Genomic DNA, 53,952 nt, shown 5'->3' on the forward strand with positions numbered 1-53,952 from the left:
CCAAACGCGCCTCCAAGACCCAACAGATGCTCGAGATCACCCTCGACATCTTCCTCGCCAGAAAACGCCTACAGAGTCCGACGTGAACACTCCCCGCGCAGGCGGGGGTACGGCGCGCTGCGTGCCGCCGCCCATGCCCATGAACTGTGCCCCCGCCTGCGCAGGGGCACGGCAGGAGGAGGGGTGCCGGACTTTCACAGCGGTCTCGGGGAAGGAAGGGGGCAACGTCGCAAAGGTCTCGCTGGCGCGAGGCAGGTCTGTTCCGGTCCCATGCCACCCGACGCCGCCGCCCCCGTCCCCGCCGTGCGCCATGTACCAGCGCCTTGTCCTGCCCCGCATCCACGCCTAACTTGGCCGACAATGTCCTGCGCCCCCAATCTGATCGACGCGCATGGCCGCACCATTCGGTACCTGCGGATATCCGTCACCGACCGCTGCGACCTGCGTTGCCGGTATTGCATGGCGGAGGCGATGACGTTCCTGCCGCGAGCCAAGGTCCTGAGCCTCGAAGAGATCGCGCTGATCGCCGAGCGGTTCGTGGCGCGCGGGATCGACAAGATTCGCCTGTCGGGCGGCGAACCGCTGATGCGGCGCGGCGTCACCGAATTGTGCCAGCGGCTGGGGCGGATGGTCGGCGGCGCACTCGACGAACTGACCATGACCACCAACGCCACGCGGCTGCGCGACCATGCGCCTGCGCTGGCCGATGCCGGTATCCGGCGGATCAACGTCAGCCTCGACAGTCTCGACCCCGATACCTTCCGCTATGTGACACGGCACGGCGACGTCGCGCAGGTGGTCGACGGCATCGCCGCCGCGCGCGAGGCAGGCATCGCGGTGAAGATCAACATGGTGGTCCTGAAGGGACTGAACGAGGATCAGGTCGGCGAGATGCTCGACTGGTGCGGCCGCGAGGGGCACGACCTGTCGCTGATCGAAACGATGCCGCTGGGCGCGATCGACGAGGATCGGACCGACCGGTTCGTGCCGCTGACGCGGGTGTTCGACACGCTGGCGCAGCGCTTTACGCTAACCCGTGACGCGCATCGCACCGGCGGGCCGGCGCGCTATTGGCGGGTGGGCGAACATGGCAACCGGCTGGGGCTGATCTCGCCGCTGACCGACAATTTCTGCGGCGGGTGCAATCGCATCCGGCTGACGACCGAGGGCAAGCTGTATCTGTGCCTCGGTCATGACGATCATGTCGATCTGAAGGATGCGTTGCGCACCGGCGGGCTGGATGCGGTCGATGCCGCCCTCGACGCCGCGTTGCCGCGCAAGCCCGCCGCGCATGATTTCCGGATCGAAGCCGGGGCCGCCCCGGCCGTCGCCCGTCACATGAGCGTGACCGGCGGATGACGCGCCTTGCCCTGCTCGCATCGCCGACGGCGCAGTCGCGCGCGGCCGAAGAGACGCTGCGCGCCCGCTACGACTTTCGCGGGGTCGAGGATGCCGACCTGATCGTCGCACTGGGGGGCGACGGCTTCCTGTTGCAGGTGCTGCACATGCTGCTGGAACGGCGGCGGACGGTGCCGGTGTTCGGCATGAACCTCGGCACGGTCGGGTTCCTGATGAACGAATGGCGGATGGACGAGCTGGACCGGCGGCTGGGCCGCGCCAAGCCGTTTCGCGTATCGCCGCTGACCATGACCGCGACGACGATGGACGGCGAGGTCCGCGTGCTGCCCGCGATCAACGAGGTGTCGCTGCTGCGCGAGACGCGGCAGACGGCGAAGCTGGAAGTGTCGGTCAACGACCGGGTGGTGATGCCCGAACTGGTGTGCGACGGCATCCTTGCCGCCACACCGGCCGGGTCGACGGCGTACAACCTGTCGGCCAACGGCCCGATCCTGCCGATGGGATCGGCGATGCTGGCGCTGACCCCGATCAGCCCGTTCCGGCCGCGGCGCTGGCGCGGGGCGATCCTGCCGGACAAGGCGCGGATCACGCTGAAGGTGCTCGAACCTGAAAAGCGTCCGGTATCGGCGGTCGCCGACCAGCGCGAAGTGCGCGACGTGGCGCGGGTCGATGTCGTCATCGACCGGGTGCGCGATCTGACGCTGTTGTTCGACCCCGAACACGCGCTCGATGACCGGATCACGATGGAGCAATTCGCCGGGTAGCGTTCGGGTTGCCCGAAGGGCATGAAGAAGAAATTGGTTCGCGCAGAGACGCGGAGGCGCGGAGAGGTTGCGATCTACGCAGTCCGCACCTGCGCCAGCGGCCGAGTTCCATGCTTTCAGAACGCTCAAGGTCTTCCGCTCGCGCGCGACCCGCTCGGTGCTACCCCTCTCTGCGCCTCCGCGCCTCTGCGCGAAAATCTACCTTACTTCTTCGCGCCCCTCGCGCCTTCGCGTGAACCCCACCTTCTTCCGTGACCAAAATGCCCGGAAAACCGTACCCTCCCGGCATTCTTCCGAAAATTCGGAAATAACCGCTTGCAAACCCCGAATCCGCTGGTAGAGACGCGGCCTCGCAGTTGTTCCCTGATAGCTCAGCGGTAGAGCTCTCGACTGTTAATCGAGCGGCCGTAGGTTCGAATCCTACTCAGGGAGCCAGCGAACCCCCCGGAAAACCTAGACTTTCTCCGGCGGGGCGTGCCGAATGATTTCGGCATTCTGACAAGCATTCAGACACACATTCTGACATTCGCCATCTGTTCTTGCGGTTTGGCGGCTGGTTTCGGTCGCTCGCGAATCGGTGCGAATCACACGCGTTTGCCGTTCGTGTTTTCCCGCCGCGCTGGGTAGGTCATGTCGATCCCGATCCCCATCGACGCGCCCATCGCGGCAAACACCGCAGCCTTGTAGCTGGGCGGTAACGGCTCGGTCCGGTCTGGATCGGAGGCCCATGCTTCGTCCAGATGCCGGAAGCGCGCCCTTACCTCCTTCGTGCGCTCATAGCGCGGCCGAAGCCATTGCTTCTCGCGCTCGATCCATGCCGCGTTCGGCATCCCATGCTTTGCCGCCAGCCGGTCGCGCGTGGTGAACGCGCCCTCGGCGACGGCATTGTCGACGTCGCCGTCCTCGATCGCCAGCGCGCATAGCGCGATGAGCGACCAGCCGTGGCTGCGCGTGGAATAGGCGTTCAGGCCGCTCAGCCCTGGATAGTCCGCCTGCCCTTGGCAGAAGCAGTCGGTGGGCTGGTGGCCGAGGCACCAGGTGCAGACGGTGCCGTCTGGTCCGCGCGGTCGCATCAGCCACCGCGTCGCCGGACTGGCGCGCGTCCGATCGGCCAAATAGTCGACCCTTCGTGCCGATAGAGCATCGTGTCGAAGCCGCGGACGGTCATGCCCAGCCGCGCGGCGGCGTCCACCTTCGTGACGCCTTCGACAGACATGTTGCGCACGAGCGCCAGGCGCTCGGTCGGTGTCACCCCTCCACCTTCGCGGGCGGGGATTGCAGGGCGGCAACGACGAACGACGGGTCGCGATAGCGGTACAGGTCTTTGCTCGGCGGATAGCTGCCGGGGTCTTTGATCGGCTTCCGTCCAAGCGCGTCGCGGATTTCGTCGAAAGGCAGCTTCCAGCCCTTTGCCGGGTCGCGCTCCATCTGACAGACGATCTGGAAATAGTCGTCGGCCTTCATCACCCGATGATGTACCGCCAGCGGCTTGCCATTCTCGGCCCAATGCTCGGCCTGCTGCATCAGTGTGCCGATCTCGCGCCGGTAATAGGCTGCGATCAGCGCTGCGCATTCCGCCTCAATCGCTTCCCGGCTTTGCTCCCCCACCGCTGCGCGCGGGCGGTCGAGGGCTGCGGCGCGTGCAGCGCGGCGGATATGCTCGACATTTTGCAGGAAGTCGGGTTCGCGATCGGCAAGGTCGAGGAAAGCGGCCCACGTCATGCCAACGTCAGGATCGGCCTCGAAAATGGCGCGGGCCATTTCCTCCACCCCATCCCCGGCAGGCGCTACAGCGGAGTGCGGGCGGGCGAGGGCTGCGCGCACGTAATTGACGGCTGCGACGGCGAAGGCAGCATTGCTGCTGGGCGAGTGGCCATCGCACGACTGCCAATCGTAGGCGATCGTCATGCGGTTTGCGTCGCTGTCCCGGAACTCGCCTTCGTAGGGCGCTTTGCAGTCGTGGTCGTCACCTGCGAAAGCGATACCGATTACCGGCACGTCCTCTTTCTCGCCGCACTGCTCCCACGACCACGGACCAGACGTTGCAGCATCGCTAAGCGATCGCAACGCCTCCACCCCATCCCCGGCAGGCGCGGAGGCGAGGCCGGCAAGGCGGTGGCGGGCAAAGGCTTGGATTACGCGAATGTGATCGTACGCCCCCGCCATCCATGCGTCTCGGTCACGTTCGTAATAGTGACGAGGCGCGAACGGCCATGCCGCCTCCCGGTCGCATTGTTCCACCGTCACCGGCGCGTCGTTCGTGGGGGTCATGCTGGTCACTTGGTCGCCTCCTCGATGTTACGCATGACCGAACGGGCCTTGCTGGCGGTGTAGGGTTCCCGCTTGTCAGTCAGAGCGCCGCCGAGGGTGATGACGTCAGCGACGACATCAACGGGCATGGTCACAATGCCGACAGCGGCGCGCATCAGATTACCGAACATTCGCATTCTCCTGTTTCAGGTGCTGGGCGACGCGGAGGCCGAGGTCAGCCCACTTGCGGATGATCGCGCAGTCGGAATGGTATGTGACGCCAGCTACAAGACCCATATTGATGAGCCGGTTGACGGTCCGCTTAGGCCCGCCGTCTGCTGCGAACACGAGCCGCTGCGCCTTTGTCAGCCCCGCCGCAATCGCCGCGACCTCTGCGTCAGTCTGCATGGGGGCGTTCTCCGATGGCTTGGAGGTCGGCGAGGAACCGCACCAGCGCGGTGTTGGTCCGATACCGAATGCCATGCTTACCAGCGAGTTTGGCAATCGCGCGCCAGTCCCTCTCCCGCTCCACGTCCGCATCCCGGCCTTCGATCGGCGGGGTGGGGGTGGCGGAGAGCATGGCGGACCAGATGGCGTGTCGAAGCGACATGCACCCGGGCAGGCAGTTTGCGGCTATCATCGCCTCTGTCGGCTCAACCGGGACCAGCACCCAGCCCGCAGGCACACCCCCGCTCATGCCGAGGGGCCTGATAGGCGGTAGGCGATGATCGTCAATCGGCTGGTGTCATCCTTCAGCATCATCATCCCCCTTGCCCGCGACCGCACCCCCGCCGACCAGCGCGATATGCTCCCGCCGGCGGCTGGCGATCCTGACCGCTTTTTCCTGGTTGGCCTTGTTGTAGATCCGCGTGACCTCGAGCGTGCTGTGCCCGCTGACCGCGCGCACGTCGTCGGTACCGCTGTCGCCGATCTCGGTGATTCCGCCGTGGCGGAAGCTGGTGAACTTCAGATCGTCGGGCAGCCCGGCCGCCTTGCGAATGCGCCGGTGCAGCTGGACCTGATAGGTGGGAGTGTAGGGCTTGCCGGTCCGCTCATCGCGCACGATCAGCGCGTCGTCGGCGCCGCGCTCCATCCGCGCCAGTTCCGCCTCGAGCTCGGGATACAGGTCGACCCGGTCCTCGCCCGCGCCGTCGACCAGCGGGATATCGACCACGTTGCCGGTCTTCGACTGGATGAGCCCGATCCGCTCGGCCGGCACATAGCCGCCCCATGTCACCCCACGCGTGACGCGCTTGTCCGGATCTTCGAACCCGAAGGCGTCATAGACGCGCTGGCACGCCTCGAAGCAGATCGCCGCGGCGGTCGCCATGCTCTGCTTGCCCATGGCGCGCGCGGCGGCCCGGTAGGCATCGTATTCGGCGCGGGTGGCCGCGCGGTTGCCCCGCCCTGCCCCGCTGCTCGACTGGATGCCCATGCCGGCGAAGGGGTTCTCCTTCACGCCCGTCGCCTTGCCGTGCCGCACCGCCTGATTCCAGACGAGGCGGCAGACCTGCATCATGTAGGCGCTCTGCCGGTCGCCGTGCTTCACCTTCGCCTTCTTGTAGAGGCTGTCGGCGGCGGTGGCGTCGATCGCGGGCGCGCGGCGCTGCCCCAGCGTGCCGGAGCGCATCTCGATCGCGCAGACCTGCTCCATCGCCAGCTTGTAGCCGGCGCGGGTGTTGTGGCGGAGCGCGGTGAAGCGCTCAAGCTTGCGGTACCAGTCGAACAGCCAGCGGACCGAGCCGGGCGACAGCTTCGCCTCCTCACCCTTGCGCCACTGGTCGAAAGCCTCGTTCAGCGCGTTCGCGCGAGTGATCGCGGTCGCGACGTCGATGCCGAGCGCGCTGGACACGATCGGGCACGTCTTCCCGTGCCGCTCCGCTGGCGGCTTGGCCCATGACGGGCGCGTCCAGAAATAGCCGCGCTTGCCGCCCGCCAGCTTCTTCGGCGTCACATAGCGAGGCAGGCGCTCAGTCGCCAAAATCCATATCCTCAGCAGGTTCGGAAAACAGGTGGGCGAGTGCCGCGTCGAGGTCTGATCGCAGCGCCAGCGCGCCGCCGCGCGGGCCGCGGGCACGGAACTGGACCTTGCCGGTGCGCTCCCACGCGCGCAGCTGCGCCTCGGCGACGCCGGTATAGGCGAGCGCCGCGTCGCGGTTCATGGCCGCCGGCCAGTCCGGCAGGTCGCGGAGGGCCAGCGCGCCCATCAGCCTGCCGCCTTTAACTCGGCTGGCGTTGCCTTGGTCGCCGGCACGCTGAACCCGGCGGCGTTGCGGTGGCCGCCCCCGCCGAAGGTGCCCGCGATCGCCGACACGTCTTCGCGATCGTCCCGGCTGCGCAGGCTCCACATGCGGACTTTCGGCCCATCATAGTACATCGCCGCAAACGGAATGTCGGGATGCTTGTCGAGCAGGGCGTGGCCGACCTCGCTGGCGAACATCGGCGGGCAGCTGACGACCATGGGTTCGAGCCCTGCCAGCGCCTCTTTCCGCGCGAACGCCGCGATCTCGTCAACCTTGGCGTCGGAGAACCGCCGCATCGCTCGCGCTTCCGCCATGATCGCGCACCACGCAAGGTCGTCTGTGAGGTCGGTGGCAACTGCGGAGAACCGATTAAACGTGAATGGCTCGGTTCTCAGCCAAAGCGAAAACGGCTTAGTTTCTGGATAGCGGAAGCGCCAAAGATCCCGATCTTCAACGTAATCAATTAACAGCGGCACCATCGAAGGATTGCAGCCATGGCAGAAGTCCCACGCCATCCGCGCGCCCGACCGTTCCATGTCAAAGATAGCGATGACGGCTGGTTGGTTGAGCTCTGCCAGATCGCGGAGCATGCCGGGAACATCGGCAGGCTTTATTGCGCCGGGCCGGCTCTCGTGGAACCGGAAGGGCGCCAGTTCCTGCTCGGCCGTCTTGTGATGGTCGAGCACCACAACCGAGCGCGCGCTGTTCGCGATCGCGTCCATTGCCGGCCGCTTGTAGCTGAAGTCGACCATCAGGACGTTCGCGCCGCTGACGTCGGGCGCCGGCTGGCCGTAGCTGGCCGGGATGTAGACGCAGTCGTCGCGCCACAGCGTCCAGCACGCCCAGGCGGCGGCAAAGCCGTCGGCGCAGTGATCGTGATAGATTACGACGTCCGGCTTCCATGCCGGGAATGCGGTGTCACCCATTGCAGATCTCCCCTGCGTTCCATTTCTCGACCGCCAGCGCGAACGGCGGCAGCGTGCGTGTCCGCACCATGATGCAGCCCGGCTGGTCGGTGGCGCCGCGCGCACGGCGGACCAGCAGGCGGTGGCCGGGCGCCACCTCTACGCTCCGATGCTGGACGGGCATCAGACCCGCCTCACGCGGCGCGGCTCGGCGTCGCGGCACGGCGCGCACCAGCCACTGATCAGGCGCAGGCTGTCGTCGCCGCAGCGATCGCATTCGCCCGGCTCGCCCACCGGCACCGGCTGGCGCGCGGCGGCGAGGCTGCGTTCAAGGTGCTGCTGTTCGAGCACGGCAGCAAAGTCTCCGGCGTCAGCCATCAGAAGGGTATCTCACTCGGGTCGAGCGCCGCCATCATGGCAACGGCGCGACAGTGCGCGGTCGACGGCTCGGGGCGGTCGTAATCGAGCCATTCGCGGAAGGTCAGGGAAGTGTCGGCGTCGAGATACCGCTGGTACCGCTGCTGCGACCGGGTCAGCTTCGGCGGCGCCGGACTGTTCGCCGCCATCCATGCTCGCCCCGCATCGGTGACGCGGAACAGCGATCCATTGTCACCGAACAACGCGCTTTCCCGGCGGGTCATCAATCCTTGCGCCACCGCCGCACAGCACGCAGCGTAGCTGTCATGACCTTCGCCACAGACGAAGTGATCGCGATACTGGTTGCCGCGCCCGTACTGGTCGACGCCGAGCGAATGCTGCAGGACGGTCAGGATCGTATCGGAGGCCATCAGCGGATCCATCCATCGGCTTGGACGAGCTTGCGGTCGCCCGAGGGGGAGATGACGTAGATGCGGCCGTCCTTCTGACGGCTCTGCACCGGGCACTGAAATTCGTAGTAGGGGCGCGGCGCGTTGCTACCCGCGTAGACCTCGCGGATCAGGCAGGCCAAGCGGCGGACGGTGATCGTCTCCACGTCGGCGGGCATGCCCCGCTTCGTCATCGCCCAGCGCTGCTGCACCGTCAGCGGGTCGCCCTCCACGATGCCGCCGTACCAAGGGTTCGGCTTGCTCGGGATGATGTGGCAGACCTCGGGCTGGCGGCCCATTGGCGGCTTGCTCAGCGCCCGGGTGTGCAGGACTGCGCGGGATCGGGGCGACAGCTTCATAGCATCCCCCTCGCCCACGACAGCGCGACATGGCCGACGAAATAGACGACCGCGAACGCCCCGAACGGGACCAGCGCACGTTCAAGCCGCTCGTCGATCCAGATGCCGACCGCGACCAGCGCGTCGCCACGCCCACCGTCGCCGCGCGTCGCCTGCGCCGGTGCGTCATCGACGGTGACGGTGGCGGCGCGCGCCATCGCGCCGCTGACGCGGACCGTGCGCGCGGTCACGAGGACAGCGCCGTGAAGATGCAGTCGGCCGAGAACCAGACCAACGCTGCCGTGGTCAGGATGCCCAGAATGACGACCACGGTCATGCCGATGTCGAACAGCGCGTCGCGCGCGCCGCCGGGAAGGCGCCGCATCACGGTTGCACCGTCCAAAGCAGCCGGGCAATGCCGGACCCGACTGCGATCGCAACTATTACGATCGTTATGACTACCGGGATCATCCACCGCACGAACCGGTCAAACTGCGCCTCGCGACGACGCTGCAGTTCGTCCATTTCTCGCATGCTGCGGTCCCAGCGCGGATCGAGATTGTCCCGTTTCATGCCCGCCGCCTCCGCGCGTCGAACTGCCGCGACGCGTGCTCGGCCGCCTCGCGCTCGCTGGTTGCCGCTTCGACCTCCAACTGCGCGGCGTCGAGCGCGGTTTTCGCCGTCGCCTCCCGTGCCATCGCCTGCTGGACGCGATCGGCATAGGTCCGCTCGGTCGCATATTGCGGGTGGCGGACCCGGCGGGCGCGCGCGTCGGTATCGGCCTGTACGGCGATCAGCAGCGACTGCTCGGTCCAGCCACCGCCGATCCGTTCGGCGCGGGCGCGAAACAGATCCATATCGGCGGCGATCTGCGCCTCGTGCGCCTTGCGTACCTTGTCGCCGGCGGGAAGCGCTATCGCCCGCCCGCTCAGGTCGCGGATGCGGGCAGCTACGCTGCGGAAATCTCGGATTGCCTGCGTGATGTCGGGGTCGACGTCACCGGCTGGAATGATGGGGGTGTGCAACACTGCTGGCTCCACCGGCCGGGGTGGCCGTTGAAGCTATGTACGTCGTAACCGTACGGCGGTCAACAAGAATGTACCTTAGAAACGTACTACCCGAAAAACGCTTCCTTCATGGAGATGATTCGGTGGAGGTGGGCAACGCGGCTCGCCGGCACTCGGAACGTCAGGCGCGGTTCGTACTGCTCGAGCTCAAGGTAACTACCCGACCGCCGGCGCAGAGTCTTGATAAGGGCGCAGACAACGCGCCCTTCTCCATCGGCGTCTCGGTCGATCAACTGGACGACAACGTCATCCCCAATCGCAGGCGGCCGAACAGGATCAACGAACACCGGATCACCAGGGCCGTATCTCGGCTCCATAGATGAACCGACCACAAAGAGCGCATATGCTTGCCTCATCTCGCTCATCGCCGGTGGGCGCCGAACATATGTGATTGTCTCCATCATCGAAACAAGCGTCTGCTCGATGGCAACGGTTTCGTCGCTCAGTGCGGCAAAGTCCAAATCAGCACCCAAGACCGTGCCGTAGACCGGCAAATCGCGTGGAGCCCCACGAAGCGTGGGCATTTCCTGATCTATGTGAATAACTTCTGTCGGCACCGCTAGGCCGACAAGCGCCATAATCTCGCTGCGCGCTATTGCCGGGTCACCCTTTCCCACGAACGCCTTGCACAACTTTTCCGCTACAACTGCGTCCAAGCGGTCGGGATTATAATCAGAGTGGAAGTATTGCTGGATCGATGATCGACCGCGATACCCCGCTCCCTTGGCAACCTGCTCCAATGACAGCGACGCGCGCTGTCGGAGTTCGCGGAGCGTTGTCCCGATTGTTTTGTCCTGCATGCGTACGGCATCGCATTGATCAGGTACGTTTTCATCATTGACGTACGTACGGTCATAACGTACATATGATGCATGACGATCCGCTCGGTAATAACTCGCTTCGGCGGCATCCGCCCCATGGCCCAGAAGCTGGGTCATAAATCGCACACGACCGTGCAAGGATGGTGGGACCGACAAGTGATTCCAGCGCAGCGGCAGCGGGAAGTCGTCGGAGCAGCAGAGCGCCTCGGAATTGAACTGCAGCCCGGCGATCTAATCCCGGCGCAAGCCGAGAAAGTCGCAGCATGAGCGTGCTCACCCCCGAACATGCCGACGAGGTCCGCGCGATCGTCGCCGAGATGATTGGCCAAGCCTTTCGCGACTTGCGAGCCAGTCCACGCGACCCCGCCCTTCCCTTCACCGCCGAGCAGTCGGTTGAGATCGACGCCCGCATCGGCGAAATGGTGGCCGCTATCATCGGCGGCCGATACCGTCGGGAATGGGCGCGCATTGCCGAGCGGCGTCACGCCCAAATTTACCCGACGCGCCCGTGGGGTCTCACTCCGGGTGCTGGCGCTCCGCAGCCGTCTGAAGCTCAGCCGCAAGCGTGCCGCGCGCGCCCTCCCATATCTTCCGAGCCTCTTCATCGAGCACCGCCAAACGCAGGTCGCCTGCCCAGCGAGAAAACTCCGGTATCGGCACGAGATCGTGACGCACCATCTGATGGTACATTCCCTGCGTCAGTGCGGTCAGCTGCGTCACTGCTGATCGCAGCAGGCGGATTTCTTCTTGCAGTTCGCGCGTGGTCGGCTCGGTCACGTAAAACCTCTTCGTCGATGTGTGGTAACACGACGATAGCCGAAGCCGGGGGCGTCACCAACGCCTCCGGTGGAGGGCAGGCAGCATGAGCGCCTGCAACCGCTGCGGCGTGAGCGCCTGGCATCCCGAGGTGCGCAGCTGCCTCAACACCAATTGCGAGCTTCGTGGGCATGACGCCCCGAAGACGGGCGCGACGGCCCATGGCGTTTCCCCCCTGGCGCCAGCCTCCCGCGTCGTCGCGCCCGTTCCCGCCAATGATCTGCCCCCTGCTCATATGCAGGGTGGTACCGAAACCGAGGTGCGTCATCATGTCCGCTGATAGTCGTTTCGGGTGCGATATCGCTGAACGGCAGATCACGATGTTCGCGATGTTCGTCGGCGACGGGGTGTTCACCAGCCGCGCGGCGCTGTCGCGAGCAAGCGGCATCCCGACCAGCACGCTCAAGAGCTATGCCGCCGGCGCGGCCATGCCGTTCCACACGGTGTTGGCGCTGGCCAAGTTCCTGCCCCGTGAGGCGATCAACATGCTGTCCGAGCCGGCTGGTATGCGGCTGGTCGATGTGCAGCAGACGGACGCCTGCTGGGACGAGGCCGCCGCGCTGGCGTCCGGGCTGGTCGCCGAGATCTGCGTCGCCCGGTCGGACGGCGTCATCAATCATATCGAGCGGGCGAGCCTTCGGGCGCGTGCGCGCACCGTAACCGCCGTGCTGAGCGATCTCACGGAAGAGAACTGAGGCTCTAACCGCCAGCCGCCGCTGGCCGAAGGATACGACCATGACCGCCACGAATGGCGCGGGCGCGGCTGGGGCTGCTTCCGCGAGCGATAACCTGCGTCCGCCGCACCATGCCCGCCAGTGTCAGTGCGGCGCCCGGCTGGCCGCGAGCAACCGATCCGGCGTCTGCCAAGGGTGCGCCAACAGCAAGACCTGCCCGGATTGCGGGTGCCGCGTCAGCTACAACGCGACCCGCTGCCGCACGCACGCGAACGCCATCTACAATAGCGACCCGGTTAGCCGCGCGGCGAAGTCGGCGACGATGCGCCGGCGGTTCGCCGATCCGTCGTACCGCGACGCGCATATCGCGCTCTCGCGTGCTGGTACGGCGCGCCTGATGGAGCAGCCCGGCGAGCGCGAGAAGCGGGCCGCGGCAGGTCGGGCGAATGGACTGCGCAATCTGGAAGCGACCCGATCGCCCGAGGTCCGCGCCCGCGCCGGCCGCGCGATCAGCGCCACGAAGCTGGCGCATATCCCTGACGAGTACCGCGGCATGTACCGCGAACTGAAGCCGGCGGGCTACACCGCCGCCGAGCGCGAGCAGATGGTGCTGGAACAGCGGGAGCGCGACCGCGCCGAGGCTGGGCAGCGCGTCGCCAACGCCATGACGCGCCAGCGCATCCGCGCCGAGCGCGAGAAAGCGCAGGCATACTGATGCCCGTCTCGATCCTCATCGGCGACGTATTCGATCGGCTGGCGGAACTGCCGGCGGACTCGATCGACTGTTGCGTCACCTCCCCGCCCTATTGGGGCCTGCGCGACTATGGCGTTGCTGGGCAGATCGGGCTCGAGCCTACGCTGGCCGAGCATCTCGACGTCATGGTCCGGGTGTTCGACGCCGTGCGGCGGGTGCTGAAGCCCGAGGGCACGCTGTGGTTGAACTACGGCGACTGCTACGCGACCAAGCCCAACGGGCGCAGCGCGGCGGACACGAAGGCAGCGGGCCACGACGACCGAACCTTCCGCGACAAGCCGTTCAGCACGATCGGCGGCGGCCTGAAGCCGAAGGATCTGTGCATGATCCCAAACCGGCTGGCGATCGCGTTGCAGGATGCCGGCTGGTGGGTCCGGTCCGAGATCGTCTGGGGCAAGCCGAACCCCATGCCCGACAGCAGCGGTCGTTATCGGCCGTCGACCGCGCACGAGAAGGTGTTCCTGCTGACGAAGTCGGCTAAGAGCCATTACGACGCCGTGGCGGTGCGGATGCCGTCGGCTGGCGAGAACAGCAACGGCTACCCGGGCAGCGATGGCGATGGCGTTCGCAAGCGCACGACGGTCGGCAACATCGTCGACAAGCAACGCGGTCATTCGCGTCGGCATGCCGGTTTGAACGATCGCTGGGACGCGATGTCGCGGACCGAGCAGTGCGGTAACGGTCGTCTGCTCCGAAATTACGAGCCCGACCTTTCGCCGATCGTCCCGCCCGAGGTGTGGTCGATCGCGACCGCACCGTTCAGCGAGGCGCACTTCGCCACCTTCCCGCCCGCGCTGGTCGCCCCGTGTCTGCTCGCCGGCTGCCCAATCGGCGGGATCGTGCTCGACCCGTTCGGCGGCGCGGGCACGACCGGGCTGGTCGCCGACCGGATGCAGCGCAGCGCGGTGCTGATCGAACTGAACCCCGAATATGCGGCGATCGCCGAGCGCCGCCTCGCCGCCGACCGCGGCGGGCTGCTGGACGTGATGGAGCACCAGCCGCCCCTACCCCTCACCCAAGGAGCAGCAGCATGACGCATGTACGCTTCGACCGCGCGGCCCTGTCCGACGCGCTCGCGATCGCCGGCAAGGTGAAGGGCTGGGCCCCGCCGCGCTGGACGACGTATCAGGAGAAGAAGAGCGACGGCACATACGAGACGCGCTGGCGCGCAGGTCCGCCGATGGTCGAGATCATCGCCAGCAACGGCAGCGCGACGCTCCGCTCTGCGAACTTCGATCGGCAGATCACGGTGGCGATCCCCTGCGAGGGTGATGCGTCCGCGCTAGTGCCGCTCGGCACGCTGCATTCGTGGGTGTCGAAGCTGACCGGTGATCGCGTCGACCTGCGCGTCGAGGGCGAGGATGCGCTATTCACGTCGGCCCGCCTGCGAGCGTCGCTCCGTTCCGCGCCGCTGAACGCCTATCCGCCGCTGCGCGATCTGGGAATCCCCATGACGGCGGACCTGCTCGAACTGCGCGCGGGCTTCGAGGCGACGGTGGCGGTGCCCAAGGATGGCGGACCGGTCGAGCAAGGCGGCGTCCACATGCGCGGCGAGCCGGGCGCGTTCCGGTTCTTCGCCACGCAGCACGGCCGCATCCACGAGCGGCAGGCTGGCGGCGCGGCTGGTGCGAACATCATCGTGCCGGTCGATACCGCGCGGATGTTCCTTGCCCTGTTCGATGGCGAGAGCGCCGACGTCGAGATCCGCACCAGCGACCGGTCGATCGCGTTCCAGTGCGGTGACGTGCTGCTGTCGTCGGCGATCCTTGATGGCGGCGCGGCGTCCGGTGACCGCGAGTTCGAGCGCCCCCGGCCAAACACACTGCGCGCCCATGCCGATGACCTGCTGTCCGCGCTCGAGCTCGCGACGACGGTGTCGGACCCGAAGCATGGCGACTTCGAACTGCGGCTCGGCGCCACCTGCGAAGCCTATGCCAAGAGCGAGGGCGGCCGCGACCAGGGCACCGTCGCACTGTTCGGCGAATGGTCGGGCGCGCCGATGGCGATCACCTTCGCGCTGAAGCCGGTCCGCGACGCGCTGCTGCTGTTCGGCGGCTCCGAGATCGAATGGCGCATGGGCGGTGCGCTCGAAACGACCACAATCGCGCTCGCGGCTGGTGGAGAGGTCCGCGCGCTGGTCGCGCCGTACCTGCCCCGCGAGGCGGCTCCGGCAAAGGACAAGGCGGCATGATCGAGTGCTTCGAGTTCATGATCGACAAGAGCGATGTCGTCGACCTCGCCTGCGCGATCGAGTGCGGCGACCGTGCGAAAGCGGCTGACGCCCTTAACCGGTTGCTGGCCACCGAAATTAGCGAGGACAACAACGCCGGCCTGCGGCTGACCGAATGGATCGCGCAGGGCCGCGCGCTCGCCGCGAAGCAGGTGACAGCATGACCGTTCGTAAAAAGGCGAACAGCGGCCGGAAAGCCGTCGCCAAGCCTGCGCCTGCCCCCACCACGCCACCTGTTCGGGAAAATACGAACAGCACGGCTGGCGCGCGGCTCGCCCGCATCGTCATGCTCGAGCACGCGGCCGGGCACCTGAAGCAACAGCAGCTTGCCGACGCGCTGGGCATCGGCATCCGCGCCCTACAGCACAAGCTGAGTGTCAGCCGCGGCGTGATGGATAGCGACCTGACGCTGGCCGCGACCGCGCTCGAAAAGCGGGCCGGCGAGATCGCCGCGCTGGCGAACCGGATGCGCGAGGCGGCGCAGTGACATGGCTTTTCGTACCATCAGTGTGTGCGCCGGCGTCGGAGGGCTCGACCTCGGCGTCCGAATTGCCCGACCCGACGCGCGCTGTGTCGCTCTCGTGGAGAGGGAAGCTTCAGCAGCCGCAAGCCTGGTCGCGAGCATGGAAGCGGGGCGGCTTCATCCGGCTGCTGTCTGGCCTGACCTGCGAACCTTCGACGCTGGAGCATGGCGCGGCGCAGTGGATTGCGTCCTGTCGGGCGATCCCTGCCAAGGGAACAGCGTCGCCGGAAAGCGGCTCGGTGCCGCCGACGACCGATGGCTGCTCGACCGCGCGATCGAGGTGTTCGACGAAAGCGGGGCTGCTGTGTTCTTCCGCGAGAACGTCGTCGGGAACCTCGCAGGACAGATCGCCGCCGCCGTCCCGGCATTGGAGCGGCTGGGCTGCCGCGTTGCGTGCGGAATATTCAGCGCGGCCGAGGCCGGAGCGAGCCACCGCCGCGAGCGGTTCTTCCTCTTGGCAATCCGATCGCCCGTTTCCGGTTGGGATCGACTGGCCAACGCCAGCGGCGATCGATGCGAGCCGGGACGGAGCGCACCTTCGGCAAATGACGATCGATGCAGCAAAGCATGGCGCGCGGAAGGGCATCAGCCTTCACCACGAGATTGCTCACTGGCGAACGCCGAACGCGACGATGGCGGATCATGGACCGATGTCGCCTGCCTACCGGGAAGAGCGCGGTCAGATGGTGACGCTCGACGATCAGGCGACGCATTGGATGACGCCGAATGTCCCAAACGGGGGGCGGACAGCATCCCATGCGATTGCCAAGGGGCGGACGCTCACGCGCGAGGACGGGACGAAGGTCCAGCTTGGGTTGGAGCATCAAGCCAAGACTTGGCCGACCCCAATGTCGCGGGATCATCGATCCGGTCATGCGCAGAAAACGGACGAGGAATTGTGGGGCAAGAAGGGCCGCCCGCTCGAGCGCGTCGCTACAACCTTCCGACCTTCGCTCCCGGACCAGCCGACAGCCGATGGCCATCTATCATCGCCGCAGCGCCGTCGCTTGAACCCGCTGTTTGTCGAGTGGCTGATGGGGTGGCCGGAAGGATTGAGCGGCTTCGACACTGCGGCAATGGGGTCGTGCCACTCGCCGCAGCCCTCGCATGGGTGCGGCTGCATGGACTGCTGGCTGACGCAGCAGCGGGCGATGCTGTCCGATTTGCTGACGATCGATCCGCCAGCGCAGGGGCTGCTGTTGTGAGTACGGCGGCATGACCCCGTGGCCGAACCTGTGGCCGACACTGTCGGCACCGCTCTCCAATCCAGTCCTGCGGTTCGTCGCGGCCGGCATGGGCGTGCAGTCGACGACCTTGCTGCTTGCTGCGGCACGGGGCGACGTCGGGCCCATGCCCGACTGCGCCATCTTCGCCGACACCCGCTGGGAGCCAAAGCGGGTCATGGAGCATATTGAGCGCATCCGGCCGCTGCGGCCCTTCCCGCTTCACACGATCACGCGCGGCGACCTTCGTGCAGCGGCTATTGAGGGCGAGGAACCCGAAGACCGGTTCGCCGTGCCGTTCCATGTTCGCCGCGGCGACGGGAAGCTGACGATAGGCAAGCGGCAGTGCACCAGCCGCTACAAGATCATTCCGATCAAACAGAAGGTGCGGGACATCCTCGGCGTTGGTCCACGCGGCTACATCGCCCCGGACTCAGTCGAGCAGTGGGTCGGTATTTCGACCGACGAGTCGCATCGTATGGCGCCGTCTGGGGTTGCCTACATCCGGAACCGGCACCCACTCATCGAAGCCGATATGAGCCGCGAAGCCTGCAAACGATGGCTAGCAGAGCGTCAGCAGCGGGCAGTAAAGAGCCGGTGCCGGGGTTGTCCGTTTCAGACCAACGACGACTGGCGGGACCTTCGCGACAACGACCCCGAAGAATGGGCAATGACGATTGCGGATGATCGCGCCATCCGCACACGCGGCAGCAGCCCCGATGCTCAGCAGTTCATGCACTTCTCTGGCGTCCCGCTGGAAGACGCCGATCTGTCCGTCCGCGTGCATCCGAACCAGCTTGGTTTCGATCTACACTGTGGTGGAGCATGCGGCTCATGAAGCGACCAGTCGCTCATAAATACGGCGCGAAGGCAGCGCTGTGCGGCTTCTGCACGAAGCCGCACCCGTCGCGCCGAGAGGCGAAGCGGTGCGCTGACCTGCATATCCTTCAGCGCGCGGGCGAGATTGACGAGCTCGAGGTCGGCCCGCGCTTCTTCTTCGAGATCAACGGACGCCCGCTGGTCCACGATAACGGCCGGCGCGCGGTCTACACGCCCGACTGGCGCTACCGGCGCGTCAACGACGACCGTGCGGTGGTGGAAGACACCAAGGGCATGCGCGTGCGCGACTGGCCGCTGCGCAAGGCGCTGTTCCGCGCCTGCTATCCCGACATCGAGGTCATAGAATCATGAGCCCCCCGCCCCCCATGGTCGCGCCCGAGGCGGACCTTCAGGACTTCCCGTTCATGCCGCTGCACGTTGCGCGGCTGCGCGACAGCGACCTCGCCGCCGAGGGCGACCCCGAGGGATGCTGGTATGCGGTGCTGCTGTGGGCGGCGGCGTGGCACCAACTGCCAGCCGCGTCGCTGCCCGACAATGACGCGGTGCTGACCAAGCTGTGCGGCTTAGGGCGCGACACGAGGACATGGCGCAAGCATAAGGCGGACGCGCTGCGTGGGTTCGTCGCCTGCGCCGACGGTCGCCTCTATCACCCGGTCGTCGCGGAGCAGGCCAATGCCGCCTGGGAAAGCAAGCTGCGTCAGCGGCACCGCACCGAATGCGCCCGCATCAAGCAGCGCGCGGTGCGCGGCGGCCTTGCTGAGGCGAAGCGGGCGTTCGCCGAATGGGTATCGGATGAGCACCCATCGTCTGTTCCCTATCTGTCCCTCAGCGGTGACGATGCGGTCACTCGTGACAATACCGTTGTGTCACCAGTGACAGACGAAAATGTCACTGGTGACAATGCCTCCAAGAGACAGGGACAGGGACAGGGACAGAGAGATTCTATTTCGGAAGCTGACGCTTCCGGCGCCGACGCGCCGCCGCCGCCCGGAAACGTGATCCGGCTTGCCGCCGCCCAGCCCATGCCCGACCCGGTGAAGGTTATGTTCGACAGCGGCGTCGCCTTGCTCGGTGTCGCCATGATCCCCGAGGCGAAGGCCCGTCAGATGCTCGGCAAGTGGCGGCAGGCCTATGGTCCCGAGACGGTCATCGCCGCCCTCGGCACCGCCCAGCGCGAAGGCGCGATCGACCCCGTCAGTTTCATCGAAGGAGTGCTCCGCAATGGCCAACGACATCGTCAGGACCGACCGAGCGGACCGGTGGAAGCACGCCGCCAATCTCGCATGCAGCGCGGTGTGGAATCCGGACCAGGTGATGGCGGACTGTGACGCGACCGACCTGGCGGAAATCGAGCGGATCCTTCGCCGCGCTCCCCGCCCGCTGTCGGAAACCGAGCCGGACGGCCGGTCGCGCAGCGAGCCGAACTTGGACGGCAAGTTCACGACCGCGCTCGGCGACGGGCTGGCGCTGCTGTACCTGAAGCTGTCTCCGAACGGCAGCGCCGATCAGTCCGGCGCTTGGGTGCGCGCGATGCAGGCCAGCTTGGACGATCTGGCCGGCGAGGTAGTGGTGCGCGCGACGAAGGCGGCGCTGCGGCGGCCGATGCGTTTCCATAACGAGGTGGACGGCGTGATCCGGGAAGAGGCGGCGAAGATCATGGCGTCGCGCGTCATGGCCGCCACTCGCATCGCCAAGCTGCGCGACAGCCTTGCCGCGCTCCCTGCCCCAGCCGGCGAGGATGAGGACACGGGGCCGGTGGCGCTGTCGCTCGCGACGATCGCGGCCATGCCCGACGCGCTGTGCCGGATCGGCGTCGCGCGTGGGTGGCTGACGCCGGAGCAGATCGGCGAGGCGCGCGGCACGGTGGTCGACAGCGATCGTTCCGCCTATGTTCCAGACGAGAAGGCAGCGTAAAGATGGTTCGGGGGATCGGAAGGCGGAGCGATATGGTCGATCGGTGGTGCATCCTGCGGACGAGCGGCGCAAAGACGGTGCCATTGGCGATTGCGCTGTGCGAGGCCGGGTTCGACGCTTGGACGCCGCGCGCGCTGTCGCTGATCGCGGCGACCAAGCGGAAGCCGGCGAGCGAGCGCGCTGCGCCGATCGTACCGACCTTTGTGTTCGTCCGTGCTGGGCAGCTGGATAATCTGTGGCGGGCTCATTCCCTCCCCACCAGCAATCTGCCCGGCTTCCATATCCTGCAGTTAGGTGGTCGAGTGCCGGAGATCGGCGACGCTACCCTATCCTCCCTGCGCGCTGAGGAAGCGCGGGCGCTCCGCGTCTATGAGGCGCAGGTGGCGGCAAGAGATGCGGGCGAGGCGCGGGCCAAGCGCATCGAACAGCTTCGCACCGAGCAGGCCCGACGCAAGGCGCTGCGTACCGAGGTGAAGGCGATAGCCGCCGGTGATGCGGTGACCGTCACCGACGCACCCGCGTTCGCGGGCATGGTCGGGACGATCGTCAGTGGGAACGGCCGGTCATATGTCGTCGGGTTCGGCGGTTCGAGGGAATGGACAATCGAGGCTTGGCAACTGGTTCCGGTCGCGGTATGTTCTCCATCAACACGCGCCGCCTGAGCGGCCATCGTGGGCTGATGATCTTGGACTTCGTGTGCCACTGCCAGCCCGCCCCACGGTACCGGTATGCGCCGGTGCTTGTCCGTAAGGCTACCTGAAATCCACCGCCCGCGCCTTGACACCCGACCACGGCGGCGGGTGCGAAGCCTCCCCTCGCACGTTGCGCAATCCGGTCAGCGGGCCGTGGCGTCATGGACGCCGGCAAGGGGTTGAACGCCGACACTACCTCCATCCCACATCGTGGAACGCCGCCGACCTGCCCCGGACCGTCCCATATGATGGGATGATGCCCCCTCGTGGGTCCTTCCCGGCCTTCTGGGTAATGAGGGGGGCAAAGGCGCAGAAACCGTCTAGGCACGAAATTCCCTATGGGTGCCGCCGCCTTGACAGAGTTTGTGGCTGATTTCCGCCGTTTTCGAGTATGGGGAGGCGGCAGTTTTGGACATTGCGTCTGTCACCCTCACCCGCGCCGACGTCGCATGGCTGGTCGGCATGTCGGACAGCTGGGTTCGCGACCGGATGCAGGCTGGCGACATGCCGCGCCCCGGTGCCACCGCCGACGAGTATGTCGAAGCGTTCGTCGCGATCCGTACGCGAAAATACGAACAGGAGCATGAAGCTGGCACGCTCGATAAGGAGCAGGAGCAGGCGCGGCTGGCGAAAGAGCAGGCTGACGCGAAGGCGATGGACAACGCCGAGCGTCGCCGCGAGCTCGCCTCGCTCCCCGACATGATGGCTGCCGGCGCGGGCGTCATCATCATGATCGTCGCCCAGTTGCAGCAGGTCGGCGCGCGCGTCGCCGGTGCCGACGTCAAGCTTCGCGCGCGGATCGACACCGAGATCAACAACGTCCTCACTGACCTGAGCATGACGCGGATCGAGGAAGCGCGCGGCGGGGGTCTTGATGAAGAAGAGGCCGCCGAAACCGAGGGAGCCTGAGACCTACCGCGCCCTTGGCGCGCACGGCGTCACGCTATCGCGGTCATGGTTCGCGGCGTGCAAGCCGCGCGAGCGGCCGCCGCTTTCGAAGTTCATGGCGGAGCATGCGCGTACCGATGACGGTCAGCGCATCCGCCCGTTCCCGTTCCAGTCGGATATGGCGGACGCCTTCACCGACTTGAACACGCAGCAGGTGTCGTGTCGAAAGAGCAGCCGCATCGGCTATTCGACGATCCTGCAATGCTTCGTTGCCTGGGCGATCAAACACGACCCCCGGCGGCAGCTGTTCTACCAGCCGACGATCGACGACGCGGAGAAGTTCAGTCGCGACGATCTCGATCCGGTGTTGCAATGGCCGGTCGTTCGCACGGTTGCGACCTTCAAGCCCCGGCACGCCGACAACCAGATCAGGGCCAAGCGCTACAAGGGCGGCTGGATTCAGATCAAGGGCGCGAACAGCCCGAAGGAGTTCCGGCGCGTCACTGCCGACGACGTGCTGCTTGAGGAATGCGATGGCTATCCGTGGGCGACGAAGGAGGAAGGCGACCCCGCCCGCCTGGCGTTCAAGCGCAATCTGACCTCGCCGCGCCGTTTCAGCGCTGCCGGGTCGACGCCGAAGGTTAAAGGCTTCAGTCGAATCGACACCCTGTTCGAGCAGGGAAGTCAGGAATATCGGTACGTCCCCTGCCCGCATTGCGGCGAGATGCAGCAAATGGTGTTCGGTGACGGCACAGGGCCGGGCATCCGGTGGGCACCGACCGATAACCCGACCCGCGCATGGTATCGGTGCGTCAATGGCTGCGATATCGCCGAAGACGACAAAGCGGCCATGGATGAAGCCGGGGAATGGCGGGCGCACAATCCCGTCGCGTTCCCGCGGCACCGATCGTTTCATATCTGGGCGGCGTACAGTCAGCACCCGGGTGCCGCATGGCTCGAGATCGCGCGCGAGTTCATGGAGGTCCGCAAGGACCCCAACCTGCTTCGCACCTTCGTCAACCAGGTCCTCGGCGAGGCATGGGCCGAACGCGGCGAAGCGCCGGAATGGCAGCGCCTGTATGATCGCCGGGAGAAGGCGATGCGGATCGGAACGCCTTCAGCAAAGGCTGGCCTTCTGATCGGTGCTGCCGACGTCCAGCGCGGCGGCGGCGGGCGTATCGATCTCGATATCTGGGCGTTCGGGAGCGACCGCCGCAGAGAGTTCGTCGAGCGAATCGAGGTATTCGGACCGATCTCCGAGAAGGCGACCTGGAAGAAGCTGGATGAGCAGGTCGCGAGGACATGGGTGTCGGAAGACGGCCGGTCCATGCGACTGGCGCGCGTCGCCATAGACTCGGGCGACGGCGAGAATACGATGGAGGTCTATGCCTGGGCGCGGCGGCACCCGGGCTTCGCGATGGCGGTCAAGGGGCGGCACGCGATCGCCGCCAACCAGCCCATTGGCGCGCCGAGCTGGCAGGACGTCACCGTCAACGGTCGGAAGCTGAAGCGTGGCGTTCGGCTGTGGAACGTCGGCACGTCCATGCTCAAGCTGGAATTGTTCGGCGACCTCGAAAAGGACAAGCCGGTCGACGGCGAGCCGTATCCGGACGGCTACGTCTATCTGCCGGACGGCACGACCGACGAATGGATCAAGCAGCTGGTCGCCGAAGAGTTGCGGATCATTCGGCTTCGCAACGGCGGATTCCGGCGCGAGTGGCACAAGGTTCGAGACCGCAACGAGGCGCTCGACAACGCGGTATATGCTCGCGCGATCGCGTTCTCACTTGGGGTTGATCGGTGGCGCGAGGTGGACTGGCAGAAGGCGCGCGGCGAGTTCACGCCCCCTGCCCCCGCCGTGCCGCCGCCCAAGCAACTCCCTGACGATCGGCCCGCGCCAACTTCGGCACAGGCGGACACGCGAACCGCGAATAAGGCTTTGGCGCCGCCGAAGCGAGCGAACCCATTCACCAACCGGCGGAGGTAGGCATGCCTTACCAGCAAACCGACCTCGACAAGTTGCATGCGTCGCTGGTGGCGGTGGCGACCGGGCCGCAGAAGGTTCGCTTCGCCGATGGTCGCGAGACGACATTCCAGTCGGTCGATGCTGTCGCTGCGGCGATCAAGGTCGTCGAAGCACAACTGAAGATGCAGACTCGTGCGCTTGGCGGCATCGTTCGCCACCGCGTCCCCTATTACCGCAGCGGCCTGTAACTGATGGCGAAGCGGACCTTACTCGACCGGCTGCTCGGGCGGCCGGCCGCCACCCCGCGCGCGGTGCCACCGGCACGCAAGCGCATCGCTCGCGGCGGGCCGCGCGCGGAATATGACGGTGCGACGTTCGGGCGTCGGGCCGCCGGCTGGCGGCGGACGCAACGGGACGCCAACGGCGAACTGACCCCGGCGGTCATGGCAGCGCTGCGCGGCATCGCGCGCGACCTCGTTCGCAACAACCCATTCGCCGCCCGCGGTGTCGCGACCATCTCGAATAACATGGTCGGCACCGGCATCACGTTTCAGGTCTACCGCAACGGCAAGATCGACGATGCGCTGAACAAGAAGGCTCGAGCGCACTTCGATACGACCAACTGCGACAGCGGCGGCCGGCACGACCTGTACGGGCTGCAGTTGCAGGCGGCGCGGACCATTGTCGAAAGTGGCGCGGTGGTCATGCGGCGTCGCTGGCGTCGATCGTCAGACGGGTTGCCGCTGCCGGTTCAGTTGCAGGTGCTCGAGCCGGACTATCTTGACCCATCTAAGGATGGCCCCCTCGCCAGTGCGCCCGGCGCCAATGGCGGCTTCGTCGTGCATGGTGTCCAGTTCAGCCCGATCGGCGCACGGGAGGGGTACTGGCTCTACAATGGCCACCCCGGCGCAGGCCGCACATCGTCGCTCGGCTCGACCCTGATTCCTGCCGCCGACGTCGCGCACGTCTTCCGGGCGGACCGCCCGGAGATGGAACACGGTGCGACGTGGTTGGCGCCGATCGTCCTGCGGATGAAGGACTTTGCGGATTTCGAGGACGCACAGCTGACGCGTCAGAAGCTCGCGTCGGCGTTCGTCGGGTTCGTCGCTGGTGAAGACGATGGTGGGGCGATCCCCGGCATCCAGACCGAGGGCGGGGACGCGCCGGTCGATCGCGAGCCGCTCGATTTTATCGAGCCCGGCACGTTCCAGTATGGTCGTCCCGGTGAGGAAGTGACGTTCTCCACCCCGCCGGGCGTTGACGGGTATGCGGACTATACGAAAGTGTCACTCCGCGCGATCGCGGCTGGTCTCGGCGTCCCATATGAAGCGCTGACCGGCGACCTTTCGAACGTCAACTTCTCGTCCGGGCGCATGGGCTGGCTCGAATATCAGCGCTCGCTGGCGACCTGGCAGTGGGCCATGTTCATCCCGCAATTCTGCGGCGCCGTCGGCCAGTGGATGCTCGATGCACTCGCGATGGTCGGCGAGGACATCGCCGGCGTTACGGTCCGCTGGACGCCGCCCGGTCGCGAGATGATCAACCCGTCGGACGAGGTCAAATCGAGCCGCGATGCGATCCGCGCCGGCGGCAAGACGATTTCGCAATGGGCGCGCGAGCGCGGCGAAGACCCTGACACCTTCCTCGCCGAAGCGAAGGCCGACTTCGCCAAACTCGATGAGCTCGGGCTCATCTTCGACTGCGATCCGCGCCGGGTGACCGCCGTCGGCAACCCTGCCGAGCCGCAAGCCGCGCCCAAGGAAACCTGAGATGACCGATATTCTGATCTACGGGATCGTGGGCGACGAATGGGACGGCCTCGACGCAAAGACGCTGTTCGGTCTGATCGCAGGCAGCGACGACGATTTGACCGTTCGGATCAACTCTCCGGGCGGCTACGTCATGGAAGGGCTCGCGATCTTCAACGCCTTGGCGGCAGCGAAGGCGGCGGGACGCAAGGTTACCATCCATATCGACGGTTTGGCGGCATCAATGGCGTCGGTCATCGCCATGGTCGGTGACGAGATCATCATGGCCGACAATGCGCTGATGATGATTCACAACCCTTGGGACGTCGCCATCGGCGATGCGCGCGAACTTCGCGCCGCGGCCGACAAGCTCGACGTTATCCGCGACCAGTTGGTCCGCATTTATTCGGGTCAAACCGGCATCAGCGCCGAAGACCTCATTCCCATGCTCGACGCTGAGACCTGGCTGACCAGCGAACAGGCGCTCGAGCAGAAGTTTGTCACGTCGGTGACCGAGGCGTCCAGCGCCGCGGCCTGCGACGTAACCGCATTCGGGTTCCGCAAGGCCCCGGAGAGCCCGCGCATCTCCGCCATGGCGATGATCGGCAAGCCAAAGGCGGCCGCTGCCGCTCCTCACCGTCCACAGGAGAAAACCATGGACCTCTACACGACCCGTGCGGCCCTGGTCGCCGCTATCTCCGCTTTCCAGAAGGACGGCGGCAAGCAGGAAGAGATCGACAAGATCCGCAAGTCGGCCATCGCACTCGACGCGCAGGACGCGCTGCCGAAAACCGGTGCGCTTGCCTTGACCCAGACCGCGACGACCGAGACTTCGACCGTGGCGCTGACTACCGCCGACGTGCAGAACGCCGTTGCCGCCGAGCGCTCGCGCGTCGCCGGAATCCGTGCGCTGGGCGACAAGCACAAGATGTCGGCCGACTTCATCAACGGGCTGGTCGACAGCGACACCACCCTCGCCGTTGCGCGCGAGCAGATCCTCGACAAGCTTGCCGAGGCCGGCGACGCCGCCAACGTCGGGCACAACAGCCCGGCGCGCGTCACCGTCGACCAGCGCGACAAGTTTCGCGAAGGCGCGACCAACTGGCTGCTCGTCAAGGCGGGCGTCGCGCACCTCGTCGAAAAGGCCGCAGCGCTGAAGGGCGATACCGTCAAGATCGATCCGGGCGAGTTCCGTGGCGTCCGCAACGTCGACCTTGCGCGCGAAGCGCTCGAGAACGCCGGCGTATCGACCCGCGGCATGCGCGATCCGGACGCGATCGTCCGGCAGGCCATGACGTCGCAAGGCGCGGTGATCACGCAAACGACCAGCGACTTCCCGATCCTGTTCGAGAACGCGATCCACAAGACGTTGCAGGCGGCCTATGCCACCACGCCCGACACGTGGTCGCGGTTCGCTGGCACCGGCACCGTCACGGACTTCCGGCTGCACACCCGGTACCTGCGCGGCACGTTCGGCGCGCTCGACACCGTAAACGAGGCTGGCGAGTTCAAGGACAAGCCGATCCCCGATCTGGCGAAGGAGCTGATCCAGGCGAAGACCGTCGGCAACATGATCAATCTGTCGCGTCAGATGATCGTGAACGACGATATGGACATCTTCTCCGGCCTCGCCGTCGACCTCGGTCGCGCCGCCAAGCTGACGATCGAGATCGATGTTTATGCCCTGCTGAACAGCAACCCGCTGATGAACGACGGCTTCGCGCTGTTCTCCGCACAGCACGGCAACCTTGCTGCCGCCGGCGTGGCACCATCGATGGCCGCGTTCGACGCGATCGACGTCGCGATGGCGTCGCAAAAGGACCTGTCCGGGAACGAGTTCCTCGAGATCGCCCCGAACACCCTGCTGGTCCCGCGTGGCCTGCGCGGTGCAGCGGTAACGATCAACCAGTCGGAATATGACCCAGACGCGGTGTCCAAGCTGCAGAAGCCGAATATCGTGAAGGGCCTGTTCGCCGACATCGTCGCCAGCAAGCGCCTGACCGGCAACGCGTACTACGCATTCGCCGATCCCAGCGTCGCACCGGCGATCGAGGTCGTGTTCCTGAACGGCGTGACCGAGCCGTTCACCGACAGTCAGGACGGCTGGCGCACCGACGGCGTCGAATGGAAGGTTCGTCACGATTACGGCGTCGGCGCCGTGAACTGGCGCTGCGCCTACAAGCAGCCGGGCGCGTAACCGTCCGGCTCGCCGACCATGAGGGGGCGACCCCCGCCCCCTCGCTTCGGAGTACCTACCATGAAGTTCGTGAGCCTCCTCACCTCCGCCTATGTCGGCGGCAATCTGCGCCATCCGCACGAAGGCGCGCTGCATGTCGAAGATGCAGAAGCCGAAAAGCTCGTAGCCGATGGCGTTGCCACCGACGTGAGCGACGATTTCACCGCCAAGCAGGACAAGGCGACGCCGGTCGAAACCATCGCCGCCCCCGGTGGGAGTGAAGCGCCTGCCGCCCCCGAAAACCCCCATCAGGTCGAGGTCGCACCGCAGGTGGCCGAAGCCGACGCCCCCGAACCCAAGCAGTCGCGCCGCAAGGCCGCCGCAGACAAGGAGTAAGCCGATATGGCTCGCAACTATGTGACGGAGGGCAAGACCCTCACCCTCATCGCCCCGCGCACCGTGGCGGCCGGTGCCGGCATGCTCGTCGGCGCGATCTTCGCCGTCGCCCTCGCCGATGCGGCCGTCGGTCGCCCGGTCGAAGCTCGGCGAGTCGAGGTGTTCGATCTGGCGAAAGCGACGGGCGAAGCGTGGACCCAAGGGCAGCTGGTCTATTGGGACAACACCAACTTCCGCGTCACCACCAGCGCCAGCGGCAACACGATGATCGGCGCTGCGACCCAGGCACAGGCATCGGCCGATGCGGTCGGCCGCGTGCTGCTGACCGGGCGGGTCGGGTAACGTGGACCCGTTCGCCATGGCGCTCGACGCACAATATCATGCGCCGGGCTCCATGGCGGCGGCTTTCCGCCCGGCCGGCGGAGACTTCCTGCCCGATCCGATCCGGGTCATCCGCTCCATGGCTGACGAGGATATCGGGTTCGGCGACACGGCGGCGGTCGCGCGCTCGGGTCAAATTCTCGTTCGCGTCAGCGAAATCGCCATCCCGATCACGGGCGACCTGTTCGGCATCGAGACCGGCGAGCAGTTGCGTGTCGTCGGGACCCCCCGGATCGACCTAGAAGGTCTCGAATGGACCTGCGCTGTTGAACTGATCGGCTGATGCTTATCAGCATCGACCTGCCCGGCATTCGCGACGCATTGCGCGATGTTGAGGCTGATATTTCCGTTGCCGCGACCGAAGCAATGCGCGGCACGACCCACAAAGCGCTGCTCGACCTTCGGCGGCAGGTGACCGGCGCTGGCATGTCGCAGCGGCTGGCGAATACTTGGCGCGACCGTGTCTACCCGGAAAAGCGGCGCAGTATGACGCCCACCGGCTATATCTGGTCGAACGCCCCGGCGATCATTGACGGTTTTGCCCGCGGCGCGACGATCGTACCGCGCAACGGGAAGCGGTACCTTGCGATCCCGACCGATGCCGTCCCCAACACCCGCCGCCGCGTGTTCGACGATGGACCGAAGCGCGGCGGCAAGATGACCCCCGCCGAGGTCGAGCACAGCTTTAACCAGGACCTGTTCTATCGGCGCGGCAAGCGCGGCCGGGTGCTGGCCTTCCTGAATGTCGTGCGCGCCAAGAACCGCCGCGGCTTTCGATCGGCGACGAAGGGGCGGGTCACCAAGGGGCGAGAGGTCGAACCGATCCTCATGTTCGTGCTCGTCCCCGCCGTCCGCCTGCCCAAGCTGTTCGATCTCGACGCGGCCGTGCAGCGCTGGGCCGATAATTATGCAGCCGAGTTCGCACGGCGGATGGGGGCGACATGAGCAAGCGGACCAATGTCCTGTTCGCCCTGCGCGACCTGTTCGCCAACGCACTGACCGATATGCAGGTCGAAGTGATCGGGCTCGACGGCAGCGAGGCCGCGCCGACCCGACCGCGCGCCGCCGGACGCATGCTGATCGCGACCGGAGACCCCGGCGAGCCGCAGGTCGACCTGAGCCCGCTTGCCTATAATTACGACCACGGCATCCCGGTTGCCCTCATGCTGTTCGGCGATGTCGGCGAGGACGGCTTCGTCGAGACTTTCGACCGGATCAGTGACGCGATCAACGGCGACCGGACCCTTGGCGGTCGTTGCGACTGGTGCGAACCGACCGCGCCGACGACCGAAGGCGAGTTCACCGAAAATGGCGCGGTCGTGGGCCGCAGCGCCGAGTTCTTCGTGGTGGCGTCGTACGTCACCGCCTCCCCCCTTTCCTGACCTTCCCATAGGAGACCGACAATGGCGGTGACCCCGACCAAGCGCGCGCGTGGCGCGGATGCGCTGCTGAATTGTGCGTTCGAGAGCGGCTATGGCCAGCAGCCGGCGAGTGGCTTCTTCCGACAGCCGTTCGTGTCACACCAGTTGGGCGCGACGCAGGGCTGGATCGAGAGCGACCTGCTCGGTCAGGGCCGTGCCCCGTTCGACCCGACCGAGGACGTCGTCGTCAACGACGGCAACCTGGTCGTTCCGGTCGACACCCGCGCCATCGGTATCTGGCTGAAGCTGATGTTCGGCGATCCGGCTACCACCGGCACGACCGGCGCCTATGTTCACGAATACCTGTCAGGCGCGCCCGAACTGCCGTCGATGTCGATCGAGGTCGGCCTGCCGACCGTGCCCAGCTATTCGACGAACTATGGCATGCGCGGCAACACGATGCAGATCGGCATGCAGCGCTCTGGCCTGCTGAACGCGACGCTGGCGTTGATCGGCAAGGGGGAGACTCCGGTTGCCAACGCATCGCGCGCGGGAACGCCGGACACCTATGACAGCATTCAGCGCTTCGCGCAGGCGCGTGGTGCCATCAAGCAGGGCAGTGACGTCGTTGGCGGCGTGGCGTCGGCCCAGTTCACCTACAGCAACGCGCTCGACAAGGTGGAAACCATCCAGCCCGATGGCGAGATCGAGGATGTCGATCCCGGCATGCCGGCGTTCACCGGATCGCTGGTCCTGCGCGACCTCGCCAGCCCGCTCGTGGCGGCTGGCGTCGACAAGCAGGCGCGGGCGATCGAGTTCGGCTGGCAGATCGATAGCGAAACCTCGCTGATCTTCCGGGCGCCGCGCGTGTTCTTCCCGCGCGTAAAGCGGCCGATCGAGGGGCCGGCCGGCATCCAGCAGAGCGTCGACTTCGCCGCATCCAGCGTGGACGGCATCGTCGTCACGGCGATCCTTAAGAACGACGTCTCGGGGTACTGATGTTCGTCGTCCACAAGCCGCAGGTCGGGGAGGAATGGCGGAACGTGATCGGCGGCGCGATCCTGTTCGCGCCGATCGACCGCGCGCTGGTGCGTCGCGCTCGCCGCGTTGCGCTGGAAAATCTTGGCCGCGACGAACACGGACCGGAGCCGACCGGCGATCCGAACGACACCGCCACCATGCTCGAGGATCTTGGCGACGCGCTGAGCCACGCCATGATCTTGGAGGGTGCGCGCGACTGGCGCGGTGCGGTTCAGGCGGCCGAGGGCGGGGTGTTCGAGCCCCTGCCATTCAGCCGCGAAGCGCTCGCCGACTTGCTCAGCGACCCGGTCTATTTCGACGCGGTCGACGCAGTCTATGTGCTGCCCTACGCCACCCGGGAACGGGAAAAAAACGGCTCCGCCGCCTCGCCGAGTGGCACTGGGGAGGTGGCGACGCCGGTGAGCGGTACTGCCAGCATTCCTGCGAATCCGAGCGCGCCGGGCGATGCGAAGCCTGTCCCTACCGCGCGCAAACGCTCGAAACGGACGAAGCCGAAGGCGTCTGGCACGTCCTGACGCGGTTCGACCGCCAGTTGCGCGTCGGCGGCATGGGTCGACCGTTCGGGCTCGACGCTGGCGCGATCATGACGATCGGTGCGGCGCTGCAAACCGATGCCGAACTGCTCGCCGACGTGCTGCCCGAAGCCGAAGCGGCGATCATCCGGCGCTACCTGCCTGACGACGAAGGGGGGACGGACGAATGACCACGCGTAACGTCGCCCTGCGCCTCGGTGGTGAGGGCGCCCCGGAAGTGAAGCGCATGTTCGACGAGGTTGCCGCCCACGGCGATGCGTCGATGAAGCGTTTGGCGCGATCGGTCGAGAGGTCCGGTCAGGACGTCGAGCAGATGGCGCAGCGGCACGCCAACAACATCGCCAAGCTCGAGATGGCCTATGGCGCGATCACGCCACGTAATGTCGAGCGGTTCGCCGGCAATAGCGATGGTCCGGGCAAGTCGGCGCAAGCGTCGGCAGCGATCTTCAATGCCGCCTATGAGCAAATGGAGGCACGTGCTCGCGCCTTGGTGCTGGCAATCGACCCGATCGCGGCGGCACAGGACCGATTCAATGCGGAAATGGCCGAGGCGCGCGGGCTGGTCAGCGCGGGCGTACTGTCGCTCGACGACTACGTTACGAAGCTCCGCGTTGAGCAGGCCGCTTTGGATCAAGTGTCGTCGGCGCATCTGCGCGGCGGCCAGTCGAGCGGCGCCCACCGAGCCGCACTTCAGAATATTGGGTTCCAGCTGCAGGACTTTGCCGTACAGGTCGGCAGCGGGCAGTCGGCTCTGGTGGCATTTGCGCAACAGTTTCCGCAGGCGGCGAGTGCGGTGTCAGGCCTGGGCGGGAAGATGGCTGGCGTCGCGGCTTTCATGGGCGGCCCGTGGGGCATCGGGATGACCGTTGCGGCAGCGGCGCTGTTGCCCCTGATCGGAAAACTGCTCGAAACCGAGAAGACGACCGACGATCTCGTGAAAAAAATGAAGGAGGATGCCGCCGAAACCGCCAAGGCGGCGATGGCAAAGGATATTTACGGCAAGTCGCTCGACGGCGTGATCGAGAAGCAGAAGGCGCTGAACGCCGAGCTTGCCCGCGAGCGGATGACGCAGCAGCAGGTCGACTCCGGGCGGCTCAACGATTCCCGCGCATCCCTCACACGTGAGGCGACCGGGGTATTCCAGGCGCTCGAAGACGTCACCAAGGCGAGGCGCGAGCTTGAGAAAGCCCGCCGTGCCGCTGAGGCTGCGTCGGCAACCGGCACCGACGAAACCGGATCGGCGCAGGCGGCATATCAGGCGGCGGTGCAGAACCTTGCCAAGAAGACGCAGCGCTATCAGGATTTGGCGAAGGCGGCGCTCGAAACGCAGACGGCCGTCCGCAATGCCGAGACGGCGATCGCTGAGCGTCAGGTCATTTCGTCGTTGGATGCCGGTACGGCGGCAACAGAGCGTTACGAGGCTGCCCTAGGCAAACTGCGGCAGGAGCGGGCCAAGGGCGTCATCTCTTTGAAGGAGTTCGAGGCGGGGGTCGCTCGTGAGAAGCGGGCACTCGACGCAGCGCAGGACGCGGCACGTAATGCGGGCCGCAGTACCCGTGACCCCGACACTGCAACTGCAGCCTCCGTCGCGAAAATGCTTCGTGGGGCGATCCCCGGCGTGCACGTAACCAGCACGACCGGAGGCAAGCACGTTGCGAACAGCTACCATTATCGCAATCAGGCGGTCGACTTCGTGCCCAAGGGCGGAATGGGGTCGATGACGAAGGCGGACGTCCGCGCGCTTTTCGAATCGCGCGGTATCGAGATTGCTGAACTGTTGGGGCCAGGCGACAAGGGGCATAGCGACCACTTTCACGTCGCGTGGAAGAAAGGAAAGCTGGCGCTCGACGAGTTCAGCGACGCCGCCCGCCGCGCGCAGGCCGACGCCTCGGCGCTTGAAGCTCTCACCGGTCGGTATGACCCGCTTGCCGCCGCCGCTGACCGGTACCGCAAGACGCTAGCCGAGATCGATCGCCTGAAACCGGCCAATGCTGATTCACTGCGCGTCGGTGCGCGTGACGAGTTCCAGCGCGCCCGCGCGTCCAGCCTCGGCGGTCGGATCGGTATCGACGGGATTAACGCGGGCGCGGGCGCAGAGCAGCGCGAAATCGACCGGATCGAAGCCGATCGCAAGCGCATCGCCGAAGCGGCTGCGGACGAAGCGAAACGCCGCGCCGACGCGATCGCCGAACTGATCGGCGGCCAGCGCGAAGCGATCGCGCTTGCTGAAGGCGAACTGTCGGTCGTCGCGGCCAACGACAACGTCCGCCGGGCAACGCTGTCCAAGGTCCAGTTGATGATCGACATGACCCGCCTCGGCATCGACGTAGAAAGCGAGCAAGGGCAGGTCATCCTCGCCAACCAGCGCGCGCTCGACGGTATCGCCTCGCAGATCGAGCGCCAGCGGGCGGCATGGGAGACGATCCGCGGTATCGGCGGCGACCTGGTCGATACTGTCCTATCGCCTTCGACATGGGAAGACTGGGGTCAGGGCGGCAAACGCGTGCTCGACATGCTCAAAGCCGAGTTCGTCAAGCTCGCCTTGCTCAACCCGATCCGCAACATGCTGTTCGGTGAGAACAACGCGACGATCTCGAGCGTCATCGGCAGCCTCGGTCGCTTGTTCGGTGGCGCGGGCGCTGCTGCGGCGACTGGCGGGTCGCAGGGGTTCATCGGCCCGCCGGGCAACGCCACCGGCACCGAGCACTGGTCGGGGGGCATGATGCTGGCCGGTGAGCACGGGCGCGAAATAATCGAGGCGCCGCGCGGATCACGCGTGATGACCGCAGGTGAGACCCGCCGCCTGTTCGGCAGCAACGACAATCGCCGCACTGCCGGGCCGACGGTGAACGTCTATGCCGACCGCGCCGTCCTCGCTGACGAGGTCCGCGGGTGGGTAGCGGACGCGATGACGGTGGCTGCGACGCAGGGCGCGGCCGGCGGCGCGGCCATGGCGGAAAGCGAAAGCATGGAAGCCGGCGCGCGGCGGCTCGGCAGCGGGCGGTGGGGATGAGCATCGTCGATGTACCCTATTACCGGGTGAAGAACCTGACACTGCGCCCGGTTCTCTTCAGCGGTGAGCAGGGCGGCGATTTGGGCAACCCCGTCCTCCCCCTGCCCCGCCTCGGTGATCGGTTCGCGCTGGACGTCACGACCGATCGCCTACGCAATGACCCGGCTGGCCGGCAGCTGATGGCCGCGCTGTTCGAGGCATCGAACGGCAGCGCGCGGTTCCCGGTACGACTGCCCAACCAAGCCCGCGCCTATCCATCGTCAATCGCTGTCGACGGTGCCGGGCAGGCGGGCATGACGATCGCGATCAAGGGCAGCGTGCCAGGCCTGTTCTTTCGCCGGGGCGATTTGTTCAACCTGATCCACGGCGGACGCCGGTATCTTCACATGGTCGCCGGACCCGGCTCCCCCGCCACCAGCGCGGACGGCAAGGTCATCGTGCCCATTTGGCCCATGCTGCGCGTGCTGACGAATGACGGCGACCGGATCGACTTCGTCGCGCCGCAGATCGAGGGCCAGTTGAAAGGCATCGACCGCGGCGCAGCGTTCGCGCGCAACCGGACCGACCCCTACAGCTTCTCGATCACGGAGCGGGAATGAGCTTCCGCCTGTCCCCTCAGCTGGCGGCAGCGCTACGCTCGGGCGAACACCCGATTGCGCCGCTGATCCGTATCGATCTGCCGGACCACACGATCACGCAGTTGGTTGGCGCCGGCGAGGTGATGTGGGGCGATGACGTCTATCGCGGGCGCGACGATCGGTTCGGTGTGCTGGTTGCAGCGAGCAACATCCGCGACGGTGTCGGCAACGAAGCCCCGGACTGGCAGCTGACGTTTGCACCGCCGAGCGAAGCGGCGGTCGGCGACCTCACCGCTGCCAACACGCAAGGGTCGCGCGTTCGCGGATGGATCGGCGCGATCAACCGGCAGAATGGCCAGCTGATCGCGGAGCCGAAGCAGGTGTTCGAGGGCGAGATCGATTTCGGGCGACTGAAGGTCGGCAAAGGTCAGCGGACCGTCGAGTTACGGTGCTATTCGGCGCTCGAGGTTTTCCACGATCAGGAGCAGGGCGCCCGATTGTCGGATGCCTGGCACCGCATGGTATGGCCGGGGGAAGCCGGCCTCGCCAATATGACCGGCATCGACAAGACGTCCTATTGGGGTGTCGAGAAGGTACCATCAGGCGTCACCTACGGCTCCGGTGGCGGCGGCGGGTCGGCCTATCTGGCGCAGCAGCTGTGAGCACCGACCTCGAACAGCGTCGCGACATCGCGCAAGCCGCGCTGGCCCGGTTCCGCTCGCAGCCGTTCAAGCCCGGCAAGTTCGACTGCGTACGGCTCGCCGCCTTCGTCCTGCGCCAGCGCGGACACCGTCCCGGATTGGGACGCGGGGGATCGTACACGTCGCTGCTCGGGGCGCATCGGGCGCTGCAAAAGGCCGGGTTCGAGACGCTGGCGGATGCGCTCGACGCGCTGGGCCTGCCCCGCATCCCGCCCGCCGCCGCCCTCCCCTGCGATATCATCATGGTGCCGGGGGAAGGCCCATTCGATGGCGCGCTGCACGTCGCGGTGGGGAACGGCCGCACCATTGGCTACCATCAGGACCTTCCCGGCGCGGACGTTCTTCAGCCGATCATGTTCCTTGGTGCGTGGAGGGTCTGATGTCGAGGAGCTTCCGCACCGCTGCCCTCATCATCGGCGCCGCTGCCCTAATTGCGACCGGCGTGGGCGCGGCGGCTGGCGCGGGCCTGATCGGCGCGTCGGCAGGTAGTGCTGCCGCTGCCGCTGGCGCTGCGACGTCGGCCTCGATCGCGGCAACTGCGGCAACGGTGGCGTCCGCCGCCAGCGCCGCTGGCGCCGCGCTGTCGCTTGCCGCTGTCGCCACAGCCCCGAAAGGCACGGTCGGAGGCAACGCGACCAAGTTCAAGATCGACAAGGAGGCTGGCATTCCGATCGTGTTCGGCCGCACCTACGCCGGCGGGAACGTGATCCACCGCCAGTATTACGACGATCCCGGTTCGCGCATGCGCAATCAGCGCGAAAGCTGGGTGACGGTGCTGTCGCTGGGCCCGGTCAAGAGCATCGGCCCGCTGCTGATCGACAAGGCGCCAGTATCGTTCAACGCGCTCGGCGCGGCGATCGGCAGCTATGCCGGCAATATGTGGCTTGACACCCAGTTGGGGGCATGTCCGGAAGCGCGTGCGCTGCAAGGTCCGAACGGCGACTTCCCCGGCTGGTATTCGACGTCGAAGCTTTCTGGGCTGGCTGCCGATCTGTGGACGCTCGATTTCGACAGCAAGGGCAAGAAATTCCCGAATGGGGTGCCGGAGCGCGGCCGGATCGTGGAGGGCGTGTTCGCTTGGGACCCGCGGCTGGACAGCACCTATCCCGGCGGCAGTGGCTCGTGCCGACGCGACGACCCTGCGACCCACGTCTACAGCGAATGTCCGTGGATCATCGGCCTGACGTTCGCGCTGGGCTATTTCCAGAACGGCTACCTGATGGCGGGCGGCGGCACGAAGGTCAGCGGCATCGATGTCGCGACGATCGTGGCCGCCGCGAACGTCTGCGACGCCAATGGATGGAAGGCCGGAGGTCAGGTCTATGCCAGCGCCGACAACAGCTGGGACATCCTGCAGATGCTCGCGCAGGCTGGCGGGGGCGAGTTCCTCAACGTCGGCGGTATGCTGACCTGCACCTACAGCGCGCCCCGCGTGTCGATCGGCACGATTACCAGCGCCGATGTAGCAGGGACGATCGACGCGCCGTCCGCTTCGTCGCGCCGGAAGCGCCGCAACACCTTCATCCCGAGCGTGCGGTTGGAATCGCACAACTGGGAAGTCGCGCCGCTCGATGCCGTCAAGATCGACGAATACATCGCTGCCGATGGCGCGCCGCGCCCGAAAGCTGACGTGTTCCCGTTGGTGCAGAATGCGACCCACGGGGCGCAGCTGGCACTGTACTGGCTGTTCGATCAGCGCGAGATCGACGGCATTGTCATTCCGGCCAAGATATATGCCTGCGGGTACCGCCCTGGCGACTGCATCACGCTCGATATTCCAGAGGCAAACCTGATCGACCGCGATGTCGTGATCCGCACAGGCGAGCTCGACATGGCCAGTATGGGCGTCACCTTCACCTGCCGCACCGAAACGGCCGGGAAGCATGCCTATGCCCTGAGCCAGACAGGCAACCCGCCCCCTACTCCGGATCTATCGAACGCAACCCCGGACCTGTCCGCGCCATCCACCGCCGACTGGTCAGTCGCTGGCGCGACGCTCGCCAATAACGGCGTCTCAATTCCTGCTATCGTGGCAACAGGCGAAGCCCCGCGTGGAAATGTAGAGGCAGTTCTATTCGAAGCCCGCGTCTACGTCGCAGGGCAAGACGCCGATGCTGGCTGGTTTGGGGGTGGGCTTGAGGGACCGGCGGTTCGTCGAAAGGAGTTCACGGGCGTCACGCCGGGCACGCAGTACGAGGTCGGAATCCGCTACCGCGTACGCGGACTGGCCAGCGACCGTCTCATTCTCGGGCCTGTGACGACCGGCAGCTTCGGCACCGCCCGCGCCGCCTATCTCATCATTCGCCAGACCGTCGCGTATCCGGTCAACAGCGACGATACGACGATCAGCATTCAGGCGTTCGACGCGACGATCGACGACGGCAGGACGCTGAACCTTCCCGCGCAGACGATTGGCGGACTGACGCCGGCCTCTACCTACATGGTCCTGTGGGACTTGCAGGCAGAGCAGTTCGTCGCCGTTTCTTCGCCGGCGCTGACCGAGGCCGGATCGACCCGGTACGTCATCATCCGCGAGTGGACGACCGCGAATGCCGATGGCACTTTCCCGTCAACGCCGACCCCGCCCGCCGGCGATGGTGGCGGTGGGTATGGCGGCGGCGGATGCCCGATCATTACCGCGCGCATCCTGCTGGCGAACGCCACGCGCACCGGTCCGGGTAGCACAATCGAGGCCGGTCGGATCGAGGCGGGCATGTGGGTGTGGGCGCAGCGCGAGGCCGAGGCAGGATCGGCGGCATGGGGTGCCTATCAGGTCACCATGGCGCGCACGTTCCCCAGCCCGCTCTGTGCCGTTGCTGGTCGCCCATTGACCTCGCCGTCGCACCTCTGGTGGGATCGCGGCTGGGTCCGCTCGGAAACGATCGGTCAGCCTGCCGGTGACGGCAAGGTGGTCGCACTGACCGTTGCAGCCGCGGCAACGTATGTCCTGATCGGCGACGACGGTCATTGGTGGCTGAGCCACAACAAGCGCGCGGACGCGAATGAGCTATGAAAGAGACCACGCCGCGGCTTCAGCGCATCTATCTACGATTCTCCTATCCCGGCGACGGAAACGTAAAGCTTCACGCCTCGCTGACGCCGCCGGATTACGACGAGCCGCTGCTTGTGCTGCTGTCGCGTGGCGTGATGCCGTCGGGCCAGCCCTTCTCCGTGTTGATGGTCAGCGACCCTTCCCAGAACGACGCCTTGCGCGGGAAAGCGGCGACCGTTCGGGTCGGTGCGGTGGCGGCTGGACCGGTCGGATCGGCACCGAAGGTCGCGAACAGCGGCACTGACACCGCCGCCACGCTCGACTTCACCCTGCCTGCTCCCCGCGACGGTCAGAACGGGCTGTCCGCCTACGAGGTCGCTCGAGCGGCTGGATATGGCGGTACCGCGACGCAATGGCTGACAACTCTGGTCGGCGCAGACGGGAAGTCCGCCTATCAGCTTGCGCGAGAGGCCGGATACGGCGGCACGCTGACCCAGTGGCTGGCTTCGCTGGTAGGGCCACCCGCCACGACGCTGCTGGGCACGGTAACGCTGACCGAGGCGGCGGCCTTGGTGGCGATCAGCGCGGGCACTCGGCGCCTGATCGTGGCGACGCCGGAGACATGGGGTGTGAAGCCCGGGGACGATATTGCTGTCAGCCCCATCTCGATCCCGGCTGGCTACGCCACCCATGACGTTGCAGTGGCGGGTCCGAACAGCCTCAGCGTCGGCGTAACTGCTCCGCTTCTGGCGATTGGCGCGAAGTATTCGATCCAGTGCCGGGTCCGGCGCTTCAACTGACATCCGGAGAATGCCGATGGCGACGACTGCCACGCTGGATCTGTCGATCTGGCGGAACGACGACGTGTACGAATATCCGCTGCGCGTCATCGGTCCAGATCTGACCGGCGTCGGCATGCGTGCGCAGATCCGGCTCGAGCGTGACACTCCCGGTAATCCTGCGGTCGCGCTCGATCTGGTGACGGTGGCGAATGCCGAAGGCATCCGCTTGGCCGGGGTCGACTTCGTCGATGGCCGCTTCATCAATGACGTCCGTCTGCGGCTGAACAAGGCCACCCGGATCGGCCTGCCGTACCAGGGCGAAATCGGCGACGCAGCAACGATGCAATGGGTCCTGGCAATCGGCGGCCGGACGCGTATCGTCGGCCGGGTTTTCGTGCTTGCACACGCACTCGACAGCAATGACGCACCCGCGCAGAGGGCCGTAGCGTTCGGCGCGCAGGAAGCGCGCATGCCCTCGCAGGGATCAACGCTGACGATCGCGGGCGACGACGTCACGACGCTGGTGATCGACGGGGCTGACCTGATCGGGTCGATCGTTGACCAGGCGACCGCAGATGCCGCAACCGCAGCCGAAGCCGCCGCCGTCACGACGGCCGCGGTCCCGCCGATCCTGCGGACCACCATCTCGTCGCGTACCGCGCTGCTGTCCCGTGAACCGGTCGCAAACGACTTCCTCGCCGGCAATTTCTCTGGCCTGACGGCCACAGCGCGCGGCTCGCAGATCGCCGGCCTCAACGGTATCGAAACGTGGCTGTCGACCCGCGTCGCCAATGCGTCGGCGGTGCGGATCGCCCTCTACAGCCGTCCGCTATCGGGCGCCGCGAATGATGGGGCTGGCCTGCCCGGTGATACGCTGCACTTCGCCGAGACCCGGCCGCTGCCGGCGGACTTCGCGCGCGACGGCACCGCGAACCACATCGTCCTCGACTTCGTCAACGGCGTGGCCGTCGACCCGACGCGTCTGTACCTGCTGCTGGTCACGATGCTGGCCGGGGATAATCCGACCACCTTCGCTTTCCTCCAAGGCAAGGGCGTCACCAGTGGCGACCCCGGCTTCCCACAGGCTAACGGCTATTTCCGTGACGGCTCCGGGCCGTGGTCGAACTTCGCGTCCGGCGGGACGGCGGCGGTGCGCTGGCTGGCGGCGGATCGGCGTGGCCTGACGGTGTCGGACGCGGATATCCTGTCGCTCGGCAAGCAAGCCCGCCGCATCACAGTCGGCGCGCCGGAGGGCATGGTCAGCGCGACGACCGGTGCGACGGCGGCGGGCATCTGGTGGAATGAATGGCCGCTGGTTCAGGGTGGGTTGGTCACCCGCCTCTATGCGCAGGCGACCCGTGCGGGCTGGATCACCTTCCATGTCGGTGAGCGCGGCGCAGACGGCGCGATCACGGCACGGCGATCGGCAGCGGTCTATGCCACCGGTGCCGGCGCAGTCTCGTTCGACGCAGGTGGTGACTTCGACGCCTTCCCTGCCGAGGCGGGCTGGCTGATCGGGATCGAGCAGGCGCTGAATGTCGTGGCGTTCAGCGGCGTCGGTAACTGCTGGCTGGGTTCCACCTATTACCGCGGCATCACGATCGCGATGGGTGCCGAGGTGTCGGTGTCGTCACTGCCCGTTGCGCCGATCGACACGAAGCGCCGACGTTCGCTGCTGTGGCGCGAGACGATCGATAGCGCACTGCCGCCGCGCGGGTTCGATGTTGATCCCGCCATCGTCTACGCAGTGACCGGTCTCAGCATCGGCAGCAGCGTGCCCCGGGGCTGGGCGACGCGGGTCTATACCCATCGTTATGTCCGGACTGACACCCGCGTCACCCGTATCTGGATCGACGTAACGGCGGCCGGGACGCGGCTTGCCGTCCTGACCGGCGCGCCCGCGAACGCGCAATTCCTCGACGCGCGCAATTCGAACAGCGCAGTCGAGATCGACGGGGTCGCCAATCGGCTGCGGATCAAGGCGAGGGCAGGTATTGGCGATGGGTCTGATGGCGATCCCGGCGATACTGCATCGGTGGAACTCGGCTTCGCGATTACGTCCGGCCGCAGCTACCTGCTGGAATGGTCGCTCGACGGCACGGTGCATTCAGCTGTCCTGACCGACCTGACGACCAGCGCGCGCAGCCCGGTGCTGACGTCCGGCGATCCGTCGTTTGCGGGGGTCGATACGGCCGAAGGGTTCCAGAACGGGGCGCTGGGCTTCGCTTTCGTCGCCGGCACTGCGCGCATCAAGGCGATCGAGGTGCTGCACGATGGTCCGTCGCCGCAAGCGGTGGTGATCGGCGACAGCATCACGAAGCAGGTCTACATGACTCGTGCCCAAGGCTGGCCCGGTCGCCTGCAAGCCGAGGACGTGACGGTCCTGCGCTCGGCGCAGCCCGGCGGTACCTCGCTGGGCGCCCTGTTCGCGGCGTGGAGCGAGGTCGTGGCATCACGTCCGCGGGTCGTGGTGATCGCGGTCGGCGTCAACGACGTGCTGCTGAACGTGCCCATCGCCGATGCGCGATGGAATATTCGCAGCATGATCGATCTGGCGCGGCGTGTGGGTGCCCGGATCGTCCTGACGCGACTGCATCCGGTGCCGGGCAAAGATGTGGCGGCGTTCAATGTCATGATCGACGCGCTGGCGGCAGGACAGAGCGATATATCCGTCTGGCGCTGGGACCGGGCACTGACGGTCAACGGCGACGGCACGACCCCGAACAGCGCGCTGCTGACCGGGGACAGTCTCCATCCCAATGTTGCTGGTGCCGGTGCACAGTATCTGCGGCTGATCGGCGATACGCCTGCGGTGCTCGACTGACCAAGCTCGAAAGGACTGCCGTTATGACACCGCCTTTCCGGGCGCGCTGGTGCGCGTCCCTGTGACCCCGCTCGGGCACGTCGCCAGCGTCGTGGCAATCTGGGCGATGATGCTGTTCGGCATCCGCTTCGCCGTGGCGGCAATCCACTGGCTGTTGCCGGTCGTGCGATCAGTCTATCGGCTGGCTCGTGCGACCAAAGACGATGCGCGCTTCTGCCGGAAGCAGTTCGTCCATTCGATCGACCAGCTGCATCTAGACCTGAACCGGGCGATCACAACCCCGTGGAGCGGCACACTGCTGTTCGCCGGCTCGATCCTGATCGGGTTCGGCTTCGCGGCTGGCTGCACTGGCGACGTGATGAAGCTGCTGACGAAATCGCCCGCATCGTGGGAAGCCTTCGACGTGGTCACCGACTGCCTCGCTGCGGTCATGTCGATTACCGGCATGGCGTTCATTCATGCTGCCACGTCGCAACGGCGGACCGCGAGCTTCCTCGTATCGGGGGCGCTGATCTTCAGCGGCCTCGGGATTGGGCTGGTGACGCTGTGAACGAGTGGAAGGCGTATCTGCTGGCCGCGTTCGCTGTCTTCGCCGGGCAGGTGCTGCGGGTCGGGCAAAAGATCGAGGCGGGCAAGCCCGTCACGTGGCGTGACCTGTTCGTCATGTGCTCGCTTCTGCCGGCGTTCGGCTCGATCGCGGGTGCCGCCGCCATCCATTTCCACTGGCCGGTCTGGTCCGTGCTGGTCGCGGGCATCAGCGCCGGCTGGATGGGCTTCGCGACGATGCGGTTCGTGCTGGTGCTGGCTCGGCAGGTCGCCGCGCAGATGACGGGCGCGAAGCCCGAATAGCCACCCCCGCCCGTCGGGCGGCATCTCCGAAAGGAACAGAAATGGCAATCCTACTGGGCCAGCGGTCGCTGGCGCGGCTCGCTGGCGTGCATCCCGATCTGGTCCGCGTTGTGAAGCGCGCCGCAGCGATGGCGGACGCGCGAGACGACTTCACCGTGCTGGAAGGCGTGCGCACGAAAGAGCAGTGCTACGTAAATTACGGCAAGGGCCGGACCGAGGCGGAGTGCAAGGCTGCCAAGGTGCCGGTGAACTATGCCGCGCCGCGCGCCGGCAAGGTGACGTGGCTCGGCAATCCGCTGGCGTCGAAGCATTATCCGCGTCCGGACGGCTACAGCCATGCCGTCGACCTCGCGCCGTTCCCGATCGACTGGAACGACCTGAAGCGGTTCGACCGGGTCGCCGCGTTGATGCTCGATGCCGCGAAGGCGGAAGGTGTGGCGATCCGCTGGGGTGCGGACTGGGATCGCGACGGCAAGCCGCGCGAGCGTGGCGAGACCGACAGCCCGCATTTTGAGCTCGACCGGTGATGGCTTGGGCTGTCATTTACCTACTGGTCGCAGCCGCCGTGGTTCTGTGGCTGCAGAGCGATCGGTCGGCTGACGGACCATTCGCGGCCGTCATCGTGATCGCGATGTGCTGGCCGCTGGCGCTGGCCTTCGTCCTGTTCATGGTCGCCGTCTCGCTGCTGATCGCGCTGTGGCACCGCGTGGGGTGCAGGTGATGGCCGAGGCGCTCGCCCTGTTCCGCCGCGTCTGGTGGCTGGTGCCGATTGCGGCTCTCGCCGCCGGCTGGCTCTGGACCGATCGAAAGCTCGCCGATGTCCGGGTCACGCTGGCCAATGAACGGACCGTCCGCGCGCAGGATCTGGCCGACGCCAACGCGGCCAAACTGAAGGCCGAACGCGATGCGGCAGATCATGCCGCCGCCGCGGCGCTGACCTTCGCCGATCGGTTGGCCAATCGGCAGCCGATCATACTCGAAAGCACGAACACCGCGAGGGAATATGCCCAGACTGATGCTGGTCGCGTGCGCTGTCGCTCTGCTGACCGGGTGCAAGCAATCGATCTGCTCGACGCCCGCCTTGCCGACGCTGCCGCCGCCCCCGGTCACCGCGACCGAACCGTGCCGACCGACGCCGCAGCACCGGCAAGCGGACGGTAGCGCGAGCGCCGCCGACGACGACGCCACCATTCGCGAAGGGCGGTTCGATCTGGCCGCCTGCGACGACAAACGCCGCCTCGCGATCGACGCGTGGCCTCGCTGACCCCGACGGAGACAGTTATGAAAAAGGTCCTCTTCTTCCCGCCCGCGCACGTGTCTCCGCAGCCGATCCTGCTCGACATGCCGGATACGGCTGCGGATGCGCTGGTGGCGGCCGGCGCTGGCGCGTTCCCGATCCAGATGCCGACCGGCCAAGTGTCCGTGATCCCGGCGCCGACTCCGGCCCCCACTCCGACGCCGGGGCCGACGCTGCCCAACGCCTATCTCATGATCGCGCGCGGCCAGAGCAATACGGTCGGTCGCGGCACGATCAACTCGACGCTCGACACCGAGCAGACGAATATCCGCCAATTCTGCGATATCCCTTCGCGGACATCGACCTATCGCACGATCCGCACCAGCGCCTTGCCGCTGTACCACCCGGAGAACCGCGTCGGCGACAACAATCTTTCGCCCGTCAATTACGCGGCAAAGATCCTTGCAGCCACGCTACCCGCTGGCGATATCGTGCTGATCGTCCCGACCGCATGGGGCGGCACATCACTCCTCAACGCAGACTCAAACAGCGCGCCCAATGCCCCGCAATGGAGTGTCGGTCGCTCGCTGCATGAAAATTCGATCGCGCAGGCGAACGCGGCGGTGGCTGCGGCAACCGCAGCAGGTTTCACGCCTGTCGTGCATTCGATCATTGACGTGCAGGGTGAAGCGGATAACCGCGACACCACCCCCACCGATTACGCCACCGCGCTAACGGCAGCGATCAATGACATGCGCACCCGCATCACCGGCGGCTCCGGGGCGCGGTTGATCCTTGGCGGCTTCCTGCCGGAGAAGCTGGCTGTTCTCCCCACGCTCCAAGGCATTGAGGACGCGCGGAAAAGCGTGGCCGCGACGATCGGCAATGGAGTCTTCGTCCGTGGCGCGAGCAGCTATGTCTTGGCCGATGGTCTGGACGTACATTTCGACGCCGCTGGCACTCGCATCAATGGTCGCAATATGGGCGCGGCTGTGGCGCAAATCGCCATTACCCCGACCGTGACTTTCCGCAGCGATTTGACGGTCGCAGAAGGCACCGGCACGACCACAAATATAGCGGTGCCTGTCAGCCGCTCGACCTATTCTGGCGCGGCATCCATTCCCATCACGCTGACGCTCGGCACGATGACCGCCGACGATTTTCCCGGCGGGGCTGTGCCGACTGGTCTTGCTGCTAATTTCGCGGATGGATCGGACGCGACGACCGTCACGCTCACGATCAATGCCGACAGCGCCGTCGAGAGCACAGAGACTTCCACGCTCACCCTTAATCCGGGACCGGGCTATGCCGTTGGGGTCAAAGGTAGCGCGACCGTCACTGTCACTAACGACGATGCAGGCGGCACCCCGCCAGCTACTTATCTCAACGCGACTTTTGATGCTGCGGATGGGACTGCGCTGACCGCTTACACGTCGGAAAGCGGTCATAGGTTCGTTGGCGGCAGCTACACCATTAGCAATAGTGAGACTTACACAAATAGTAGCGGCGAAACGTTGAGCACTTGCGATTGGGTGTCGCCTACAGGTGCATACGGTGTCCGTGCCGGGTTCCGCTATTTGACCTCTACCGCTTCGCAGCAAATCCGCTGGCGGGTGCAAGATGCCAACAATTTCTATTTTGCCGGCATTGATAACAGTACGAACACATGGGGCCTCTACAAGCGTCTGAATGGTACGTTGACCCGCATCGGGACGCAGGTTCAGCCCGCCACCCCCTTAGCAGCCGGTGATCTTGCCACGCTCGAAATCCGGCATGCCGCCGATGGCACCATTACCGCCAGCGTCAACGGCGCGTCCATCATGACCGAGCCGGTCATTGATAATAGCTTCGCGTCCGGCTCGGTCGGGCTTCGTCAGAACAACGCTATGACGTCAACCACTGGCAAGCACATCACTGATCTTCAGACGTTCGCGCTGTGACCAATGGCGGGGGCCTCTACAGCGGCACTCGCCACGCACTCTCGCCTTCTGGGCGGGGGTGCGTGAAGGCCCATGCTGACGCGGCAAGGATGGCAAACCCCAACGCGACCAGAATTACGCGCCAGATGCGCTCGTTTTTCGTCGACATTGATACCCCCGTTCGAGGTCGGACAGCCCGTCGCCCCGTTCGCGAAAGAGTCGCCGATTCAAAACGCATAATCAACCGCTTGCATCCGAAATGGCGCCAGTCATGACCACCATCATTGCAAAGCGCGGCAGGACCGTAGCAGCGAGATGGGGCCGCTCCACCAAGTAGTACGAATGCCCGCATCCTAGATGCTGCATCGGTGACGCAAGGCCGTCGCCGCCCCTCCCCCGGAGATACTCCAATGATGAAATTCGCCTTCCCGGCGCGGCTGCTTGCCGCGTTGTCAATGGCTGCTGCCCTAGCGGCAGCGGTCATCACGCCGGCCGCTGCCCAGACCGGCACCGGCAGCATCGTCACCAGCCCGACCAAGATCCCGGACAGCAACAACGACGGAATGATCAAGCTTGATGGCTGGGCGCTGAAGGTCACACCGAAGCTGCCCCGGAAGACGACGGTCTATGGCCCGTGCGAGCAAACCGCCGCCGGATATACCTACCGGGTCCGCCAAGCGTGCCCGGAAGTCACGACAGAGCCTCCGGTGATCGTCGAGCCGCCAGTCGTCGTGGAACCACCTGTCGTCGTAACACCCGCGCCGGAGCCAGCCTTCAAAGTGGTGCCGATGGGTGCCGAGCGGTACATCGTCGGGAAGGATATGGTGTTCGGCCTGAACGAGTGGGGCGGCATCGGCACGCTGTATAACGCCCCGCCCGGCGTGCAGAGCGCCAAGTCGTATGGCTTCCTGCGCGTCGGAATCTATCGCCCTTCGACCAACATCGAGGCAAGCCTGAACGGCCGCGCGATCGAGGGCTTTAACATCGGCTACACGATCGCTGGCGCGCGCGTTACGTACAGCAACCAGAAGCTGACCGGCTATTATCAGATGCCGGGGAAGTTCGACGACCGCGCCCGGTGGAGCGGGGCCACGCCGACGGGGCTTGCGATCGTACAGGACGTCGAACTGGTCGACAGCCATCTGCGCTTCACGGTCAAGATGACGAACACCACCGCCCAGACAATGCGCGGCCTGCGGTACATGCGGACCGCAGACTTCGACACGAACGGCCTCGACAACCGCTATACGGCGGCAAACAGCTTCTCGACGAACAACTCCATCCCGGCGCGCGGCACGGTACTGGCGGGCCTCCGCGGCATGGGCACAGGCACGACGGCCTTCCTGTCCTCGCCAACGGTAGGCGCGGTTGCGAGCTTCTACGGATTCGTCAATCTCGATCCGTTTGCAGTGGCCGCCTACGACAACCCCCAGCCGGTCGGAACCGCGAAGACGAGCGATGTCACCAGCAACGTGACGATCGCAGTGGGCGATCTCGCGCCAAACGCTTCGGCAACGGTGCTGATCGACATCGGCTTGGAATGACCTGAGGGGCTGCCGTCACGTGCGGCAGCCCCTCCCGCTTCTGCTCAAGCGCCACATTGAATCCTTGCGCTGGCGTTCCCTTTCCGTTCCATGGGGTCATGGGGCGGAATGATCGAATCGTTATCGACCTGGCGCTCGCCATCCTCGACGAGCAGCACGCCAAGGCGAGGGCGGGGAAGCGTCAGACGCACGAGGTCCGCCTTGCCCTGCATGTTTTGCGTCCGTGCGTGCCGCGTGACTGGCTGGTGTCGTTCTGGGAGGCCTGCGGGCTAGAAGACGGCATTCACAGGCAGCAAGACATGACGCGAACGCTGAATGGGATCAGGCTTCGCGTGAAGGTTGACGACTGACACCCCGCCGCTCGCTTATTCCGCCGCCTCCGCTGCCGATTCGCGGGCTCAAAACGTTCCGATTGAGCCACGGTAATCCGCCATTCCGCCCAATCATATTTTTCTGCGTTCCCGAAAAGTTCGCTTGCAAATCGCAAACCCGGCGGTTCGCCGCGCGTCGCGTCGCGTAAGCACATCTTGGATTGTCAACAGCGCCACGGACGGAAACTTAGCCGACTTGCGCTCCGTCCGCTTTCCGACAATTAGTGATGACGGAGGCGGTTCCGAGCGTGGCTAGACGCCGGAACCGCCTCCGTTTCGACCACGAATCCGATGAGGGTCCGTGCATCTCGTGCACCAACGGGGATAAGATTCCTCGTTGTGGGAAGCAAGGCTCTTCATCGTTTAAACGATGAAAGAACGAATGCTATGAATGCGACGAATACCGACGGGAACCAGATCGAGCTGGTCCCGCACACATACCAAGGATCGCTGATCCAACAGCGATCGAAAGATGGCTACATCAACGCAACGGCGATGTGCAAAGCGGCCGGAAAGCTGTTCGCGGATTACACACGGTTGCGCTCTACGGGCGATTTTCTGACCGCCCTTGGGGGGTCTATGGGAATTCCCATAAACCGTTTGGTGATGACCGTTGTCACCGGAGCGAACGAAGTTCGCGGCAGCTATGTGCATCCACAAGTTGCGATCCACCTAGCACAGTGGCTTTCCGCAGAGTTCGCCGTGAAGGTGAGCGAATGGGTCTACGACTGGATGTCGGGCAAGAAGCCTGAGGATCGCGTCTGGGCACAGTTTCAGGATCGGGTATCTCTGGTCTACGATAATGTGCCTTCGGGGTACTTTTGCATCTTTCGAGAGATAGCTGGCGAGATGGCGGCCTTGATTTCGAACGGCGTCGACTTCGGCACTCGTACGATCCTCGATATCAGCGTCGGCAAGGCGTGGGCTGCACATTGGCGTGCGAACAACATGGAAGCGCAGTTCGGTCCGAGCGCATCGTTCCCGCATTTCTACCCGAACTACTTCCCCCAGGCGATGTCGAACCCGCAGCCGGCGAACTGCTATCCGGAGGACGCTTTGCCGAAGTTCCGTCGCTGGATGCGCGAGGTCTACATCCCGAAAAAGATGCCGGCCTACCTGAACAGCCAGGTTAAACAGGGCAAGATCGCAGGGCCGATCGCGAACAATGCGCTCACCGCGTTGACCGCACGGGAAGCTGCTCGCGTACTTCCCCGCCCGGGGCGCTGACACCCGGAAGGGGCTGCTTCGGCGGCCCCTTCGCAACCTCGGAAACCATGCCGCTGTGCAACCGATACTGCACGATAGGCAAAGCCGCATCTAGGCCTTTGACCCTCCGCGATATTCAAGTCATATTTGGACCTCTGGCAAATTGTTGGAGGTTGTTATGAAAACATCTGGTGTATTGGCGGCGCTCCTATGCGCACTCATCGCGTCACCGGCTTCCGCGACTGACCAAGACCCCCCGCCCCGCGGGTATATCAAGATTCTGAAAGGGCATGTTCAGTACGGCTGGAACCCGGTCTCGTGCCCTACATCGGTGCCGGAAATCCTGTGTCCGCTTGGCTCGGGGTATTCCGGGGGTATCGAGGTAATCGGGACGCTACAAACCAATTGCGACGGGTGGGTAACGCAGAACGGGCGGATCTATCCCGCCACTAGCTGGGAGCTATTCCAGCTCGAGCAGTGCGATTAGCTGGGAGCTATTCCAGCTCGAGCAGTGCGATCCCTCGTAGGCTTTAGAACGGTCGCGCGCTGCAGTAGCAGTGCGCGACCTACGGCTGACGCGTTCGCTTAGGATTAGGGCAGCAAGCTCATTGCGCCCGCCGCGAACGCCAAGATGACGAGAAGCCCGAGGACGGTGAACTCAACCTTGGTGGCGATACCGGCGAGACGCTTTCTCACTGATCGCCCGGCGCCGGCGTCCACGGCTCCCTCGCCCCCAGCCGCCGCTCGTCTACCTGAAAGCGCTTTGCCAGCATCAAGCGATCGTCCTCGTCCAGCCGCTTCGGCGAACCGCGCGTCACGAACTGCTGCAGATAGGCGCTGTTTCGGCCCAGCAGCTTGGACAGCGCGGCCAGGCTGTCGCCGTGCTCGGCCGCCAGCGCGCGCAGCGTGGCGCGGACCTCGTCGGGGCTGTGCATTAGGCGCCGGTGCCACCGCGCTCGACCTCGACTGCATGCCGCTTCGCTGCTTCAATGACCAGGCGGACGTCGTCGACCGTCAGAGGCATGTCGCCGTCGATCTGTTCGCCTTCCGGGTAGCTGTCCACGAAATCGGCCAGGCGGGCGATCGCCGTATTCAGGTCGATCGCTTTGGTCAGGTGGTCGTCGGGGGTGGGCATCGGGAGCCTTTCCAGCCGGGCATATGGATTGGGGACCGTCGCTGATCGGCCGGCGAATGTCGAGTGGTGACGGCCCCGATTCGCGGCCATCTTTCGACGCCAGCCGCCATTCAGACAAAAGCAGTGCCCCTCAGGCGTAGCTACAGGGGGTAGAAGCGCGAACATGTGTGAACGCGCATTGAAAACGCACGGTTTACGCTCGACTGTTAATCGAGCGGCCGTAGGTTCGAATCCTACTCAGGGAGCCAGCGACACCATCGGAAAATCTGGATTTTCCCCGCCAGGGGTACCGCGATATCGCGGTGACCTTTTTCCGATTTGCGGCATCTGCGATCGACGATCGATCGAACCCGGAAATGCTTCGTCACATACAGCTGAACCGGCGTTCAGCATCGGGTAATCTCCGATACGGCACGGTCCGTCGTGCTGCGTCCACGGACCCGAACCCGTGGCAGATCGTTGTTCCGGCAATGGACGATCGCCATGGGTCGGTAGCCATGGCGGCATTGGAGAAACTGATGTTGCTGCACCCTCCCCACCGTGTCCGCCTTCGCGCGATCGGCACGACTCTTGTCGGAGCGCTGGCACTCGCCGCCTGCGCGACGCCGACTCCCTATCAGCCGGCATCCGGCTCCGGCTTCTATCGCAACGGTTATAGCGACCAGCAGGTCGAGCCGAACCGCTATCAGGTGAGCTTTTCCGGCAACAGCCTGACCTCGCGCGAGACGGTCGAGCGGTATCTGCTGTATCGCGCCGCGCAGCTGACGCTGGAGCGTGGCTATGATTATTTCCTGATGGCCGACCGCGACACCAATTTGCGCAGCCGGACCTTCTCGACGCCGGGCGTCGGCGGGTTCGGCGGCTGGGGCGGTGGCTTTGGATGGGGCGGTTGGGGTCCGGCATGGCGCTATCGCAGCCCGGCATTCGGCTGGCGCGCATGGGACCCGTTCTGGGGCGATCCGTTCTTCGACCGCTCGGTCGATATCCGCACCGTCGACAAATATGAGGCGATGGCGGAGATCGTGCTGGGCAAGGGTCCCAAGCCCGTCAACAACATCCGCGCCTTCGACGCGCGCGCAGTGTTGCAGAGCCTCGGGCCGAGCGTGATGGAGCCCGAACCGCGGCGATGAAGCTGCGACAGCGGTAGAGACAGGAAGGCCGCCGTTCCCATCGGGACGGCGGCCTTTTCTTGCCGGTCGGGGACGTCACCCGCTGCACGTGCCGTATCCCCGCCTGCGCGGGGATACGGGTGGCTTACGCGACCAGCGCGCCGTGGCAGTGCTTGTACTTGCGGCCCGACCCGCACGGGCAGGGTGCGTTGCGGCTGACGCGGCCTTCCCAGCTGGCGGGATCGTCGCCCAGTTCCTCGTCGGGCACCGGTGCCGCCATCTGCAGCATCGGCACGCGGGTGGTGATCAGGCCCTGCGCACCCTCTCCGCCCCAGCTGTCGTCCTCGCCGGTCAGCGGGTCGATATGCATCGTCAGGAAATCGGGCAGCTCGGGAAGCTCGGGCGGTGCCTGGAAATTGAAATTGGCGTGCGCCATCGTCCGGGTCACGTCCTCGCGGATACTGGCGAGCATCCGTTCGAACAGCGCGAACGCTTCCTGCTTATACTCGTTGATCGGCGTCTTCTGTGCATAGGCGCGCAGGTGGATCACCGCCCGCAGCGCGTCGAGCATCGCCAGATGTTCTTTCCAGTGGTGGTCGAGCGTCTGGAGCAGGATCGACTTTTCGATCTGCGTCCAGCTGTCGGCATCGAGTTCGGCCGACTTCGCATCGACCAGCGCGTCGGCCTGGGCACGGATGCGTTCCTCGAGCGTCTCGGCGTCGAGACCGTCCTCGTGCGCGATCCAGTCGGCGACCGGCGCATCGACGCCGAGCAGCTCCTGCGCGCGTTCGCGCAGCCCTTCGACATTCCATTGTTCGGGATAGCTGTCGGGCGGGACGGCATCGCCGACGACGGTGTTGACCGTCGCGTGGCGCATGTCGACGACGACGTCGCCGACCGTCTCCGCATCCATGACGTCGGCGCGCTGTTCGTAGATGACCTTGCGCTGGTCGTTCATCACGTCGTCATATTCGACGACCTGCTTGCGGACGTCGTAATTGCGCGCCTCGACCTTCTTCTGCGCGGTTTCGATCGCGCGGCTCAGCCACTTGCTGCCGATCGCCTCGCCGTCCTCGATATTGTTGCGCATCATCTTGGCAAACAGCGTGTCCGGCCCGAAGATGCGGAGCAGATCGTCGTCGAGGCACAGATAGAAGCGCGACAGGCCCGGATCGCCCTGCCGCCCCGAACGGCCGCGCAGCTGGTTGTCGATACGGCGGCTTTCGTGGCGCTCGGTGCCGAGCACGAACAGCCCGCCGGCCGCCAGCACCTGCTGCTTTTCCTCGATGATCTCGGCGCGGATGCGCGCGGCGGCGGCGTCATATTCGCCCGTCCCCTCGACCAGATCGGGATGTTCGTCGAGCATCCGGAATTCGAGGTTACCGCCCAGCTGGATGTCGGTGCCGCGCCCGGCCATGTTGGTGGCGATGGTCACCGCGCCCAGCCGCCCCGCCTGCGCCACGATATGCGCTTCGGATTCATGATAGCGGGCATTCAGGACCTTGTGATCGACGGCTTCCTGCGTGAGGAATTCGGACAGCAGTTCCGATTTTTCGATCGAGACCGTGCCGACCAGCACCGGCTGCCCCTGCGACGCATGGTCGCGGATCTTCTTGGCGATCGCGCGGAACTTGTCGTCGAGCGTCTTGTAGAATTCGTCCTCTTCATCGACGCGGCGGACCGGCACGTTGGTTGGGATCGACACGACGTTCATCTTGTAGATGTCGAAGAATTCGGGCGCTTCGGTCGCCGCCGTGCCGGTCATGCCCGACAGTTTCGGGTACATGCGGAAATAGTTCTGGAAGGTGATCGAGGCGAGCGTCTGGTTCTCCGGCTCGATGTTCACGCCTTCCTTGGCCTCGGCGGCCTGGTGCAGGCCATCCGACCAGCGGCGACCGTCCATCATGCGGCCGGTGAATTCGTCGATGATGACGACCTTGCCGTCCTTCACGATGTAATCGGTGTCGCGCTTGAACATGATGTTCGCGCGCAGCGCCTGATTCACATGGTGCACGACCTGCGTGTTTTCGAAGTCGTAGAGGTTGGCGCCGAACAGCAGCCCGGCATCCTCCAGCATCCGTTCGACCTTTTCGGTGCCGTCCTCGGTCAGCACGATCGACTTCTGCTTCTCGTCCTTTTCGTAATCATCGGCGCTCAGCCGCTGCACGACCTCGTTCACCGACCGGTACAGGTCGGACTTGTCGTCGGTCGGGCCGGAGATGATGAGCGGGGTGCGCGCCTCGTCGATCAGGATCGAATCGACCTCGTCGACGATGGCGAAGTTGAACGGCCGCTGCGTCATCGACGCGCGGTCGAACTTCATATTGTCGCGCAGGTAATCGAAGCCGAATTCGTTGTTCGTGCCATAGGTGATGTCGGCGGCATAGGCAGCGCGACGTTCGTGATCCGGAATGTTCGGCACGATCACGCCGGTGGTCAGGCCGAGAAAGCCGTAGACCTGCCCCATCTGCGCCGCGTCGCGCCGCGCCAGATAGTCGTTGACGGTGACGACATGGACGCCGTCCCCCGGCAGCGCGTTGAGATAGCAGGCGAGGGTCGCCACCAGCGTCTTGCCTTCGCCGGTGCGCATCTCGGCGATTTCGCCACGGTGGAGAACGATGCCGCCGACCATCTGCACGTCGAAATGGCGCATGCCCAGCACGCGGCGCGCCGCCTCGCGGACCGTCGCGAACGCTTCGGGAAGCAAGGAGTCGAGCTTCGCGCCATTCGCGAGTTGCTCGCGGAACTTCGGCGTCTGCGCGGCGAGGTCCGCGTCGGACATGGCGGTCAATACGGGTTCGAACTCGTTGATCTTGTTGACGATCGAACCGAGCGACTTGACGTAACGGTCGTTGGACGACCCGAACAGCGATTTGGCGAGGCCACCGAACATGGGCGAAATTCCTTGGATACGGGCGGTGCGCGCCGCGCCGGAAATCGGCGGCTGCGCAGAATGAAAAGGTCGGAAAAGCGCGGATGCGCG

At 65.7% G+C, this 53,952-nt stretch carries 67 protein-coding genes, 1 tRNA gene and 1 pseudogene; 47 read left to right on the forward strand and 22 right to left on the reverse strand.

Going from position 1 to position 53,952, the window contains the following annotated elements:
- Positions 1-360: 360 nt before the first annotated feature.
- The 3 genes from moaA (at position 361) to ASE70_RS05640 (ending at position 2,558) form a co-directional block, all read left to right on the forward strand.
- A complete protein-coding gene (gene moaA, locus ASE70_RS05630; protein ID WP_056502276.1) occupies positions 361-1,359 on the forward strand; it encodes a GTP 3',8-cyclase MoaA in 999 nt (332 codons plus the stop codon).
- Positions 1,356-2,123, forward strand: coding sequence for an NAD kinase (locus ASE70_RS05635; RefSeq protein WP_056502279.1), 768 nt, complete (start codon positions 1,356-1,358; stop codon positions 2,121-2,123). The genes moaA and ASE70_RS05635 overlap by 4 nt, the downstream gene beginning before the upstream one ends.
- Before the next feature lie 360 nt (positions 2,124-2,483).
- Positions 2,484-2,558: transfer RNA gene (locus tag ASE70_RS05640), tRNA-Asn, on the forward strand.
- A 149-nt stretch (positions 2,559-2,707) separates the two neighbouring features.
- On the opposite strand, the gene ASE70_RS05645 is transcribed toward ASE70_RS05640, so the two are convergent.
- From ASE70_RS05645 to ASE70_RS05715, 18 genes are all read right to left on the reverse strand, one after another.
- Positions 2,708-3,196 (reverse strand): hypothetical protein, encoded by a 489-nt coding sequence (locus ASE70_RS05645; RefSeq protein ID WP_056502282.1) that lies wholly within the window; start codon positions 3,194-3,196, stop codon positions 2,708-2,710.
- The gene (locus ASE70_RS05650) at positions 3,196-3,375 is read right to left on the reverse strand and encodes a hypothetical protein (protein ID WP_056502284.1); all 180 of its coding nucleotides are present in this window, start codon (positions 3,373-3,375) and stop codon (positions 3,196-3,198) included. The genes ASE70_RS05645 and ASE70_RS05650 overlap by 1 nt, the downstream gene beginning before the upstream one ends.
- Positions 3,372-4,403, reverse strand: coding sequence for a hypothetical protein (locus tag ASE70_RS19505; RefSeq protein WP_156356020.1), 1,032 nt, complete (start codon positions 4,401-4,403; stop codon positions 3,372-3,374). The genes ASE70_RS05650 and ASE70_RS19505 overlap by 4 nt, the downstream gene beginning before the upstream one ends.
- Entirely contained in the window at positions 4,400-4,564 is a 165-nt protein-coding gene (locus ASE70_RS19510) for a hypothetical protein (protein WP_156356022.1), read from the reverse strand. Before ASE70_RS19510 ends, ASE70_RS19505 begins: the two co-directional genes overlap by 4 nt.
- The gene (locus ASE70_RS05660; protein WP_056502288.1) at positions 4,554-4,781 is read right to left on the reverse strand and encodes a hypothetical protein; all 228 of its coding nucleotides are present in this window, start codon (positions 4,779-4,781) and stop codon (positions 4,554-4,556) included. The genes ASE70_RS19510 and ASE70_RS05660 overlap by 11 nt, the downstream gene beginning before the upstream one ends.
- The gene (locus ASE70_RS20580) at positions 4,771-4,953 is read right to left on the reverse strand and encodes a hypothetical protein (RefSeq protein ID WP_156356025.1); all 183 of its coding nucleotides are present in this window, start codon (positions 4,951-4,953) and stop codon (positions 4,771-4,773) included. Before ASE70_RS20580 ends, ASE70_RS05660 begins: the two co-directional genes overlap by 11 nt.
- Before the next feature lie 165 nt (positions 4,954-5,118).
- Positions 5,119-6,450, reverse strand: coding sequence for a hypothetical protein (locus ASE70_RS05670; RefSeq protein WP_162235930.1), 1,332 nt, complete (start codon positions 6,448-6,450; stop codon positions 5,119-5,121).
- Positions 6,344-6,580, reverse strand: coding sequence for a hypothetical protein (locus ASE70_RS05675; protein ID WP_056456431.1), 237 nt, complete (start codon positions 6,578-6,580; stop codon positions 6,344-6,346). The genes ASE70_RS05670 and ASE70_RS05675 overlap by 107 nt, the downstream gene beginning before the upstream one ends.
- Positions 6,580-7,542, reverse strand: a complete 963-nt coding sequence (locus ASE70_RS05680) for a DHH family phosphoesterase (protein WP_056502295.1) — start codon at positions 7,540-7,542, stop codon at positions 6,580-6,582. Before ASE70_RS05680 ends, ASE70_RS05675 begins: the two co-directional genes overlap by 1 nt.
- The gene (locus ASE70_RS19520; RefSeq protein ID WP_156356028.1) at positions 7,535-7,705 is read right to left on the reverse strand and encodes a hypothetical protein; all 171 of its coding nucleotides are present in this window, start codon (positions 7,703-7,705) and stop codon (positions 7,535-7,537) included. Before ASE70_RS19520 ends, ASE70_RS05680 begins: the two co-directional genes overlap by 8 nt.
- Positions 7,705-7,899 (reverse strand): hypothetical protein, encoded by a 195-nt coding sequence (locus ASE70_RS05685; RefSeq protein WP_056502302.1) that lies wholly within the window; start codon positions 7,897-7,899, stop codon positions 7,705-7,707. Before ASE70_RS05685 ends, ASE70_RS19520 begins: the two co-directional genes overlap by 1 nt.
- Positions 7,899-8,309 carry a hypothetical protein gene (locus tag ASE70_RS05690; RefSeq protein ID WP_056502483.1) on the reverse strand — a complete coding sequence of 137 codons (411 nt, stop codon included), beginning with the start codon at positions 8,307-8,309 and terminating at the stop codon, positions 7,899-7,901. The genes ASE70_RS05685 and ASE70_RS05690 overlap by 1 nt, the downstream gene beginning before the upstream one ends.
- Entirely contained in the window at positions 8,309-8,686 is a 378-nt protein-coding gene (locus tag ASE70_RS05695) for a hypothetical protein (RefSeq protein WP_056502305.1), read from the reverse strand. Before ASE70_RS05695 ends, ASE70_RS05690 begins: the two co-directional genes overlap by 1 nt.
- A complete protein-coding gene (locus ASE70_RS05700) occupies positions 8,683-8,916 on the reverse strand; it encodes a hypothetical protein (protein ID WP_056502308.1) in 234 nt (77 codons plus the stop codon). Before ASE70_RS05700 ends, ASE70_RS05695 begins: the two co-directional genes overlap by 4 nt.
- Positions 8,913-9,050, reverse strand: a complete 138-nt coding sequence (locus ASE70_RS19525; RefSeq protein WP_156356030.1) for a hypothetical protein — start codon at positions 9,048-9,050, stop codon at positions 8,913-8,915. The genes ASE70_RS05700 and ASE70_RS19525 overlap by 4 nt, the downstream gene beginning before the upstream one ends.
- A complete protein-coding gene (locus tag ASE70_RS05705; protein ID WP_056502311.1) occupies positions 9,050-9,238 on the reverse strand; it encodes a hypothetical protein in 189 nt (62 codons plus the stop codon). Before ASE70_RS05705 ends, ASE70_RS19525 begins: the two co-directional genes overlap by 1 nt.
- The gene (locus tag ASE70_RS05710) at positions 9,235-9,693 is read right to left on the reverse strand and encodes a hypothetical protein (protein WP_056502314.1); all 459 of its coding nucleotides are present in this window, start codon (positions 9,691-9,693) and stop codon (positions 9,235-9,237) included. Before ASE70_RS05710 ends, ASE70_RS05705 begins: the two co-directional genes overlap by 4 nt.
- Before the next feature lie 86 nt (positions 9,694-9,779).
- Positions 9,780-10,670, reverse strand: coding sequence for a LexA family transcriptional regulator (locus tag ASE70_RS05715; protein WP_082450744.1), 891 nt, complete (start codon positions 10,668-10,670; stop codon positions 9,780-9,782).
- Between ASE70_RS05715 and ASE70_RS21050 the strand changes: the two genes are divergently transcribed.
- Positions 10,650-10,820: a hypothetical protein gene (locus ASE70_RS21050; RefSeq protein WP_443024842.1), complete on the forward strand. Its 171-nt coding sequence runs from the start codon at positions 10,650-10,652 to the stop codon at positions 10,818-10,820. The genes ASE70_RS05715 and ASE70_RS21050 overlap by 21 nt on opposite strands.
- A 249-nt stretch (positions 10,821-11,069) precedes the next feature.
- Here ASE70_RS21050 and ASE70_RS05720 read toward each other — a convergent pair whose 3' ends face one another.
- Entirely contained in the window at positions 11,070-11,330 is a 261-nt protein-coding gene (locus ASE70_RS05720; protein ID WP_056502320.1) for a hypothetical protein, read from the reverse strand.
- Between the two features lie 308 nt (positions 11,331-11,638).
- Here ASE70_RS05720 and ASE70_RS05725 point away from each other — a divergent pair, with 308 nt between their 5' ends.
- The 42 genes and pseudogenes from ASE70_RS05725 (at position 11,639) to ASE70_RS05925 (ending at position 48,746) form a co-directional block, all read left to right on the forward strand.
- Positions 11,639-12,064 (forward strand): hypothetical protein, encoded by a 426-nt coding sequence (locus ASE70_RS05725; RefSeq protein ID WP_156356032.1) that lies wholly within the window; start codon positions 11,639-11,641, stop codon positions 12,062-12,064.
- 40 nt (positions 12,065-12,104) lie between these two features.
- On the forward strand, positions 12,105-12,758 hold the full coding sequence (locus ASE70_RS05730; RefSeq protein WP_056502327.1) for a hypothetical protein: 654 nt from the start codon (positions 12,105-12,107) through the stop codon (positions 12,756-12,758).
- Positions 12,758-13,831 (forward strand): DNA-methyltransferase, encoded by a 1,074-nt coding sequence (locus tag ASE70_RS05735; RefSeq protein ID WP_056502330.1) that lies wholly within the window; start codon positions 12,758-12,760, stop codon positions 13,829-13,831. The genes ASE70_RS05730 and ASE70_RS05735 overlap by 1 nt, the downstream gene beginning before the upstream one ends.
- Positions 13,828-14,988, forward strand: coding sequence for a hypothetical protein (locus ASE70_RS05740; RefSeq protein WP_056502332.1), 1,161 nt, complete (start codon positions 13,828-13,830; stop codon positions 14,986-14,988). Before ASE70_RS05735 ends, ASE70_RS05740 begins: the two co-directional genes overlap by 4 nt.
- Positions 14,985-15,191 carry a hypothetical protein gene (locus ASE70_RS05745; protein WP_056502335.1) on the forward strand — a complete coding sequence of 69 codons (207 nt, stop codon included), beginning with the start codon at positions 14,985-14,987 and terminating at the stop codon, positions 15,189-15,191. The genes ASE70_RS05740 and ASE70_RS05745 overlap by 4 nt, the downstream gene beginning before the upstream one ends.
- Positions 15,188-15,514, forward strand: coding sequence for a hypothetical protein (locus ASE70_RS19530; protein ID WP_156356034.1), 327 nt, complete (start codon positions 15,188-15,190; stop codon positions 15,512-15,514). The genes ASE70_RS05745 and ASE70_RS19530 overlap by 4 nt, the downstream gene beginning before the upstream one ends.
- Position 15,515: 1 nt before the next feature.
- A pseudogene (locus tag ASE70_RS21055) lies at positions 15,516-15,959 on the forward strand (DNA cytosine methyltransferase); the annotation flags it as partial.
- Between the two features lie 136 nt (positions 15,960-16,095).
- Complete coding sequence (locus tag ASE70_RS20590; protein ID WP_056502344.1) at positions 16,096-16,755, forward strand: hypothetical protein; 660 nt, start codon at positions 16,096-16,098, stop codon at positions 16,753-16,755.
- A 10-nt stretch (positions 16,756-16,765) separates the two neighbouring features.
- Complete coding sequence (locus ASE70_RS05765; RefSeq protein ID WP_156356037.1) at positions 16,766-17,611, forward strand: hypothetical protein; 846 nt, start codon at positions 16,766-16,768, stop codon at positions 17,609-17,611.
- Positions 17,608-17,964: a DUF1064 domain-containing protein gene (locus ASE70_RS05770; protein ID WP_235519630.1), complete on the forward strand. Its 357-nt coding sequence runs from the start codon at positions 17,608-17,610 to the stop codon at positions 17,962-17,964. Before ASE70_RS05765 ends, ASE70_RS05770 begins: the two co-directional genes overlap by 4 nt.
- Positions 17,965-17,978: 14 nt before the next feature.
- Complete coding sequence (locus ASE70_RS05775; protein ID WP_056502353.1) at positions 17,979-18,941, forward strand: DUF1376 domain-containing protein; 963 nt, start codon at positions 17,979-17,981, stop codon at positions 18,939-18,941.
- Positions 18,928-19,527, forward strand: a complete 600-nt coding sequence (locus tag ASE70_RS05780) for a hypothetical protein (protein WP_056502354.1) — start codon at positions 18,928-18,930, stop codon at positions 19,525-19,527. The genes ASE70_RS05775 and ASE70_RS05780 overlap by 14 nt, the downstream gene beginning before the upstream one ends.
- Positions 19,528-19,559: 32 nt before the next feature.
- A complete protein-coding gene (locus tag ASE70_RS05785) occupies positions 19,560-20,189 on the forward strand; it encodes a hypothetical protein (protein WP_056502359.1) in 630 nt (209 codons plus the stop codon).
- 438 nt (positions 20,190-20,627) lie between these two features.
- A complete protein-coding gene (locus tag ASE70_RS05790) occupies positions 20,628-21,128 on the forward strand; it encodes a hypothetical protein (RefSeq protein WP_056502360.1) in 501 nt (166 codons plus the stop codon).
- Positions 21,094-23,094, forward strand: a complete 2,001-nt coding sequence (locus ASE70_RS05795; protein ID WP_056502362.1) for a phage terminase large subunit family protein — start codon at positions 21,094-21,096, stop codon at positions 23,092-23,094. The genes ASE70_RS05790 and ASE70_RS05795 overlap by 35 nt, the downstream gene beginning before the upstream one ends.
- Positions 23,095-23,096: 2 nt before the next feature.
- A complete protein-coding gene (locus ASE70_RS05800; protein WP_056502365.1) occupies positions 23,097-23,321 on the forward strand; it encodes a hypothetical protein in 225 nt (74 codons plus the stop codon).
- 3 nt (positions 23,322-23,324) lie between these two features.
- A complete protein-coding gene (locus tag ASE70_RS05805) occupies positions 23,325-24,842 on the forward strand; it encodes a phage portal protein (RefSeq protein ID WP_082450753.1) in 1,518 nt (505 codons plus the stop codon).
- A 1-nt stretch (position 24,843) separates the two neighbouring features.
- Positions 24,844-27,018: a ClpP-like prohead protease/major capsid protein fusion protein gene (locus tag ASE70_RS05810; RefSeq protein WP_056502367.1), complete on the forward strand. Its 2,175-nt coding sequence runs from the start codon at positions 24,844-24,846 to the stop codon at positions 27,016-27,018.
- Positions 27,019-27,078: 60 nt separating this feature from the next.
- The gene (locus tag ASE70_RS05815; protein ID WP_056502369.1) at positions 27,079-27,393 is read left to right on the forward strand and encodes a hypothetical protein; all 315 of its coding nucleotides are present in this window, start codon (positions 27,079-27,081) and stop codon (positions 27,391-27,393) included.
- Positions 27,394-27,399: 6 nt separating this feature from the next.
- On the forward strand, positions 27,400-27,735 hold the full coding sequence (locus ASE70_RS05820) for a DUF2190 family protein (protein ID WP_056502372.1): 336 nt from the start codon (positions 27,400-27,402) through the stop codon (positions 27,733-27,735).
- Between the two features lie 16 nt (positions 27,736-27,751).
- On the forward strand, positions 27,752-28,057 hold the full coding sequence (locus ASE70_RS05825) for a head-tail joining protein (protein ID WP_056502375.1): 306 nt from the start codon (positions 27,752-27,754) through the stop codon (positions 28,055-28,057).
- Positions 28,057-28,719 (forward strand): DUF6441 family protein, encoded by a 663-nt coding sequence (locus tag ASE70_RS05830; protein WP_056502378.1) that lies wholly within the window; start codon positions 28,057-28,059, stop codon positions 28,717-28,719. The genes ASE70_RS05825 and ASE70_RS05830 overlap by 1 nt, the downstream gene beginning before the upstream one ends.
- Entirely contained in the window at positions 28,716-29,156 is a 441-nt protein-coding gene (locus tag ASE70_RS05835) for a hypothetical protein (protein ID WP_056502381.1), read from the forward strand. The genes ASE70_RS05830 and ASE70_RS05835 overlap by 4 nt, the downstream gene beginning before the upstream one ends.
- Positions 29,157-29,177: 21 nt before the next feature.
- Positions 29,178-30,134, forward strand: coding sequence for a phage tail tube protein (locus ASE70_RS05840; protein ID WP_056502384.1), 957 nt, complete (start codon positions 29,178-29,180; stop codon positions 30,132-30,134).
- Entirely contained in the window at positions 30,134-30,691 is a 558-nt protein-coding gene (locus tag ASE70_RS05845) for a hypothetical protein (RefSeq protein ID WP_056502386.1), read from the forward strand. The genes ASE70_RS05840 and ASE70_RS05845 overlap by 1 nt, the downstream gene beginning before the upstream one ends.
- 32 nt (positions 30,692-30,723) lie before the next feature.
- The gene (locus ASE70_RS19535) at positions 30,724-30,879 is read left to right on the forward strand and encodes a DUF7697 family protein (protein WP_156356039.1); all 156 of its coding nucleotides are present in this window, start codon (positions 30,724-30,726) and stop codon (positions 30,877-30,879) included.
- Positions 30,880-30,980: 101 nt separating this feature from the next.
- Complete coding sequence (locus ASE70_RS05850; protein ID WP_156356041.1) at positions 30,981-33,722, forward strand: hypothetical protein; 2,742 nt, start codon at positions 30,981-30,983, stop codon at positions 33,720-33,722.
- Positions 33,719-34,321 (forward strand): hypothetical protein, encoded by a 603-nt coding sequence (locus ASE70_RS05855; protein WP_056502391.1) that lies wholly within the window; start codon positions 33,719-33,721, stop codon positions 34,319-34,321. Before ASE70_RS05850 ends, ASE70_RS05855 begins: the two co-directional genes overlap by 4 nt.
- Positions 34,318-34,962 carry a hypothetical protein gene (locus ASE70_RS05860; protein WP_056502395.1) on the forward strand — a complete coding sequence of 215 codons (645 nt, stop codon included), beginning with the start codon at positions 34,318-34,320 and terminating at the stop codon, positions 34,960-34,962. The genes ASE70_RS05855 and ASE70_RS05860 overlap by 4 nt, the downstream gene beginning before the upstream one ends.
- Complete coding sequence (locus ASE70_RS05865; RefSeq protein ID WP_056502397.1) at positions 34,959-35,381, forward strand: DUF6950 family protein; 423 nt, start codon at positions 34,959-34,961, stop codon at positions 35,379-35,381. The genes ASE70_RS05860 and ASE70_RS05865 overlap by 4 nt, the downstream gene beginning before the upstream one ends.
- The gene (locus ASE70_RS05870; protein WP_056502399.1) at positions 35,381-38,014 is read left to right on the forward strand and encodes a hypothetical protein; all 2,634 of its coding nucleotides are present in this window, start codon (positions 35,381-35,383) and stop codon (positions 38,012-38,014) included. Before ASE70_RS05865 ends, ASE70_RS05870 begins: the two co-directional genes overlap by 1 nt.
- Entirely contained in the window at positions 38,011-38,793 is a 783-nt protein-coding gene (locus tag ASE70_RS20320; RefSeq protein WP_056502403.1) for a hypothetical protein, read from the forward strand. The genes ASE70_RS05870 and ASE70_RS20320 overlap by 4 nt, the downstream gene beginning before the upstream one ends.
- A 16-nt stretch (positions 38,794-38,809) precedes the next feature.
- Positions 38,810-41,599: a GDSL-type esterase/lipase family protein gene (locus ASE70_RS05880; protein ID WP_162235931.1), complete on the forward strand. Its 2,790-nt coding sequence runs from the start codon at positions 38,810-38,812 to the stop codon at positions 41,597-41,599.
- Between the two features lie 61 nt (positions 41,600-41,660).
- Positions 41,661-42,149 carry a hypothetical protein gene (locus ASE70_RS05885; RefSeq protein ID WP_056502409.1) on the forward strand — a complete coding sequence of 163 codons (489 nt, stop codon included), beginning with the start codon at positions 41,661-41,663 and terminating at the stop codon, positions 42,147-42,149.
- Entirely contained in the window at positions 42,146-42,448 is a 303-nt protein-coding gene (locus ASE70_RS05890) for a hypothetical protein (protein WP_056502412.1), read from the forward strand. Before ASE70_RS05885 ends, ASE70_RS05890 begins: the two co-directional genes overlap by 4 nt.
- 41 nt (positions 42,449-42,489) lie before the next feature.
- Positions 42,490-42,975, forward strand: coding sequence for a M15 family metallopeptidase (locus ASE70_RS05895; protein WP_056502415.1), 486 nt, complete (start codon positions 42,490-42,492; stop codon positions 42,973-42,975).
- Between the two features lie 38 nt (positions 42,976-43,013).
- On the forward strand, positions 43,014-43,169 hold the full coding sequence (locus tag ASE70_RS05900; protein WP_156356043.1) for a hypothetical protein: 156 nt from the start codon (positions 43,014-43,016) through the stop codon (positions 43,167-43,169).
- Complete coding sequence (locus ASE70_RS05905) at positions 43,169-43,609, forward strand: hypothetical protein (RefSeq protein WP_056502422.1); 441 nt, start codon at positions 43,169-43,171, stop codon at positions 43,607-43,609. The genes ASE70_RS05900 and ASE70_RS05905 overlap by 1 nt, the downstream gene beginning before the upstream one ends.
- Positions 43,610-43,729: 120 nt before the next feature.
- Complete coding sequence (locus ASE70_RS05910) at positions 43,730-45,625, forward strand: sialate O-acetylesterase (RefSeq protein ID WP_056502425.1); 1,896 nt, start codon at positions 43,730-43,732, stop codon at positions 45,623-45,625.
- Positions 45,626-46,014: 389 nt separating this feature from the next.
- A complete protein-coding gene (locus ASE70_RS05915) occupies positions 46,015-47,148 on the forward strand; it encodes a hypothetical protein (RefSeq protein WP_056502427.1) in 1,134 nt (377 codons plus the stop codon).
- A gap of 98 nt (positions 47,149-47,246) precedes the next feature.
- Entirely contained in the window at positions 47,247-47,498 is a 252-nt protein-coding gene (locus ASE70_RS05920) for a hypothetical protein (RefSeq protein ID WP_056502430.1), read from the forward strand.
- 408 nt (positions 47,499-47,906) lie between these two features.
- Entirely contained in the window at positions 47,907-48,746 is an 840-nt protein-coding gene (locus ASE70_RS05925; protein ID WP_056502432.1) for a KilA-N domain-containing protein, read from the forward strand.
- Between the two features lie 671 nt (positions 48,747-49,417).
- On the opposite strand, the gene ASE70_RS05930 is transcribed toward ASE70_RS05925, so the two are convergent.
- Both ASE70_RS05930 and ASE70_RS05935 read right to left on the reverse strand, forming a co-directional pair.
- The gene (locus tag ASE70_RS05930; RefSeq protein ID WP_056502435.1) at positions 49,418-49,660 is read right to left on the reverse strand and encodes a hypothetical protein; all 243 of its coding nucleotides are present in this window, start codon (positions 49,658-49,660) and stop codon (positions 49,418-49,420) included.
- Positions 49,660-49,860, reverse strand: a complete 201-nt coding sequence (locus ASE70_RS05935; protein ID WP_056502440.1) for a hypothetical protein — start codon at positions 49,858-49,860, stop codon at positions 49,660-49,662. The genes ASE70_RS05930 and ASE70_RS05935 overlap by 1 nt, the downstream gene beginning before the upstream one ends.
- 470 nt (positions 49,861-50,330) lie before the next feature.
- On the opposite strand from ASE70_RS05935, the gene ASE70_RS05945 reads away from it, so the two are divergent.
- A complete protein-coding gene (locus tag ASE70_RS05945) occupies positions 50,331-50,990 on the forward strand; it encodes a CC0125/CC1285 family lipoprotein (protein ID WP_056502443.1) in 660 nt (219 codons plus the stop codon).
- A gap of 124 nt (positions 50,991-51,114) precedes the next feature.
- On the opposite strand, the gene secA is transcribed toward ASE70_RS05945, so the two are convergent.
- Positions 51,115-53,862 carry a preprotein translocase subunit SecA gene (gene secA, locus ASE70_RS05950; protein WP_056502446.1) on the reverse strand — a complete coding sequence of 916 codons (2,748 nt, stop codon included), beginning with the start codon at positions 53,860-53,862 and terminating at the stop codon, positions 51,115-51,117.
- Positions 53,863-53,952: the final 90 nt, after the last annotated feature.

This window comes from Sphingomonas sp. Leaf22 (assembly GCF_001421715.1).
Taxonomy (GTDB): Bacteria; Pseudomonadota; Alphaproteobacteria; order Sphingomonadales; family Sphingomonadaceae; genus Sphingomonas.

Bases quoted from the DNA above. Each gene is read 5' to 3' on its own strand.
- ASE70_RS05945 (WP_056502443.1), top strand. From the start codon at position 50,331: ATGGACGATCGCCATGGGTCGGTAGCCATGGCGGCATTGGAGAAACTG.
- ASE70_RS05845 (WP_056502386.1), top strand. From the start codon at position 30,134: ATGTTCGTCGTCCACAAGCCGCAGGTCGGGGAGGAATGGCGGAACGTG.
- moaA (WP_056502276.1), top strand. From the start codon at position 361: ATGTCCTGCGCCCCCAATCTGATCGACGCGCATGGCCGCACCATTCGG.
- ASE70_RS20590 (WP_056502344.1), top strand. From the start codon at position 16,096: ATGACGATCGATGCAGCAAAGCATGGCGCGCGGAAGGGCATCAGCCTT.
- ASE70_RS05820 (WP_056502372.1), top strand. From the start codon at position 27,400: ATGGCTCGCAACTATGTGACGGAGGGCAAGACCCTCACCCTCATCGCC.
- ASE70_RS21050 (WP_443024842.1), top strand. From the start codon at position 10,650: ATGGCCCAGAAGCTGGGTCATAAATCGCACACGACCGTGCAAGGATGG.
- ASE70_RS05805 (WP_082450753.1), top strand. From the start codon at position 23,325: ATGGCGAAGCGGACCTTACTCGACCGGCTGCTCGGGCGGCCGGCCGCC.
- ASE70_RS05905 (WP_056502422.1), top strand. From the start codon at position 43,169: ATGGCCGAGGCGCTCGCCCTGTTCCGCCGCGTCTGGTGGCTGGTGCCG.
- ASE70_RS05920 (WP_056502430.1), top strand. From the start codon at position 47,247: ATGGGGCGGAATGATCGAATCGTTATCGACCTGGCGCTCGCCATCCTC.
- ASE70_RS05780 (WP_056502354.1), top strand. From the start codon at position 18,928: ATGGCGGACTGTGACGCGACCGACCTGGCGGAAATCGAGCGGATCCTT.
- ASE70_RS19520 (WP_156356028.1), bottom strand. From the start codon at position 7,705: ATGCCCGTCCAGCATCGGAGCGTAGAGGTGGCGCCCGGCCACCGCCTG.
- ASE70_RS05730 (WP_056502327.1), top strand. From the start codon at position 12,105: ATGACCGCCACGAATGGCGCGGGCGCGGCTGGGGCTGCTTCCGCGAGC.
- ASE70_RS05645 (WP_056502282.1), bottom strand. From the start codon at position 3,196: ATGCGACCGCGCGGACCAGACGGCACCGTCTGCACCTGGTGCCTCGGC.
- ASE70_RS05690 (WP_056502483.1), bottom strand. From the start codon at position 8,309: ATGGCCTCCGATACGATCCTGACCGTCCTGCAGCATTCGCTCGGCGTC.
- ASE70_RS19510 (WP_156356022.1), bottom strand. From the start codon at position 4,564: ATGTTCGGTAATCTGATGCGCGCCGCTGTCGGCATTGTGACCATGCCC.
- ASE70_RS05660 (WP_056502288.1), bottom strand. From the start codon at position 4,781: ATGCAGACTGACGCAGAGGTCGCGGCGATTGCGGCGGGGCTGACAAAG.
- ASE70_RS05635 (WP_056502279.1), top strand. From the start codon at position 1,356: ATGACGCGCCTTGCCCTGCTCGCATCGCCGACGGCGCAGTCGCGCGCG.
- ASE70_RS05915 (WP_056502427.1), top strand. From the start codon at position 46,015: ATGATGAAATTCGCCTTCCCGGCGCGGCTGCTTGCCGCGTTGTCAATG.
- ASE70_RS05675 (WP_056456431.1), bottom strand. From the start codon at position 6,580: ATGGGCGCGCTGGCCCTCCGCGACCTGCCGGACTGGCCGGCGGCCATG.
- ASE70_RS19535 (WP_156356039.1), top strand. From the start codon at position 30,724: ATGGGTCGACCGTTCGGGCTCGACGCTGGCGCGATCATGACGATCGGT.
- ASE70_RS05740 (WP_056502332.1), top strand. From the start codon at position 13,828: ATGACGCATGTACGCTTCGACCGCGCGGCCCTGTCCGACGCGCTCGCG.
- ASE70_RS05705 (WP_056502311.1), bottom strand. From the start codon at position 9,238: ATGAAACGGGACAATCTCGATCCGCGCTGGGACCGCAGCATGCGAGAA.
- ASE70_RS05895 (WP_056502415.1), top strand. From the start codon at position 42,490: ATGGCAATCCTACTGGGCCAGCGGTCGCTGGCGCGGCTCGCTGGCGTG.
- ASE70_RS05855 (WP_056502391.1), top strand. From the start codon at position 33,719: ATGAGCATCGTCGATGTACCCTATTACCGGGTGAAGAACCTGACACTG.
- ASE70_RS05860 (WP_056502395.1), top strand. From the start codon at position 34,318: ATGAGCTTCCGCCTGTCCCCTCAGCTGGCGGCAGCGCTACGCTCGGGC.
- ASE70_RS05695 (WP_056502305.1), bottom strand. From the start codon at position 8,686: ATGAAGCTGTCGCCCCGATCCCGCGCAGTCCTGCACACCCGGGCGCTG.
- ASE70_RS05930 (WP_056502435.1), bottom strand. From the start codon at position 49,660: ATGCACAGCCCCGACGAGGTCCGCGCCACGCTGCGCGCGCTGGCGGCC.
- ASE70_RS05725 (WP_156356032.1), top strand. From the start codon at position 11,639: ATGTCCGCTGATAGTCGTTTCGGGTGCGATATCGCTGAACGGCAGATC.
- ASE70_RS05800 (WP_056502365.1), top strand. From the start codon at position 23,097: ATGCCTTACCAGCAAACCGACCTCGACAAGTTGCATGCGTCGCTGGTG.
- ASE70_RS05815 (WP_056502369.1), top strand. From the start codon at position 27,079: ATGAAGTTCGTGAGCCTCCTCACCTCCGCCTATGTCGGCGGCAATCTG.
- ASE70_RS05735 (WP_056502330.1), top strand. From the start codon at position 12,758: ATGCCCGTCTCGATCCTCATCGGCGACGTATTCGATCGGCTGGCGGAA.
- ASE70_RS20580 (WP_156356025.1), bottom strand. From the start codon at position 4,953: ATGCTCTCCGCCACCCCCACCCCGCCGATCGAAGGCCGGGATGCGGAC.
- ASE70_RS05830 (WP_056502378.1), top strand. From the start codon at position 28,057: ATGCTTATCAGCATCGACCTGCCCGGCATTCGCGACGCATTGCGCGAT.
- secA (WP_056502446.1), bottom strand. From the start codon at position 53,862: ATGTTCGGTGGCCTCGCCAAATCGCTGTTCGGGTCGTCCAACGACCGT.
- ASE70_RS05925 (WP_056502432.1), top strand. From the start codon at position 47,907: ATGAATGCGACGAATACCGACGGGAACCAGATCGAGCTGGTCCCGCAC.
- ASE70_RS05825 (WP_056502375.1), top strand. From the start codon at position 27,752: ATGGCGCTCGACGCACAATATCATGCGCCGGGCTCCATGGCGGCGGCT.
- ASE70_RS05880 (WP_162235931.1), top strand. From the start codon at position 38,810: ATGGCGACGACTGCCACGCTGGATCTGTCGATCTGGCGGAACGACGAC.
- ASE70_RS19525 (WP_156356030.1), bottom strand. From the start codon at position 9,050: ATGCGGCGCCTTCCCGGCGGCGCGCGCGACGCGCTGTTCGACATCGGC.
- ASE70_RS19530 (WP_156356034.1), top strand. From the start codon at position 15,188: ATGACCGTTCGTAAAAAGGCGAACAGCGGCCGGAAAGCCGTCGCCAAG.
- ASE70_RS05795 (WP_056502362.1), top strand. From the start codon at position 21,094: ATGAAGAAGAGGCCGCCGAAACCGAGGGAGCCTGAGACCTACCGCGCC.
- ASE70_RS05685 (WP_056502302.1), bottom strand. From the start codon at position 7,899: ATGGCTGACGCCGGAGACTTTGCTGCCGTGCTCGAACAGCAGCACCTT.
- ASE70_RS05935 (WP_056502440.1), bottom strand. From the start codon at position 49,860: ATGCCCACCCCCGACGACCACCTGACCAAAGCGATCGACCTGAATACG.
- ASE70_RS05680 (WP_056502295.1), bottom strand. From the start codon at position 7,542: ATGGGTGACACCGCATTCCCGGCATGGAAGCCGGACGTCGTAATCTAT.
- ASE70_RS05745 (WP_056502335.1), top strand. From the start codon at position 14,985: ATGATCGAGTGCTTCGAGTTCATGATCGACAAGAGCGATGTCGTCGAC.
- ASE70_RS05810 (WP_056502367.1), top strand. From the start codon at position 24,844: ATGACCGATATTCTGATCTACGGGATCGTGGGCGACGAATGGGACGGC.
- ASE70_RS20320 (WP_056502403.1), top strand. From the start codon at position 38,011: ATGAAAGAGACCACGCCGCGGCTTCAGCGCATCTATCTACGATTCTCC.
- ASE70_RS05785 (WP_056502359.1), top strand. From the start codon at position 19,560: ATGGTCGATCGGTGGTGCATCCTGCGGACGAGCGGCGCAAAGACGGTG.
- ASE70_RS05715 (WP_082450744.1), bottom strand. From the start codon at position 10,670: ATGACCCAGCTTCTGGGCCATGGGGCGGATGCCGCCGAAGCGAGTTAT.
- ASE70_RS05910 (WP_056502425.1), top strand. From the start codon at position 43,730: ATGAAAAAGGTCCTCTTCTTCCCGCCCGCGCACGTGTCTCCGCAGCCG.
- ASE70_RS05765 (WP_156356037.1), top strand. From the start codon at position 16,766: ATGACCCCGTGGCCGAACCTGTGGCCGACACTGTCGGCACCGCTCTCC.
- ASE70_RS05835 (WP_056502381.1), top strand. From the start codon at position 28,716: ATGAGCAAGCGGACCAATGTCCTGTTCGCCCTGCGCGACCTGTTCGCC.
- ASE70_RS05770 (WP_235519630.1), top strand. From the start codon at position 17,608: ATGAAGCGACCAGTCGCTCATAAATACGGCGCGAAGGCAGCGCTGTGC.
- ASE70_RS05870 (WP_056502399.1), top strand. From the start codon at position 35,381: ATGTCGAGGAGCTTCCGCACCGCTGCCCTCATCATCGGCGCCGCTGCC.
- ASE70_RS05775 (WP_056502353.1), top strand. From the start codon at position 17,979: ATGGTCGCGCCCGAGGCGGACCTTCAGGACTTCCCGTTCATGCCGCTG.
- ASE70_RS05840 (WP_056502384.1), top strand. From the start codon at position 29,178: ATGGCGGTGACCCCGACCAAGCGCGCGCGTGGCGCGGATGCGCTGCTG.